General features: G+C 65.8%; 50 protein-coding genes (1 of these 50 running past the window's edge). 24 read left to right on the forward strand and 26 right to left on the reverse strand.

All coding sequences use genetic code 11. The features are described from left to right. Positions 1–219 precede the first annotated feature (219 nt). The 5 genes from P0652_RS16220 to P0652_RS16245 all read left to right on the forward strand — a co-directional run bounded on the left by P0652_RS16220 (position 220) and on the right by P0652_RS16245 (position 6,382). Positions 220–2,016: a pentapeptide repeat-containing protein gene (locus P0652_RS16220; RefSeq protein WP_284179914.1), complete on the forward strand. Its 1,797-nt coding sequence runs from the start codon at positions 220–222 to the stop codon at positions 2,014–2,016. A gap of 381 nt (positions 2,017–2,397) precedes the next feature. After that, the gene (locus tag P0652_RS16225) at positions 2,398–3,105 is read left to right on the forward strand and encodes an IS6 family transposase (RefSeq protein WP_284179915.1); all 708 of its coding nucleotides are present in this window, start codon (positions 2,398–2,400) and stop codon (positions 3,103–3,105) included. Positions 3,106–3,353: 248 nt separating this feature from the next. Continuing rightward, positions 3,354–5,165 (forward strand): mechanosensitive ion channel family protein, encoded by a 1,812-nt coding sequence (locus tag P0652_RS16235; RefSeq protein WP_284179916.1) that lies wholly within the window; start codon positions 3,354–3,356, stop codon positions 5,163–5,165. A gap of 74 nt (positions 5,166–5,239) precedes the next feature. Then, positions 5,240–5,500 (forward strand): alpha/beta hydrolase, encoded by a 261-nt coding sequence (locus tag P0652_RS16240; protein WP_284180086.1) that lies wholly within the window; start codon positions 5,240–5,242, stop codon positions 5,498–5,500. Between the two features lie 171 nt (positions 5,501–5,671). After that, entirely contained in the window at positions 5,672–6,382 is a 711-nt protein-coding gene (locus P0652_RS16245) for an aquaporin (RefSeq protein ID WP_284179917.1), read from the forward strand. Positions 6,383–6,707: 325 nt separating this feature from the next. Here the strand turns inward: P0652_RS16245 and P0652_RS16250 are convergent, their stop codons facing one another. From P0652_RS16250 to P0652_RS16285, 8 genes are read right to left on the reverse strand one after another with little or no spacing between them, the layout of a single operon-like run. Further along, positions 6,708–8,273 (reverse strand): AMP-binding protein, encoded by a 1,566-nt coding sequence (locus P0652_RS16250; RefSeq protein WP_284179918.1) that lies wholly within the window; start codon positions 8,271–8,273, stop codon positions 6,708–6,710. Then, positions 8,263–9,294 carry a zinc-dependent alcohol dehydrogenase family protein gene (locus tag P0652_RS16255; RefSeq protein ID WP_284179919.1) on the reverse strand — a complete coding sequence of 344 codons (1,032 nt, stop codon included), beginning with the start codon at positions 9,292–9,294 and terminating at the stop codon, positions 8,263–8,265. The genes P0652_RS16250 and P0652_RS16255 overlap by 11 nt, the downstream gene beginning before the upstream one ends. 20 nt (positions 9,295–9,314) lie before the next feature. After that, a complete protein-coding gene (locus P0652_RS16260) occupies positions 9,315–10,454 on the reverse strand; it encodes an acyl-CoA dehydrogenase family protein (RefSeq protein WP_284179920.1) in 1,140 nt (379 codons plus the stop codon). After that, on the reverse strand, positions 10,444–11,391 hold the full coding sequence (locus P0652_RS16265; protein WP_284179921.1) for a branched-chain amino acid ABC transporter permease: 948 nt from the start codon (positions 11,389–11,391) through the stop codon (positions 10,444–10,446). The genes P0652_RS16260 and P0652_RS16265 overlap by 11 nt, the downstream gene beginning before the upstream one ends. Beyond that, a complete protein-coding gene (locus P0652_RS16270; RefSeq protein WP_284179922.1) occupies positions 11,388–12,251 on the reverse strand; it encodes a branched-chain amino acid ABC transporter permease in 864 nt (287 codons plus the stop codon). The genes P0652_RS16265 and P0652_RS16270 overlap by 4 nt, the downstream gene beginning before the upstream one ends. Before the next feature lie 16 nt (positions 12,252–12,267). Continuing rightward, positions 12,268–13,482 (reverse strand): ABC transporter substrate-binding protein, encoded by a 1,215-nt coding sequence (locus P0652_RS16275; protein WP_284179923.1) that lies wholly within the window; start codon positions 13,480–13,482, stop codon positions 12,268–12,270. Between the two features lie 28 nt (positions 13,483–13,510). Next, on the reverse strand, positions 13,511–14,212 hold the full coding sequence (locus P0652_RS16280) for an ABC transporter ATP-binding protein (RefSeq protein WP_284179924.1): 702 nt from the start codon (positions 14,210–14,212) through the stop codon (positions 13,511–13,513). 1 nt (position 14,213) lies between these two features. Continuing rightward, positions 14,214–14,981: an ABC transporter ATP-binding protein gene (locus P0652_RS16285; RefSeq protein WP_284179925.1), complete on the reverse strand. Its 768-nt coding sequence runs from the start codon at positions 14,979–14,981 to the stop codon at positions 14,214–14,216. Between the two features lie 137 nt (positions 14,982–15,118). On the opposite strand from P0652_RS16285, the gene P0652_RS16290 reads away from it, so the two are divergent. Together P0652_RS16290 and P0652_RS16295 are read left to right on the forward strand one after the other, a co-directional pair. Then, on the forward strand, positions 15,119–16,009 hold the full coding sequence (locus P0652_RS16290) for a LysR substrate-binding domain-containing protein (protein ID WP_284179926.1): 891 nt from the start codon (positions 15,119–15,121) through the stop codon (positions 16,007–16,009). Positions 16,010–16,385: 376 nt separating this feature from the next. Beyond that, positions 16,386–18,005, forward strand: coding sequence for a methyl-accepting chemotaxis protein (locus P0652_RS16295; protein WP_284179927.1), 1,620 nt, complete (start codon positions 16,386–16,388; stop codon positions 18,003–18,005). Positions 18,006–18,026: 21 nt separating this feature from the next. Here P0652_RS16295 and P0652_RS16300 read toward each other — a convergent pair whose 3' ends face one another. Beyond that, complete coding sequence (locus P0652_RS16300) at positions 18,027–19,133, reverse strand: NADH:flavin oxidoreductase/NADH oxidase (protein WP_284179928.1); 1,107 nt, start codon at positions 19,131–19,133, stop codon at positions 18,027–18,029. 328 nt (positions 19,134–19,461) lie between these two features. Between P0652_RS16300 and P0652_RS16305 the strand changes: the two genes are divergently transcribed. The 3 genes from P0652_RS16305 (at position 19,462) to P0652_RS16315 (ending at position 23,667) form a co-directional block, all read left to right on the forward strand. Further along, positions 19,462–20,457, forward strand: coding sequence for a Bug family tripartite tricarboxylate transporter substrate binding protein (locus tag P0652_RS16305; RefSeq protein ID WP_284179929.1), 996 nt, complete (start codon positions 19,462–19,464; stop codon positions 20,455–20,457). Positions 20,458–20,527: 70 nt separating this feature from the next. Then, positions 20,528–22,288 (forward strand): sensor histidine kinase, encoded by a 1,761-nt coding sequence (locus P0652_RS16310; RefSeq protein ID WP_284179930.1) that lies wholly within the window; start codon positions 20,528–20,530, stop codon positions 22,286–22,288. Continuing rightward, complete coding sequence (locus P0652_RS16315; RefSeq protein ID WP_284179931.1) at positions 22,285–23,667, forward strand: sigma-54-dependent transcriptional regulator; 1,383 nt, start codon at positions 22,285–22,287, stop codon at positions 23,665–23,667. The genes P0652_RS16310 and P0652_RS16315 overlap by 4 nt, the downstream gene beginning before the upstream one ends. Before the next feature lie 15 nt (positions 23,668–23,682). Here the strand turns inward: P0652_RS16315 and P0652_RS16320 are convergent, their stop codons facing one another. Further along, a complete protein-coding gene (locus P0652_RS16320) occupies positions 23,683–24,405 on the reverse strand; it encodes an IclR family transcriptional regulator (RefSeq protein WP_284179932.1) in 723 nt (240 codons plus the stop codon). An 83-nt stretch (positions 24,406–24,488) separates the two neighbouring features. Here P0652_RS16320 and P0652_RS16325 point away from each other — a divergent pair, with 83 nt between their 5' ends. Further along, positions 24,489–25,427 carry a hydroxymethylglutaryl-CoA lyase gene (locus P0652_RS16325; RefSeq protein ID WP_284179933.1) on the forward strand — a complete coding sequence of 313 codons (939 nt, stop codon included), beginning with the start codon at positions 24,489–24,491 and terminating at the stop codon, positions 25,425–25,427. After that, entirely contained in the window at positions 25,424–26,617 is a 1,194-nt protein-coding gene (locus P0652_RS16330) for a CaiB/BaiF CoA transferase family protein (protein ID WP_284179934.1), read from the forward strand. Before P0652_RS16325 ends, P0652_RS16330 begins: the two co-directional genes overlap by 4 nt. Positions 26,618–26,688: 71 nt before the next feature. On the opposite strand, the gene katG is transcribed toward P0652_RS16330, so the two are convergent. Further along, positions 26,689–28,899, reverse strand: a complete 2,211-nt coding sequence (katG, locus tag P0652_RS16335) for a catalase/peroxidase HPI (protein WP_502947541.1) — start codon at positions 28,897–28,899, stop codon at positions 26,689–26,691. Positions 28,900–29,068: 169 nt separating this feature from the next. Between katG and P0652_RS16340 the strand changes: the two genes are divergently transcribed. Then, a complete protein-coding gene (locus P0652_RS16340; RefSeq protein WP_284179935.1) occupies positions 29,069–29,965 on the forward strand; it encodes a hydrogen peroxide-inducible genes activator in 897 nt (298 codons plus the stop codon). Positions 29,966–29,971: 6 nt separating this feature from the next. Here P0652_RS16340 and P0652_RS16345 read toward each other — a convergent pair whose 3' ends face one another. The 5 genes from P0652_RS16345 to P0652_RS16365 all read right to left on the reverse strand — a co-directional run bounded on the left by P0652_RS16345 (position 29,972) and on the right by P0652_RS16365 (position 36,445). Next, positions 29,972–31,459, reverse strand: coding sequence for a methyl-accepting chemotaxis protein (locus P0652_RS16345; protein WP_284179936.1), 1,488 nt, complete (start codon positions 31,457–31,459; stop codon positions 29,972–29,974). Next, complete coding sequence (locus P0652_RS16350) at positions 31,456–31,758, reverse strand: hypothetical protein (protein WP_284179937.1); 303 nt, start codon at positions 31,756–31,758, stop codon at positions 31,456–31,458. The genes P0652_RS16345 and P0652_RS16350 overlap by 4 nt, the downstream gene beginning before the upstream one ends. A gap of 96 nt (positions 31,759–31,854) precedes the next feature. Then, positions 31,855–32,289, reverse strand: coding sequence for an arsenate reductase (glutaredoxin) (arsC, locus tag P0652_RS16355; RefSeq protein ID WP_284179938.1), 435 nt, complete (start codon positions 32,287–32,289; stop codon positions 31,855–31,857). Further along, a complete protein-coding gene (locus tag P0652_RS16360) occupies positions 32,282–32,950 on the reverse strand; it encodes an aquaporin (RefSeq protein ID WP_284179939.1) in 669 nt (222 codons plus the stop codon). Before P0652_RS16360 ends, arsC begins: the two co-directional genes overlap by 8 nt. A gap of 69 nt (positions 32,951–33,019) precedes the next feature. Next, complete coding sequence (locus tag P0652_RS16365) at positions 33,020–36,445, reverse strand: indolepyruvate ferredoxin oxidoreductase family protein (protein WP_284179940.1); 3,426 nt, start codon at positions 36,443–36,445, stop codon at positions 33,020–33,022. 126 nt (positions 36,446–36,571) lie between these two features. On the opposite strand from P0652_RS16365, the gene P0652_RS16370 reads away from it, so the two are divergent. Continuing rightward, a complete protein-coding gene (locus P0652_RS16370; protein WP_284179941.1) occupies positions 36,572–37,036 on the forward strand; it encodes an Lrp/AsnC family transcriptional regulator in 465 nt (154 codons plus the stop codon). A gap of 135 nt (positions 37,037–37,171) precedes the next feature. Here the strand turns inward: P0652_RS16370 and P0652_RS16375 are convergent, their stop codons facing one another. From P0652_RS16375 to paaG, 4 genes are read right to left on the reverse strand one after another with little or no spacing between them, the layout of a single operon-like run. Then, the gene (locus P0652_RS16375; RefSeq protein ID WP_284179942.1) at positions 37,172–37,819 is read right to left on the reverse strand and encodes a TetR/AcrR family transcriptional regulator; all 648 of its coding nucleotides are present in this window, start codon (positions 37,817–37,819) and stop codon (positions 37,172–37,174) included. Between the two features lie 4 nt (positions 37,820–37,823). Continuing rightward, a complete protein-coding gene (paaK, locus tag P0652_RS16380; protein ID WP_284179943.1) occupies positions 37,824–39,128 on the reverse strand; it encodes a phenylacetate--CoA ligase PaaK in 1,305 nt (434 codons plus the stop codon). A gap of 6 nt (positions 39,129–39,134) precedes the next feature. Then, positions 39,135–39,584: a hydroxyphenylacetyl-CoA thioesterase PaaI gene (gene paaI / locus P0652_RS16385; RefSeq protein ID WP_284179944.1), complete on the reverse strand. Its 450-nt coding sequence runs from the start codon at positions 39,582–39,584 to the stop codon at positions 39,135–39,137. A 1-nt stretch (position 39,585) separates the two neighbouring features. Further along, positions 39,586–40,380, reverse strand: coding sequence for a 2-(1,2-epoxy-1,2-dihydrophenyl)acetyl-CoA isomerase PaaG (gene paaG / locus P0652_RS16390; RefSeq protein WP_284179945.1), 795 nt, complete (start codon positions 40,378–40,380; stop codon positions 39,586–39,588). A gap of 262 nt (positions 40,381–40,642) precedes the next feature. Between paaG and P0652_RS16395 the strand changes: the two genes are divergently transcribed. The 8 genes from P0652_RS16395 (at position 40,643) to pcaF (ending at position 50,597) form a co-directional block, all read left to right on the forward strand. Beyond that, positions 40,643–41,785, forward strand: a complete 1,143-nt coding sequence (locus tag P0652_RS16395; RefSeq protein ID WP_502947545.1) for an ABC transporter substrate-binding protein — start codon at positions 40,643–40,645, stop codon at positions 41,783–41,785. Between the two features lie 139 nt (positions 41,786–41,924). Beyond that, positions 41,925–42,797 carry a branched-chain amino acid ABC transporter permease gene (locus P0652_RS16400; RefSeq protein WP_284179947.1) on the forward strand — a complete coding sequence of 291 codons (873 nt, stop codon included), beginning with the start codon at positions 41,925–41,927 and terminating at the stop codon, positions 42,795–42,797. Then, positions 42,797–43,744 carry a branched-chain amino acid ABC transporter permease gene (locus P0652_RS16405; RefSeq protein WP_284179948.1) on the forward strand — a complete coding sequence of 316 codons (948 nt, stop codon included), beginning with the start codon at positions 42,797–42,799 and terminating at the stop codon, positions 43,742–43,744. The genes P0652_RS16400 and P0652_RS16405 overlap by 1 nt, the downstream gene beginning before the upstream one ends. Next, entirely contained in the window at positions 43,741–44,526 is a 786-nt protein-coding gene (locus P0652_RS16410) for an ABC transporter ATP-binding protein (protein ID WP_284179949.1), read from the forward strand. Before P0652_RS16405 ends, P0652_RS16410 begins: the two co-directional genes overlap by 4 nt. Further along, entirely contained in the window at positions 44,519–45,217 is a 699-nt protein-coding gene (locus P0652_RS16415; RefSeq protein WP_284179950.1) for an ABC transporter ATP-binding protein, read from the forward strand. The genes P0652_RS16410 and P0652_RS16415 overlap by 8 nt, the downstream gene beginning before the upstream one ends. A gap of 29 nt (positions 45,218–45,246) precedes the next feature. Then, positions 45,247–47,304 (forward strand): phenylacetic acid degradation bifunctional protein PaaZ, encoded by a 2,058-nt coding sequence (paaZ, locus tag P0652_RS16420; protein ID WP_284179951.1) that lies wholly within the window; start codon positions 45,247–45,249, stop codon positions 47,302–47,304. 5 nt (positions 47,305–47,309) lie between these two features. Next, entirely contained in the window at positions 47,310–49,385 is a 2,076-nt protein-coding gene (locus P0652_RS16425) for a 3-hydroxyacyl-CoA dehydrogenase NAD-binding domain-containing protein (protein WP_284179952.1), read from the forward strand. A 9-nt stretch (positions 49,386–49,394) separates the two neighbouring features. Next, entirely contained in the window at positions 49,395–50,597 is a 1,203-nt protein-coding gene (gene pcaF, locus P0652_RS16430; RefSeq protein WP_284179953.1) for a 3-oxoadipyl-CoA thiolase, read from the forward strand. A 10-nt stretch (positions 50,598–50,607) separates the two neighbouring features. Here pcaF and paaE read toward each other — a convergent pair whose 3' ends face one another. The 6 genes from paaE to P0652_RS16460 form a co-directional block, all read right to left on the reverse strand. Further along, positions 50,608–51,684, reverse strand: coding sequence for a 1,2-phenylacetyl-CoA epoxidase subunit PaaE (paaE, locus tag P0652_RS16435; RefSeq protein WP_284179954.1), 1,077 nt, complete (start codon positions 51,682–51,684; stop codon positions 50,608–50,610). A gap of 156 nt (positions 51,685–51,840) precedes the next feature. Further along, positions 51,841–52,359 (reverse strand): 1,2-phenylacetyl-CoA epoxidase subunit PaaD, encoded by a 519-nt coding sequence (gene paaD / locus P0652_RS16440; RefSeq protein ID WP_284179955.1) that lies wholly within the window; start codon positions 52,357–52,359, stop codon positions 51,841–51,843. Between the two features lie 4 nt (positions 52,360–52,363). Continuing rightward, on the reverse strand, positions 52,364–53,116 hold the full coding sequence (gene paaC / locus P0652_RS16445) for a 1,2-phenylacetyl-CoA epoxidase subunit PaaC (protein ID WP_284179956.1): 753 nt from the start codon (positions 53,114–53,116) through the stop codon (positions 52,364–52,366). Continuing rightward, a complete protein-coding gene (gene paaB / locus P0652_RS16450; RefSeq protein ID WP_284179957.1) occupies positions 53,116–53,403 on the reverse strand; it encodes a 1,2-phenylacetyl-CoA epoxidase subunit PaaB in 288 nt (95 codons plus the stop codon). Before paaB ends, paaC begins: the two co-directional genes overlap by 1 nt. A gap of 10 nt (positions 53,404–53,413) precedes the next feature. Next, positions 53,414–54,409 (reverse strand): 1,2-phenylacetyl-CoA epoxidase subunit PaaA, encoded by a 996-nt coding sequence (gene paaA, locus P0652_RS16455; protein WP_284179958.1) that lies wholly within the window; start codon positions 54,407–54,409, stop codon positions 53,414–53,416. A gap of 68 nt (positions 54,410–54,477) precedes the next feature. After that, entirely contained in the window at positions 54,478–55,293 is an 816-nt protein-coding gene (locus P0652_RS16460; protein ID WP_284179959.1) for a PaaX family transcriptional regulator, read from the reverse strand. 192 nt (positions 55,294–55,485) lie between these two features. On the opposite strand from P0652_RS16460, the gene P0652_RS16465 reads away from it, so the two are divergent. After that, positions 55,486–56,475 (forward strand): MoeA family protein, encoded by a 990-nt coding sequence (locus P0652_RS16465; protein ID WP_284179960.1) that lies wholly within the window; start codon positions 55,486–55,488, stop codon positions 56,473–56,475. Beyond that, on the forward strand, positions 56,472–56,807 hold the 5' portion of the coding sequence (locus P0652_RS16470; protein WP_502947546.1) for a molybdopterin biosynthesis protein. It continues 1,611 nt past the right edge of the window; only the first 336 of its 1,947 coding nucleotides appear in the window; it begins with the start codon at positions 56,472–56,474; its stop codon lies beyond the right edge, outside the window. Before P0652_RS16465 ends, P0652_RS16470 begins: the two co-directional genes overlap by 4 nt.

Here is a 56,807-nt window from a genome sequence, read left to right on the forward strand (position 1 = left end):
CAGTCCGTCCTCAGCAGGGCCGGACTCTAACTCCATGTGGAGGAAAATCTCAGTGGCAGGTCACCTTCATTTTGCGTCAGGCTGAGGAGGGCTGCTAAGCAGAGCCTGATGTCGAGTTGCAGGATTATATTGAGGGCGCGTATTCTTCGGACGGCAGAACTGCTCGTCAATTGAGCGAGAAGGGCATTGGCAGCAATGATTAAAAGTCGAAGGCGCCAAATGAACGAGAATATTTCTACCAAAACCCCGCCGTTTATAAATAAGAAGTCATTAAAAAACGAAATATCTTTCAATAAACGGGCATTCAACCGAATGCTTAAGCGCGCGAATCCATGGCTTAAAAGCTTAGCATTTTCAGCAGATAGACCTGACTTTATTGAAGATCGACGCCAGGCCTGCCTAAAAAGACTGAAGGCCGATCGTGATCATTGGAATGCGTGGGCCGATGCGATGCTCGAGTCCAAGGCCTTGCTAGAAATGGCCGGACAATGGCAAGTCGTTGACCGCACAGGTTACTGGGCCCCCCGGCTTGGCGAGCCCTCCTTAGAGGAGGGGGCTAATGCTGAAACCCGTCGATGGCTTGATCTTGCCTATTGTGACTTCCGTGGACATATCTTCGACGCTTCGCCAATTTTAGTTGGATTCCGGTTCCCCGGCGTCGCTGACTTCGGTGTGATCGAGACCGGCGCAGGTTTACAGCGTACCTGCTTTCCAGATGGGGTAAACTTTGCTGGAGCCGTCTTCGAAGGTCACGCGCTCTTTTCGCACACCGTCTTCGGCGGAGGCGGTCCAAACTTCATTGGAGTGCAATTCAGGCATGAGGCCTTTTTCCTAGGTGCCATCTTTGAAGGTCAAGCTGAGTTCAACCGCGTGAATTTCAGCGGGCTGGTCACGTTCGATTCTGCCGAATTTCGCGAGTTTTTAACGATGGCAGAAGCAAGCTTTACGGAGTCGTTGTCAGTCAACGGAACTGTTTTTCATGATGTGGTTTCCTTCGAGAGCGCACGCTTTCAAGACGAAGCATTCTTCGATGGCGCAAAATTTAGAGATTTTGTTTTATTTCAAGACGCCCATTTCGCCTCCATGGCTCTTTTTGGTACTACTGAATTCCTTATCGGGGCCAGTTTCATTGGCACTACATTTTCAGGAGATGTGTATTTTTCGTTAAAACCTGGAGAATATAAACACAAAAAGCCATGCCGATTTAATGGAGCAATGGTCTTTCGCCGTGCGATATTCGAGCGCGCAGTTATCTTCGACGACGCTACTTTCGAATATGAGAGCGATTTCGTCGCTATACAGGCCAAGAGTCTGTTTTCAATAACTGGCGTGACCTTCAAAGGGATTCCTGATTTTAGCCAAGCAGACTTCAAACAGGCCCCCCAGCTAGATCAGGCGCACTTCCTAGAGGGCAAGCGTATGCCGAATCGCGACAGCGATTTCGACCCACTGGCAAGGTCAAGGGGTAGCGAGAATGAGAAAATTGAGCTTCCCGCTCGTTACCGCGCATTGAAACGACTGGCGATCCAGAGCCACGACTTCCGCAATGAACTCGACTTCCATGCTGAAGAGCTCAAGGCGCGCCGTGGAGTTATCGACTTTCCATTCGGTCGAGGCATGGGGTCGTATTGGTTCGGAATAATCTACGAGATCACTTCGGATTTCGGCAGGTCGCTCTTGCGCCCCCTGGTCTGCTGGCTGGTCCTGCTAGTCTTAAGCGCCAGCGCCTATTTCGCGGCGCAACTCGTCCGCCCCGATCATTGCTCCTCGATTGAATCGGCAGCTTACATCGCGATCCGCAAGGGCATCGCCATCGTCAACACGGAGGCGGCTGAGAAAACAAAGCAGGCCTACGCCTGCCTCTACGGCAATGAAGCGACAAGTGTGGCGGGGTCTATCCCCATTGCCGTAGTGCCCTATGTTGTCGAAGCAGTGGCTATAACCCAAACTCTAGTCTCGGGCGCGCTCCTTTTTCTCCTCATTTTGGCGCTCAGAAATCGCTTCCGCATCCGGTGATCCACCTAATCAGGACTAAGCGAGTTGTCAGCGTCTGGCTCGTTATGGGATTTTGCTCCAGAGCTTGTCCTTCATCACCACAGTCTTCAAAGCGAGGCCCCGAAATGACTTCTTTCAGTTTCGACGCCCGGACTGCTGAATGACGGCTATGGCGGCGCGAAGCCGACCAACCGGCACTTTAAGCTTCAGCGGCGGTTTGGTTCCTGAAAGGGGAACCAAAATGGTGTCGCAGCAGGATCCATAATTTTATCTGATAATATCAATTACATACGTGTTCGTATCTTTATTCGATAAGGGGCACCACATCGCTCGTTAAGTTGCGAGGCACTGTCAGAGGAAAATCGGGTTGCCGCTGACGGGGAGGGTGGCTAGCCGGACCGGATGAGCAACGCCCGCATTTTTCGGTATTTCAAAACGAGCCCCGAGATCATCCGCCTCGCAGTGATGATGTATGTCCGCTACCCGCTCTCGCTTCGGAACGTCGAGGATCTGCTCCACGAGCGGGGCATCGACATCACGCATGAGACGGTGCGGTACTGGTGGAACCGGTTCGGGACGATTTTCGTGGCGGAGATCCGGCGCAGTCGTGTCCAGGCGATGCGGAATTTCCAGCATCGTCGGTGGCATCTCGACGAGGTCTTTGTGAAGATCAACGGCGTGAAGCACTATCTCTGGCGCGCTGTCGATCACGACGGCGAGGTGCTCGAGAGCTTCGTCACGAAGCGCCGAGATAAGAAAGCAGCGTTGAAGTTCCTCAGGAAATCGCTGCGCATGCATGGTCCGACCGAGACGATCGTCACGGATCGCCTCGCATCATACGGCGCGGCTCTCAAGGTGTTGGGCGCCATCGACAAACGCGAAACCGGCCGCTGGTTGAACAACCGGGCCGAGAATTCCCACCAGCCATTTCGACGACGAGAACGGGCGATGCTCCGCTTCCGGCGGATGCGAAGTTTGCAGAAATTCGCCGCGGTCCACGGCTCGATCCACAATCACTTCAACCAGGAACGACACCTCTCATCCAGGCCAACATTCAAGGAGCGCCGCGCCGCCGCACTGACCGAGTGGCGTCAACTTTGCGCGGCCTGATCCATGCTGGGGTAGGGCACTTTCCGAGACTATTTTGGTTTGTCTGACAGCACCATTCTGGTCGCAGATCGCGTCTCATCGATGAACTCCCGACGCTCTAGGGCCAGATCGATCTGGCCAGCGAACCAATCCCGACTTTGCTTCAGAATATCAGGACGGTGTTGTTTGACGGCGCGCCATCGACGCTTGAACCGCCTTGCCAGTCGCGGTTAGAAGGGGTGTACGCCCAAAAAGAAGAACATAACGCGATGGACGATTCAAACCCACTTGTTCCGATTGTCGAAGCCATCGAACTCCTTGCCGGCGATGTCGAGCGCCGCTGGCTGCGGCTGGCCACGGTCGGCCAGCATCTGGAGGCCTTGGTGTCCCGGATCGAGGCCACCGGGTGGCCGGCCCCCGGCCTAGGCCTCGCGATCCTCGGCATCATCGGCATCATGGTGGCTGCGCGCTTCTGGCGCCTCACGCTCGCGCGGTTGCTTCGCATTAAGCCGGACGGAGACAGCGCCCGCCTGAAGCTGATCGCCATGGGTTTCGGGCTGGCGGCTGCGGTGCTGGTGATCCAGCTGGTATCCAGCCCTGGTCCGATCCGCCGGGCCCTGCTGCTCAGTGCCGCGGGCACGGTACTCGGCATGCTGGCCTTCGACCTACTCGGCTGGATCATGGCACGGCGTGGCCCTGCGCCGGGCCTCCGGCGGTTCACACGAATCATTGCGGCGGCGATCCTCTGGGCGCTTGCCGGAGCCGGGATTCTCGCCGTGCTGCGCCAGTTCACCGCGGCGTTGCCGCTTCGTGATGCCGTAGGCACGTTTCTCGTGGCCCTGCCGGTCACGATCCTGCTGATCATCGCCTATTGGCGCGAACGCCGCGCCGTATCCTACACAATCGTTCACGACGGCAGGCTGCCTGATCTGGGCATGCGGCTGGCGATGCGCTGGCCCGCCTTTGCGATTGGTCTCGTCATTGTCGCATTTCTGCTGCTCCAGATCTTTAGCATGCGGGAAATCCCGATTGGCGCCGGCCCGACGGCCTTCACGCTGGTCCTGCTTCTTCTCTTGCCCTTCATCGATGTGCGGATTGCCCGCTGGGCGCGCTCGGGGCTCGATGGGGATCGCATCGGAGTCAGCAGCGTGGCCGCGCGACGGTCATTGCGGCTGGCTGTCGCGACGATCATCATTGCCCTTGTGCTTATCGTATGGGCTCGTCCCGTGGCCACCCTGCTCGGCGTAGAGCTCACGCTGGCATTCTGGCTTGTCCTTGAACTGGCCGGCATCCTGCTGATCGCCGCCTATTTCTGGAATCTCATTGGGGTTGCGGTTGATCGCAGCATGGGCGCCGCGAATGCAGCAACGCGGGACCACCATGATTCCGAGGAATTGTCGACACCGCGCTCGCGTCTCGGCACCATCCTGCCGCTAACAGCCGGCGTTGCGAAGTCCGGGATCCTAGCGCTCGCCGTGCTCAGCGCCCTGCTGGCGCTGGGCGTGAATGTCTGGCCCTTCATCACCGGTCTGTCCGTGTTCGGGCTTGCGATCAGCTTCGGATCGCAGACCCTGGTGAAGGACATCATTTCCGGCCTGTTTTTCCTCGCGGATGATGCCTTCCGCCTCGGGGAATATGTCGAGACCTCCAGCGCCAAGGGAACCGTCGAAAAGATCTCGATCCGATCGATCTCGCTGCGCAACCCACGCGGGCCGTTGGCCACCATCCCCTATGGCCAGATCGGCAAGCTCATCAACCACTCGCGGGACTGGGTCATCGTCAAGATGGTTTTCCGTGTCGCCTTCGACACCGATGCCGAAATGGTGCGCAAGCTGTTCAAGAAGATCGGCCAGGACCTGATGGCGGACCCCGAGCTCGCCCAGGATTTGCTTGAACCGTTCAAGGGGCAGGGGATCGGCGCCGTCGAGGATGGCACGCTGCTGATCCGGGCCAAGTTCAAGGCGCGGGCAGGCCGGCAGTTCGCGGCCCGAAAGGCGATCCTTGCCGCGGTGCACAGGGCGTTCCGCGAAAACGGCATCCAGACTTCGCCGCGGCCGTTGCTGCTGCCTGAAAACGGTTGATTACCGCTGAGATTTGACCCGGGTCACTTCTCAACGAAAAACCCGGGTCAAATCTCAGCGGTAATCAACACAATATTCCGACATTGTCATTCGGCAGCACATTCGACACCCAGACGCCAGCGAGTTGGGCCAAGATCGCCATCGAGAAGCTAACGAATGCGCAGGCTTTCATGATCCCCGAGGCTGGCCATGGGGCGGTCGTCTACCAGCCCTGTGTCGCCGAAATGGGCGTTGCCTTCATCGACAATCCGAAGCGCAGGTTTGACAATTCTTGCGCCCGGAGCATCAAGGTCGATTGGCATATCGCACCATGGGTGGCGGCACCGAAAAAATGAGGCGTATATCCGCAATCATGAACGGCGCCGGGTCTTTCGATGGATTGACCCGTTGGCAAAGCCAATGCTTTAAGGCAACGCTTTCCAATCGCTTATCTTCCCAGCTCTAGACAAGCATGGAACTCTACCGCCATGGCGCGACCACGGCCTTATTTCGAGGAGAACGATCCAATGAAGAAACCCTTCGCCGAGTTTATCGGAACATTCACGCTTGTGTTCTTCGGTTGCGGGGCGGCCGTCATTGCCGGCATGGGTTCGGGACCAACAGCGATCGATATTCTCGGGATTTCGTTTGCCTTCGGCCTGGCAATCGTCGCCATGGCCTATGGAATCGGCCCGGTCTCCGGATGCCACGTCAATCCGGCCGTCAGCGTTGGCGCCTACATCGCCGGGCGCATGGAATTGGGCGATCTGATCTCTTATGTCATCGCGCAGGTCCTTGGTGCCGTTGCCGGCGCGCTTGTGCTGTTCCTGATCCTCAGCGGGAAGGCGCAGGGCTGGAATGGCGGGCTCGGTCAGAATGGCTGGGGCGTCGGCTATCTCGGCGGATATGCCATGGCCTCGGCATTCTTGTTTGAAGCAGTGGCAACCTTCCTGTTCCTGGTCGTCATCCTTGGCGTGACCCAGAAGGGCCAACCAAACGAACTGGCTGGCCTTGCCATTGGCCTGACGCTCGTGGCGATCCACATCGTCGGGATCAACGTCACCGGTGTTTCGGTCAATCCAGCGCGCTCCCTCGGTCCGGCTTTAGTTGGCATGGGAACCAATCCTGCAGCGCTGGGCCAGGTTTGGCTCTTCCTCCTCGCCCCTCTCGTCGGCGCTGCTGTGGCTGGCCTGGCCTTCAAGTCGGGCCTTCTGGGCACCCAAGCGCCATCAAAATAAGTCTTTCGCGGAGGGAATTATCGGGCGCGGGCTTTGGTCGCAGCGAATGGCCCCGAAATTTCTGGACGCTGCGAACATCCGGTTTCGGACTACTGCATCGGCTCCGGGAAAGGCCGCCATATCGACGCTGACTTGGCCAAAGGCTCACTCGACTTCAGCCGCTGCTTGGTTTCTGAAAGGGGAACCGAAGTGCTATAGCAATTGCTCTTTAGAAATTATCTCTTAATATCAATAACATAAATGTTCGCATCTTTGTTCGATATGGGGCACCATTTCAAGCCGCCAATCGCCAGCAAAACCCGGCGCGGTGCGGCTTGGTTGAGGCTCAGGGCGATACAGCCCTCGCCTTTCCCGGCCGGTATTCATCCCGGATCTGGCGCTTCAGCAACTTTCCGGTCGGCGAACGGGGGAATTCCTTCCGGAAATCCACACTCCGCGGGCATTTGATCGCCGAAAGCCACTTCCGGCAGAAGGCGACCAGCTCGTCGGACAGGTCTTCGCTGGCCTCCCGCCCGTCGACCAGCTGCACCACCGCCTTCACCTCCTCGCCGAATTCCTCGTTGGGAATGCCGATCACGGCGGCATCAAGCACAGCCTCGTGCTGGAGGAGCAGGTTCTCCACCTCCTGCGGGTAGATATTCACGCCGCCGGAAATGATGACGAAGGACTTGCGGTCGGTCAGATAGAGATAGCCCTCTTCGTCGAGGCGGCCGATATCGCCGAGGCTGGTCCAGCCCCGGGCATTCCGGCTGGACCGGGTCTTCGCCGGGTCGTTGTGGTACTCGAACTGGTGGCCGTTCTCGAAGAAGACCTCGCCCTCCGTGCCCACGGGCATTTCGACACCGTTCTCGTCGCAGATATGGATCACGCCCAGCTTGGCCCGCCCGACCGAACCGACATGTCCGAGCCATTCTTCGGTCGTCAGGGCGGTGAAGCCGTTATTCTCCGTGCCGGCATAATATTCATGGATGATCGGGCCCCACCACCCGATCATGCGGTGTTTCACCTCGACCGGGCATGGCGCGGCGGCATGGACCGCCATGACCATCGACGCGGTCGAGTAGCGGCGGCGCGTTTCCTCGGGCAGTTTCAGCAAGCGCACGAACATGGTCGGGACCCACTGGCTATGGGTGATCCGCTCGGATTCGATCAGGGCGAGGGCCGTCTCGGCATCGAATTTCGGCATGATCACCGCCAAGCCGCCGGTGCGGATCGTCACCATCGTGTGCCGGAGGGGCGCGGCATGATAGAGCGGCGCGGGGCAGAGATAGCGCGTGCCCGGCCCGTAGCCGAACAGGCCTGACAGGAGTTCGATCAGCATGGACGGGCTGCCGACAGGCTGGTCGGGCAAGGCCCATTTCACGCCCTTGGGCCGGCCCGTCGTGCCGGACGAGTAGAGCATGTCGAGCCCCTGCGATTCATCGGCAATCGGGGTGACAGGAGCAACCGCCGCCATCGCGCCGAAGCCCGGCAGGCCCGCACCTTCCTGCCCGACCACGAGGACGGGGCATTGGAGCCGGAGATCGTCGGCGAAAGGCGCGATCCGCGCCACCAGTGCATCCGAAACCAGCACCAGCGCGGCGCCACAATCCTCGATGATATGGCGGATCTCGTCATCGGCGAGATGCGTGCTGGCCGTGGTGTAATAAAGGCCGGTCCGGTCGGCCGCGAAGCAGAGTTCGAGAAATTCGCGCCGGTTTTCCATCAGGATGACGAGATGGTCGCCACGCTTCAGCCCGAGCCGCCGGAACACATGCGCCGCCTGGTTCGCCCGGGCCTCGAGCTCGGCGAAGGTGACAGCCTCGCCGCTTGTGCTGATCCGGAAGGCCACGGCGTCGGGCCGTTCCAGCGCATGGCGGCGGGGATGGAAGGGCGGAAGATCAGGAATCATGGGCATCGAACCGGATGACGGTCTTGCCGATGCCGGACGGGCGCGCCGTCTCGTCGAGCGCGGCCTTGAGCTCGGTGAAGGCGAAGACCTTGCCGATGACGGGGCGGACCTCGTGCAGCACCATGGCTCGCAGCATGGCCTCGAACCCATCGCGATGACCGACCGTGACGCCCTGCAACCGGATCTGGCGGGTCACGATCGCGCCGAGCGGCAGGGTCGGCGCGAGACCGGACAGGACACCGATCAGCGCGATCGTGCCGCCGACACGGATGCACTTGATGGACTGGCCCAATGTCGCTTCGCCGCCAAGCTCGATGATCGTGTCGAACCCGCCCCGCCCGGCCGCGATCTCCCGCGCCGGCCGGGACCATTCCGGCGTGGTCTGGTAGTTGATCGTCGCATCGGCGCCGAGCGCCTTCGCCCGGTCCAGCTTGGCATCGCTGGAGGAGATCACGGTCACATGCGCGCCATGCAGCCTCGCGAATGCGAGCGCGAACAGGGCGACACCGCCGGTCCCCTGGATCAGCACATGATCGCCGGGTCGGGTTGCCGCCAGGCCGGAAATCGCGCTCCAGGCAGTCAGGGCGGCACAGGGCAAGGTGGCCGCTTCCTCGTCCGTCAGATAATAGGGAACGCGGACCACGCCCTCTTCGGAAAGGCAGACGAGATCAGCCATGACGCCATCCAGCGGCCCGCCAAGGGCAGTGGCGAAGCGTTCGGCCGAGGGCTCCCCGGCGATCCAGCCCTGGAAATAGGTCGGGCAGACCCGGTCTCCGACCTTCACCCGCGTGACGCCCGCGCCGGTGGCGATGACGGTGCCGACGCCATCCGAAACCGGGATCAGCGGCAACTCGCCCGTTGCCCGGCCATAGCCCCGGAGCGGGACGATCAGGTCGCGCGCATTCAGCGCGGCTGCCTGCATGCGGATCAGCACCTGCCCGGCCTGCGGAACCGGCTCCGGCCTCTCGGCGAGAACCAGATGGTCGAAGCTCCAGCCGCCCTCGATCTGGAATACGCGCATGCGCCGGTCCCTTCCCGCTTTCACAAGTTGATTGGCGTCGGATCCCAGCGCCCGAGCCGGTCCAGCAGCATGGCCGTGCTGCCATCGGTCAGCGCCGCCAGCTGGGCGGCACCGACATGCCGGGCGAAAGGATGGATCTCGCGCAGGCCCTCGGCGCCCATGGCATGCATCAGCGCGGGCAATTCCCGCTGGGCGAGGGCAACCGCGTTCACCTTCGCGGCAGCCGCGAGATGGCGGACATCGCCGCCGGCCTCGATGGCACTGACGGCGCTCTCCACCAGCGCCCAGGCGGCGGCGAGCGCGGTGGCGCATGCGGCCGGCTTCTCGCGCCAGACGGCATGCTCGTCCAGCGGCTTCCCGAAGCTCCGCCGCGTTCCACCATAGGCCTGGACAATGCGGAGCCCGGCCGAGACCATGGCGCAGCACATTGCCGCGACATAGATCCGCGCGCCGTTGATCTCCTCGAGGATGGCCTTGAAGGCGGTCCCGGCAGGCAGGAGCAGGCGTTCATCCGGCACGAGGCAATGGTCGAGCCGGAACCCGCCGGTGCCGATACTGGCCTGCGGAATGACGGATTCCACCGGATACCGCGTGACGGCCGGATCGGTCAGGTCCACGAGGAACGCGGCGATGCCGGCACCCTGCCCCGGCTGCCCGGTCTGCGCATAGACGATGGCATGGCGCGCATGCCGCGCATTGACGATCCATCGCTTCTCGCCGTCCAGCATCCAGCCGGTCGAGGTCTTTTCGGCCCGGCATTGCATGGCCGCGGCGTCCGAGCCGGCACCGGGCTCTGTCAAGGCGGTGCAGGCACTGGCCCGCCCGGCCAGCAGGTCCGGCAGCAGCGCGCGGGCCAGATCGGGCGGGGCGGAAAGGACGATGCGCTTCGCGACGTTGTGCGTATTCACAAGCGCCATCGCGAGGCCGAAATCGACCGCAGCGAGGATGGCACAGGCCTCGACCTTGGCCCGGAACGACAGGCCGAGCCCGCCGAAGGCTGGCGGCACCTCAACCGCTGTCAGGCCGATCGCCCCCGCCCTGGCAAGCAGGGTCGGATCGGGCGAGGCCCCGCGTGCCCAGCCGGGCGCGGCCGGAGCCACCACTTCCCGCGTGAAGGCCCTGACCTCGGCGAGGAAAGCCCGGGTGGCCTCATCCGCCATGGCGGACCTCCCGCCGGATGATCCGGGCGAAGGCGGCCTTGGCGATCCCGACAATGCCGATGGGCATGAAGATCGTCGCGAGAACGAGGATCAGCCCGTAGAGGATCAGCCGGAAACTGTCGGCAAAGCGCAGCAATTCCGGCAGGAAAACCACGAGGAAGGCCCCGATCGCCGGCCCGGCAATCGTGCCCGACCCGCCGAGGATCACCGCGAGGATGGCATCGAGCGATTGCGCGACACCGAAGATCTCGGGGTTGATGAAGCCCTGGAAATGCGCGTAGAGCGCGCCGCCGAGCCCGGCATACATGGCCGAGATGACGAAGGCGAAGAGCTTGTACTTCCACGCGGCGATGCCAAGCGCGGCCACGAGATCCTCGTTCTGGCGGATGGCGAGCAGGATCTCGCCCACGCGGGACCGGGCGATCAGCGCCGCCAGCAGCGTCAGCGAGGCGGCCAGCACGAGCGCGAGATAATAGAAGGCCTCACGATTGCCGCCCCAGGGCTTCGGAATGTTCGAGATCCCCGCCTCGCCCTTGGTGAGTTCGGAATAGTTCACCAGCACGATGACGATGATCAGGTTGAAGGCCAGCGTGACGATGGCGAAGTAATGGCCCTTGACCCGCAGGCTGGGATAGCCGGTTGCGAGCGCGAACAGGGCCGTGATCAGCGGCGCCATGATCATGGTGGCCCAGAGCGGCCACTGGAAGTTGAGCCCCATCAAGGTCGAGCCATAGGCGCCGATGCCCATGAAACCCGCCTGCACGATGGAGACATAGCCTGTGAACCCCTGGATGAGGTTCTGCCCCTGCGCGACGATCACCCAGATCAAGGCAAGGATGCTCAGATGGAGATAATATTTGACGGTCAGCACCTGCGGCAGGACTGCGAGCAGGGCCAGGGCGAGCAGCCATGGAAGGAGCGCGAGGATCCGGTTCATGGCGCGCGCCCCAGCAGGCCCTGCGGCCGGATCAGCAGGACGAGGATCATCACGACAAAGGCGATGACATCCTTGTAGGCCGAGGAAATGAAGCCGGCAGCGATGGATTCGGTGATCCCGAGCACGGTGCCGCCGAGGATCGCGCCGGGGAAGGACCCGAGCCCGCCGAGGATCAGCACGGCAAAACCCTTGACGACCAGCCCCTCGCCGATGCCCGGGGCGATCGCGAAGAGCGCGCCGACCATGATGCCGGCCGCCACGCCGAGCGCGGTCGACATGCCGAACACGATCAGCGGGATGGTACGCACATTGACGCCCATCAGGATGGCCGCGTCGCGGTTCTCGGCCACCGCCCGGATCGCCTGGCCGGTCTTGGTCCGCTCGACGAAGATCATCATCGCCACGACCAGCACGATGGCGGCGACGATCACGTAGAGGCGGAGTTCCGGAACGGTGATCCCGCCGAGCCGGAACACCCGGGAGAGCCCGGTGGGGATGACAACCTGCTCATGGCCGAACAGCTGGAGATTGATGCCCTCGACCATCATGGTCAGGCCGAGGGCAACGATGAAGGCGTTGATATGGTTGGCATTCCGCACGGGGCGATAGGCGAGGATCTCGACCAGCATCCCGAGAAGGATGCCGGCGACGAGCGCGACCGGAATGGCCGCCAGCACCGGCAGACCCTGCGAGGTCGCAAGAAAATAGGTGAGGTACCCGCCGAACATCGAGATCGAGCCATGGGCGAAATGGGCGATCCCGAGAATGCCGAAAACGGTGGTCAGGCCGAGGGCGATCAGCACATAGACGCCGCCGATCGCCAGACCGTTGATCGTCTGCTGGAGAATTTCGATCAGCATCGGCCTGCCCGATCCGTTACTTCAGCGTGCTGAGGAACTGCGAATAGGCCTTCGAATCCGAGGGAAGATCCTCGACGAACACCCATTTGCCCTTCTGCCACTGGAAGGCGCCGTTGGACGTGTAGGCCTGGCCGTTGACGTCGAACATCTTTCCGTCGACCGGCTGGTACTGCATCACCACCTGCGGCGGAACGGCAAGGTTGCGCAACGCCTTGGCGACAGCTTCCGTATTCTCCGCCGTGCCGGCTGCCTCGATCGCCGCCTTCAGCGCATAGAGCTGGTCATAGGCGTAGGGGGAGCTGGGCGACGGCGAGGCATTGTACTTCTTGGTGTAGTTGGCGTGGTAGGCGACGCCGTTCTTGCTGGCGGAAAGCAGCGTCAGCTCGGTCGGGCGGAGATCCCAGACGCCTTCCATCTGTTCCGAGGTCGTGACGCGGAGGAACTGCTCCTCGCTGCCGCTGGTGAAGCCGTAGCGCGGGATGTTCATGCCCAGCTCAACCGCCTGACGATAGACGAAGGCGGCGGGCTCGACATAGCCGACGACGAGGATGGCATCGGGGTTGAGCCCGCGGATCTTCGTCAGCTGCGGGGTCATGTCGCGATCCTTGAGCGAGAAGACCTCGCGGGCGATGATCTCGCCGCCGACCTTCTTGATCTCGCGTTCGACGGAATCGACATACTGGGCGTAGAAGCCGACATCGAGCGCGCCGAGCACCGCGATCCGCTTCTGGCCCTTCCGCGCGATGAAGGTGCCGGCCGCCTGGCCGGTATAATCCGCCGGCGGACGCGTACGGACGAGATTCGGGATCTTCTTGGTGGTGATCGAGCGCTCGGCCGCATTGCCGACCAGCATCACGGCCTTTTCGTTGCCGATGAAGGACGCGACCGCGCTGGTCGAGCCCGAGCAGCAGAAGCCGAGGATGTATTTCACGCCATCGCGGTCGATCAGCTTCCGAACCGCGTTGGTGGCTTCGGTCGGGTTGGCCTTGTCGTCATAGGCGATGACATCGATCTTGTAGATATCCGGGCCGGCCTTGATGCCGCCTGCCGCATTGATTTCCTCGGCGGCCATTTTCACCGCATTCGCCTGCGGCAGGCCGTAAACAGCGCCGCCCCCGGTCAGGGCGTCGGCGACGCCGACAGTAAGCTTCTTTTCCGCCGCCAGCGACGAGCCGGCGACGAGAGTCAGCGCCAGGGCGGCGCAGGCACGCGTGAACTTGTGTTTGGACATGGTTTCCTCCGTTGTCGTTTCTTGTCGGTCAGTGACCGAGATAGGCACGCATCACATCCGGGTGGTTCTTGAGGGCGCCGGCAGCGCCCTCCATGACGATCCGCCCGGCTTCGAACAGGTAGGCGCGGTCCGCGAGGTTGAGCGCCATCATCGAATTCTGCTCCACCAGCAGGATGGTCACGCCCATCGCCTTGATCCGGGCGAGGGTCTCGAACACGCTGGCGACAATCTTCGGCGCGAGGCCCAGCGAGGGCTCGTCGAACAGGCAGATCCGGGGCCGCGCCATGAGTGCCCGCGCGATCGCCAGCATCTCCTGCTCGCCGCCGGAGAGCTTCCCCGCCGCCTGGGACTGGCGTTCCCGCAGGATCGGGAACATGTCCATCATCCGGGAGAGATCGGCTTCCTGCTCGGGGTCGGTGCGCGTATAGGCCCCCATGCGGAGGTTCTGGATCACGCTCATCTGCGGGAAAACCTGCCGCCCCTCGGGGCACATGGTGATGCCGGCGCGGACAATCGCATGGCCGCTTGCCCGGGTGATGTCATTCCCCTCGAACGAGATCGATCCGCCCGAGGCCGGCACCAGCCCGCAGATCGCCTTCAGCGTGGAGGATTTCCCGGCTCCGTTCGCGCCGATCAGCGCGACGCATTCGCCAGCGGCGACATCGAGACTGACGCCATGCACCACCTCGATGCCGCCATAGCTGACCTTGAGATCGCGGACACTCAGCATGTCAGGCCGCCTCGCCGAGATAGGCGTCGATGACGGCAGGGTTCGCGCGGATCTCGGCCGGGCTGCCTTCGGCGATCTTGGCGCCGAAATTCAGCACGACGATCCGGTCGCACAGCGCCATGATCAACGCCATGTGATGCTCGATGATCACCACCGCGATGCCGCGCTGGCGGATGCCGCGGATCAGTTCGGCAAGCTCCTGCCGCTCATGCTCCACCAGCCCGGCCGCCGGCTCGTCGACCAGCAGGATGCGCGGCTGCGCGGCCAGCGCCGTGGCGATCATCAGGAAGCGCTGCTGGCCGGAAGAAAGGCTCGCGACAGGACGATCCGCAACCGGGTGGAGCGCGCAGAGCCGGAGAACCTCGTCAACCTGGCTGTCGATATCCGCCTGTTCGCGCCGCCAGCTCCCGAATGGCAGGATCGATGCAAACGGATTGACCTGCCGGATCGCATGGCACCCCATGGCCACATGCTGGCGTACGGTGAATTCGGGGAAGACACGCGCCGTCTGGAAGGTGCGGCTCAGGCCCCGGCCGACGCGCTGCGCTTCCGGCAATCCCTCGATCGGCTCTCCGGCAAGGATGATCGAACCCGATGTCGGCGGAAACACGCCCGACAGGACATTGACCGTGGTTGATTTTCCGGAACCGTTCGGCCCGATCAGCCCGAGGATCTCGCCCGCCGAAACCGTGAAGGACAAATCCCGCACGGCCCTGACGCCACCGAAACTCTTGGCAAGGCTGTCCACGCGAAGGATCGGCTCGGTCATGATGCAGTTCCACCAGCGACACTACCCTTAGGAGTGTAGGCAGGTCCGGTGCCGGCGGGGTATCGCAAAGATTTGCGCTAGATATTCAATTTTTCGATGATACTCTGGCGCCAGAACAGAAGCCTTCAAGGCCGCCCATGGTCCGCATCCGGAATATCAATTCCATCCATGTCTTTGACAGCGTTGCACGATTTGGCAGCGTGACGAAGGCGGCCCATCATTCGGGCAGCACGCAGAGCTCGGTCAGCTACCATATCAAGAAACTCGAAGCCGATCTCGGCGTGGTGCTGTTCCGGCGCACGGCCCATGGGCTCGAACTGACCGAGGAGGGCGCGAGGCTGGCAAGCCATGTCGATGCGGGCCTCCGCCAGATCGGCAAGGGGATCGACGAGGTCGCGCGGCGCCATGCCACGGTCCGGGTGGCGCTGGTGCCGATGTTCGCGAGCCGCTTCGTCTCCTCGCGCATCAGCCGGCTCCAGCAATCCTGCCCGGATGTCGAGGTCGTGCTGCTCAACCACAACAACACATTTGTCGACTTCCCGGATCCGCGCAGCTTTGCCGATTTCGGCATCCAGTGGGGCCGTGGCAACTGGCCGAAATTCCATGCCGTCCGGCTGTGGGACGAAAGGCTCGTGGCGGTCTGCAGCCCGGATTACCGGGCACGGCTCGCTATCGGGCAGCCGGCGGATGTCCAGCGTTGCACCCTGCTCCATGTCGATGACAAACGGATGTGGGCGGAATGGATGGAGCGCTGCGGCACGAGCCTGCGGGCCGAGCAATCCAGCATGATGCTGGAGGACCGGCATTTCCAGCTCAGCTCGACCATCAACGGACTCGGGATTTCCCTGTTCGCGGAATGGCTGGTCCGGGGAGAGCTTGCCTCCGGCGCCCTTGTCAACCCGTTCGGCCAATCCTGGCCGACAAGCTTCAGCTACCACCTCGTGACACCGAAGGGCGCGCCCCTGCCCCCCGGCGCCAAACGCGTGCGGGACTGGTTCCTCAAGCTGGCCGGCGAGACGGCGCGGTAGCGGGTTCGCCGGCCCGGGCCGGAATGGCGGATATGGAATCGAAAACGCCGTCGGAGACCGATCCGCGGAGCGGAGCCCCTCTCCGTGACAATCTCCACTCCTTTGGAAGGGTCAGGCCTACGTGCCGGAATATCGACTGGATCTGCCAGACTTGCGAATTTGAGGTGTTTTCTGTCCCGTCAGTCCTCACGATTATGTTTCTATTAACGAATCCGGCCGCAATGTGTTCAAGCCCGCAAGGAGATCATCGATGAAGCACGAAGATCTTTCCGAGAATTTTTCTAGCAACTGGTTCACCAATCTCAAGTTGGTGTATAAGATTATCGTTGCACTCGCGGCACTTCTGCTACCATTGACCGCGTCAACAATTTACTCGATGCAACAAGTTGGCGTCGCAGATCAGAAGATCGACCACGTTGCCGAGCAGAGACTGCCAACATTGGTGCATCTCTCGACCATGGCATTCGAGCTCGCGGATTCGGTTGGCGCAGCGCGCGGATACATGCTCTCCGGCGACCCCGCCTTCCGCGAGGCGCGGGCAGCCTCGTGGAAATCCCTCGAAGAGCATCGCAAGGCCTATCGCGAGGAAGCGAAGACCTTCACCCAGGAGATCAACCGGACGCGCTGGGCCGAACTTGATGCGCTCCTCACCGAGATCCAGAGCCTCCAGGATCGCCTTGAAGCCTCGATCCCCGCCAACACGCGTGCCAGCGAAGCGCAGGTCAAGAGCTACGGCGAGACCCATGCACCGAAGATCCGCCGTGCCATCGAGATCATCGAGGGTGACGGCAAGGGCGATGAGGGCCTGAAGAAGCGCCAGGTCGCCCTCGCGATCAGCGAAATCCGCGAGGCCAGGGCCACCATCGATCACATGATCATCGCCAACGAGGTGCTTGCCGGCGTCGCCCTGCTCGTCGCGGCCCTCGTTGTCTTCCTGATGGTCCGTACGATCTCGCGCCCGATTGTGGCGATGACAGACGCGATGCGCGCGGTCGCGGCGAAGCAATACGGCACCGCCATTCCCGCCATGGGCCGGCGTAACGAGCTCGGCGCGATGGCCGGCGCGCTCGCCACCTTCCGCGACGGGCTGGTCGCCAATGACAGGATGGAGGAGGAATCCGCGCGCCGTCGCGAGCACGATGCCCGCCGCGCGGCGGAGATCGAGGCCGCAATCGGCGAGTTCGAGCGGACGGCGGAATCGGTCATGCTGACGATTTCCTCGGCCTCCACCGAACTTGCCGCCGCAGCCGACGATCTGACAAAGTCCGCCCGGGAATCAACCATGCAAGCCGCCAGCGTTGCAGCGGCTTCGCAGCAGGCCAGCACCAATGTCAGCGGTGTCGCGGCAGCCGGCGAGGAGCTCAACGCCACAGCGGGCGAGATCGCGCGGCAGCTGGAAACGGCGACGCATTCCATCCGCTTCTCGGTCGAGCGGATGCGCGCGACCGATACCGACATCCAGGCCCTTGCCCTTGCGGCGGACAAGATCGGCACGGTGGTGGAACTGATCAACAACCTCGCCGGGCAGACCAACCTTCTGGCGCTCAATGCGACGATCGAGGCCGCCCGCGCCGGCGAGGCAGGCCGCGGCTTCGCGGTTGTCGCCTCGGAGGTGAAGAACCTCGCGGCGCAGACCGGCAAGGCAACGACCGATATCGCCACGATCGTGAACGAGATCCGGAACGTGACCAACTCGACCATCGACTCGATCCAGGCGATCGACAGTTCGCTCCAGAGCATCGACCGCGTCAGTACCGAGATTTCCGGCACGGTCTCGCAGCAGCAGAGTGCGACGCTGGAAATCGCCGCCAATGTCCGCGAGGCCGCCAAGGGCACCGAGGATGTCACGCAGTCGATCGGCCATGTCTCCAGCGCAGCCGGCAACACGGCCGCGGCGTCGAGCCAGGTACTCAGTGCAGCGACGGAACTCGCACAGCAAGCCGAATCCATGCGCGAAAACGTCTCGTGCTTCCTGGCGCGGGTGCGCGCGGCCTGACCGCACGGCCCGCCGGCGCCCTCACGGCGCCCGGAAAAGGTTCCTGTACCGCGCCGGATGGGCGCGGAGATATTGCGATGCCGCGTTGACTGTGCCGCCGAGATGCGCGGCGGCATGCCACGGCCAGCGCGGATCGAACAGGATCGTCCGCGCGAGGCCGACCATATCGGCATCGCCATTGGCGACAATTGCCTCGGCATGCTCGAAACCGGTGATCAGCCCCACCGCCACGACCGGCAGGCCCACAGCTTCGCGGATTTTCCGCGCCAGCGGCACCTGGTAGCCGGGCCCGATCGGAATCGAGGCGCGGGGGTCGATACCGCCGCTCGAGACATTGATGGCGGCGCAACCCCGCGCCTTGAGTTCCCGCGCGAACCGGACCGAGCTGTCGATATCCCAGCCGCCCTCGATCCAGTCCGTCGCCGAGATGCGCACGCTGACGGGGCGCTCCGCCGGAATAACCGCGCGCACCGCCTCGAAGATCTCGAGGGGGAAGCGCATCCGGTTCTCGAGGCTCCCGCCATAGGCATCCTCGCGCCGGTTCGAGATGGGCGAGAGGAAATTATGCAGCAGATAGCCATGCGCGGCATGGAGCTGGATGCCGTCCAGCCCGAGCCCGACAGCGCGCCGGGCCGAGGCCACGAAGGCATCGCGGATGCGCTCCATCCCGGCCCGGTCGAGGATTTCGGAGGGATGGTCGCCCTCGATCATCGGATGGGCGCTGGGCGCGACAGGCTGCCAGCCATCGGCCGCATCCGGCGGGATCTGCCGTCCGCCCCGCCAGGGCCGGTCTGACGAGGCCTTGCGCCCGGCATGCCCGAGCTGCAGCACAAGCGGGATGCCCGACCACGCGCGGACGCTGTCCAGCATGGCCTTCATCGCCGCCTCCGTGGCATCGTCATAGAGGCCGACGCAGGCCGGCGTGATGCGGCCGATCGGCTCGACCGCGGTCGCCTCGATAGTCAGTGCGCCAGCACCCGACTGTGCCAGCATCCCGTAATGCTGGATGTGCCAGGCATTCATGCAGCCATCGGCCGCCGAATACTGGCACATCGGGGAAATGACGATCCGGTTGGAGAGATCGATGCCGCCGACATGCAGCGGCGTGAACAATTGGGGTGAAGCCAAGGGAGGACTCATCCATGCGGGGAGGGAAAACCGAAGGGCGACGGGCCGACCACGCGAAGGGCCAGCCAACTGAATACATTATGCACGGCGCTGGGGACGAGGCAATCCGGCTGGCCGGGGCTGCGACCCCACCGCCCCGATCCGGCGGATTTCCGCCATCTCCTCGGCCCCTTCCGGCGGGATTCCGCCGGCCCCGGAAAGTCAGACTATCATCAAGCTATTGTTATTAATCGACTATTCTGGAAACCAGCCTCTGGCATGACGCATGCTGGTCCCGTGGGTGGAAATGCGCCGTTCCGAGAATGCGCATCCATCAAGGGAGATGACCATGTTCAAGCCGATCCGCCTTCTTGCCAAATCCGTCCTTGCGACATCGATCCTCGCGCTGTTGCCGGCCACAGCCGCACTCGCGCAGACCTATCCGTCCAAGCCGGTCTCGCTGATCGTGCCCTTCGCCGCCGGCGGCCCGACCGACACCATCGCCCGGCTTTACGGCGAACAGCTTTCCAAGACCCTCGGCCAGCCCTTCCTCGTCGAGAATGTCGTCGGCGCCGGCGGCGTGACGGGGACCAACCGCGCCGTCAAGGCTGCGCCGGATGGCTATACGTTCCTCGTCCATAACGTGGCCCCGCATGTGGCCGGCCCGGCCCTCTATGCCGGTGCAACCTACAGCCCGGTCTCGGATTTCGAGCCCGTTGCCTCGCTGGCCGAAGCGGCGATCTACATCGTCGTCCGCAAGGATTTCCCGGCGAAGACGCTCAAGGAATTCCTCGATTACGGCAAGGCCAATCCGGGCAAGATCAGCTTCGCCTCGGCCGGTTCCGGCTCGGCGACGCATCTCGCCTGCGAATTGCTGAAGCTGAAGGCCGGCATCGACATGCTGCACATCCCCTATCGCGGCACGGGCCCGGCACTCAATGACCTGATCTCCGGCAAGGTCGACATGATGTGCGACCAGGGGCTGAATGTCGGCGGGCAACTCAAGGCGGCCGCTGTCCGGGCGCTGGCCATTGCGCAGGATGCCCGCTCGAAGGCCTTCCCGGATGTCCCGACGACCAAGGAAGCCGGCCTCGAAGGGCTGATCGTCAATGCCTCGACCGCGATCTATGCGCCGAAAGGCACCCCGGCGCCGGTCATCAAGGCGGTGAGCGAGGCGCTCGACAAGGCCGGGCGTTCCGAGCTGATCACCCTGCGGCTGCAACAGCTGGTCTCCGAGCGCCCCTCCGGCGACCGGATGACCCCGGAAGGCCTGAAGCGCTTCACGGCCGAGGAATTTGCCAAGTGGACAACCACCATCAAGTCCTCTGGTATCAAGATCAACTGAGGGTAATGTCGGCCCGGATGGCCCTCAGGCCATCCGGGGATGACGGATCGTGCAGCCAGCGCAAAGACCCATGACAGCCGCGATGACATCCGCCCTGATGGCGGGTGTCATTCTGCTTCTGGCTGCCGGAGGCTCGTTCTGGGCCTGGCTCTGGACAGGACGGGCCATTGTCGATACCGCGCGTGACCGGCTGACCCTGTACGAAACCTCGCTCGACGCCGCGGTGGAGCGCTTCCGCTACCTGCCGGAATTCATGGCCCTGACGGAACCCGTGCGGGCCTTGCTCGAAGCGCCCGATCCCACTCGTGCTGTGCAGGCCGATGCCCATCTCCTGCGCATCGCCCGCTCCGCCGGCGCCGACGTGCTCTTCGTGATGAATGCGGACGGGCTGACCCTGGCCGCCAGCAATGCCGGCGAGCCCACCTCCTTCGTCGGCCAGAACTACGCCTTCCGGCCCTATTACCGCGCGGCGATCGAGGCCGGTTCCGGGCGCTACTACGCCGTGGGCGCCACGACGGGGAAGCCCGGCTATTTCCTCGCCTCGCGGATTGACGGGCCGCAGGGCCCGCTCGGCGTGGCGGTGGTCAAGGTCGATCTGGCCCCGCTGGAAGCGGAATGGCGGCGCACCGCCGAGAAGGTTGCGCTTGTCGACGAGCAAGGCGTCGTCTTCCTCGCCACCGATCCGGCTTGGCTCTACCACCCGCTGGCACCACTGGCGCCGGACGCCCTGCGCTATCTGGAGGAGACGCGGAAATACGGCTCACCGCCCCAGATTGGCCCGCCCTTGACGCAAGGCAGCAGCACCCGCTTCGGCCTGGCGCTGACCACGCTGCAGCCGGCTCCCGGTCAGGCCGAGACGCTGTTCGAACTGGCCCATCCCCTCCCCGGCCATGGCTGGCGGCTGATGCTGCTGGCCCCGGTGACGCGGGCCAGTGAAATGGCCTCGCTCGCCGCCTTCTCGGTGCTGGTTCTCGGCCTTGTCGCCTTTCTGGCCAGCACCGTCCTTGCCCAGCGCCGGGCCCATGCCCGGGCGCGGGAGCGCGCCCATGCCGAGCTGGAACGGCGGGTGGAGGAACGCACCCTCGCCCTGCGCGAGGCGCAGGACGGGCTGGTCCAGAGCGCCAAGCTGGCCGGCCTCGGCCAGGGCCTTGCGGGCATCGCCCATGAAATGGCACAGCCTCTCGCGGCAATGCGTGTCTCGCTGGCCAGCCTCGCCCATTTCATCGGCACGGGCGACAAGCCCAAGGCGCTGGGGACCGCCGAGGGCCTCGCTGCCATCGCCGACCGGGTGGAGAAACTTGCGGCGCAGCTGCGCAACTTCGCCCGGCCGGACAAGGAAGCGCCACGGCGGGTCAGCCTGCAGGATCTCGTCCATGGCGCCGTCTCGCTGATCGAGCATCGCCTCAAGGCGCAGGACATCACGCTGGCGCGGCATCTTCCGGCCGGACCGGTGGTTGTCGAGGCAAGGCCAAACCGTCTCGAACAAGTCATCGTCAACCTGCTCGCCAATGCGATTGATGCCAGCGAGGAAGCGGCGCGGCTGGAACCGCGCGCACGGCGGATCGATGTCACTTTGACCATTGAGGAGGGCGATGCCTGCCTCCGCGTCGAGGATGAGGGCCCGGGCCTCGGTGACCTCTCCCCGGACCGGGTGTTCGAGCCCTTCTTCTCCACCAAGGCCACCGGGCGCGGCCTCGGCCTTGGCTTGTCGATCTCGCGTGGCATCATGGCGGAGCATGGCGGCCGGCTGGGCCTTTCCCCACGCGTTGCGCGCGGCGTTGCGGCCGAATTGCGATTGCCCCTCGCACCCAGGGAAGGCGATGCCCGATGAGCCCCAACCCCGCCCCGCCTCAACCCGGCCGGATCCTTGTCGTCGAGGATGACCGCATGGTCCGCCGCGCTCTTGTCGAATGGCTCGGCATTGCCGGGCACCATGTCATCGAGGCGGAGGATGGTGCATCGGCCCTCGCGCAACTGCCGCAGGCATCGCCGGAACTCGTGCTGTCGGATATCCGCATGCCCGGCCTCTCCGGCCTCGACCTGCTGGCCCGGATCCGCGCCGTCGATTCCGATCTTCCGGTGGTGCTCGTCACCGGCCATGGCGACGTCCCGATGGCAGTCGCCGCGATGCAGGGCGGCGCGCATGATTTCGTGACGAAACCTTACGATCCGGACCATCTCGCCGCCATCATCGCGCGCGCGCTCACCTTCCGCCGGCTGCGGGCCGAACTCGCCGCCCTGCGCAGCGGTGCAGCGGGTGCAGGCCCGATCGAGGCGCGGCTGCTTGGCCCCTCGCGGGCGATGGAGCAGGTCCGGCGGCAGGCACTGAAACTGGCGGCCCTGCCGGTGGATGTGCTCCTTATCGGCGAGACCGGCACCGGCAAGGACGTTCTCGCCGAGGCGCTCCACGCCGCGAGCCCGAGGGCGCGCGGGCCCTTCGTGGCTTTGAACTGTGCCGCAATCCCTGCCGACCTCGCCGAAAGCGAGCTGTTCGGCCACGAGGACGGCGCCTTTACGGGGGCGAGAGCCGCACGGGCCGGCAAGTTCGAGGCGGCGCAGGGCGGCACGATCTTCCTCGACGAGATCGAGAGCATGCCGCTGGCGCTGCAGGTCAAGGTTTTGCGTGTCCTCCAGGAAAGGCAGGTCGAGCGCCTCGGCTCCAACAAGCCGCGCCCGCTCGACTTGCGCGTCATCGCCGCCACGAAGGCCGATCTGCGCAAGGCCAGCGAGGACGGGCGCTTCCGGGCGGACCTGTTCTACCGCCTGAACGGCGCGGAACTGCATCTGCCCCCGCTCCGCGCGCGGGATCAGGACGCATTGCTGCTCTTCGAGCTTTTTGCCAGCCGGGCGGCCCGCAGCCAGAACCTGCCGGTGCCGCAACTCGCCCTCGCGGATCGCGAGGCGATCCTTGCCCATGCCTGGCCTGGCAATGTGCGTGAACTGAAGGCCGTCGCCGAGCGCTTCGCCTACGGGCTTGTCGAACCTCAGGGCGGGCTGGCGCGGCTTCTTGCGGGTGCGCATGCCGCTGAGGCCGGAGGCGCGGGCCTGATATCGCGGCTGGAAGAGTACGAGCGCATGCTCATCCGCGCCGCTCTGGCTGAATCCGGCGGCACCGTCTCTGCCGCAGCCGAGCGGTTGGGCCTGCCGCGCCGCACCCTGAGCGACCGGATGGCCCGTTTGGGCCTGACCCCGGGCGAGGCCGGCGGCTGAGCGGAACGCTGCGGCTCAACCCGCCCGCAGAGCCGCGGTCAGCCGGGAAGCCGAAGCCAGCACGAGCGCGGTCAGCCGAGGCACCGCAATGGAATCGAACCGGGTAATCGGCCCGGAAAGACCAAGCGCGCCGAGCAGCACGCCATCCGCGCCGAAAACCGGCGCCGCCACGGCCGCGCTGTCCGGATCGCGCTCGCCCCGCGACACGGCATGGCCAACCGCACGGATCTCTGCGGCGCGCGGGTGGTCGCTGCCAGACCAGGTGGCCAGCACATGGCCGCTGGCGCCGATGGCGAGCGGCAGCAGGCTGCCCTCCTCGAGATGGGAGCGCAGCGCGCGCGGGCCGTTGACGCGATAGAGGCAGAGCCGGGCCTCGCCCTCGCGGACATAGAAGGCGGCGGTCTCGCCCGATTCGCGCGAGAGGGATTGCAATTCAGGCCGGATCACCGCCTCGAGCGGAAACCCGAGCCGGTAGATCCGCGCCAGCGGCAGCACGGCCGGGCCGAGCCGGAACCGGCCATCGGCCTCGCGCCGCAGAAAGCCGAACCGCTCGAGTGACCCGGACAGCCGGAGCACGGTGCTGGGATAAAGCCCTGCCGCCTCGGCCAGTTCCTTGAGGGTGAGATGCGTGCGCCCCTCGCCGAAACAGGCGAGCAGAGCGAGCGCCCGTTCCACCGCCTCGACGCGCGGCAGCTCGGATCCATCCCCCTTGCGCGGCTTGGGCGGTCGCCCGGCCATGATCCCCCTCACTCCTCTTGACGACAGACCGTCGATGGTCTTTTCTAAAAACAGAATAATAATTCTGTCTAGCGGAATTTTTGATGGCCCAACCTGACATCACCATCAGCGAGGTCGGCCCGCGGGACGGGCTGCAGAGCATCGCCCGGATCATGCCAACCGAGGCCAAGCAACGCTGGATCCGCGCCCTTGCCGCTTCCGGGCTGCGCGAGATCGAGGTCGGTTCTTTCGTGAACCCCAAGCGCCTGCCGCAAATGGCCGATACCGCCGAGGTGGTGGCCGACGCGATCACCCTGCCCGACCTGTCGGTCATCGCGCTGGTGCCGAACCTCGTCGGCGCAGAACGGGCTTTCGCAGCTGGCGCCCATCGCGTCTCGATGCCGGTCTCGGTGTCGGAGTCGCATTCACGCCAGAACATCAACCGCTCGTCGGAGGAGGCCATCGCCGAAGTCCGGGCGGTAGCCGCCTTGCGGAACAGCCTGCCGGATGCCGCCCGTCGCGGCGTCGAGGTCGGGCTGTCGACGGCCTTCGGCTGCACGATCGAGGGCATGATCGACGAGGACCGCGTCATCCGCTTCGCCGTGCTGGCGGCCGAAGCCGGCGCGGATTCGGTAGGCCTCTCGGATACGACCGGCATGGGCAATCCGGCGCAGGTCAAACGGCTCTTCACCCGGCTCCGGTCCGAACTGGGCAGCAAGGCCGGCGGCGCGCATCTCCACAACACGCGCGGCCAGGGCCTCGCCAATGTTGTCGCGGCTCTGGAAGCCGGCGTCACCACCTTCGATTCCTCGCTGGCCGGCCTGGGCGGCTGCCCCTATGCCCCGGGCGCGACGGGCAATATCGTGACGGAGGATCTCGTCTTCATGCTGGAAGCCTCGGGCCTGACCACCGGGATTGACATTGACCGCCTCGTCGCGGCGCGCGCCATCCTCGCCGAGGCCCTGCCGGACGAGCCACTCTACGGCCACGTCGCCGAAGCCGGCCTGCCCAAGGGCTTCGTCTATGCCGGAGGCCGGACATGACAGGCCCGTCGCCGCTGGCCGGCATCCGCGTTGTCGAATTCTCCCACATGGTCATGGGGCCGAGTTGCGGGCTGGTCCTTGCCGATCTCGGCGCCGATGTCATCAAGGTCGAGCCGGCCGGCGCCGGCGACAATACCCGCCGCCTTGCCGGGTCGGGCGCGGGCTTCTTCGTCAGCTTCAACCGCAACAAGCGCTCCATCGCGCTCGACCTGAAATCGCCGCGCGGCCTGGCGCTGGTCCGCCGCCTGATCGCATCGGCGGATGTGATGACCGAGAATTTCCGTCCCGGCGCGCTCGAGGCGCTCGGCCTCGGCTACGAAGCCCTGAAGGCCGAAAACCCCCGGCTGATCCATTGCTCGCTCAAGGGCTTCCTGACCGGCCCCTACGAGAACCGCGCCGCCCTCGATGAAGTGGTGCAGATGCTTGGCGGCCTCGCCTACATGACCGGTCCGCCCGGCCGCCCGCTCCGGGCCGGCGCCTCGGTGAACGACATCATGGGCGGCATGTTCGCGGCAATCGGCATCCTCGCCGCACTCCATGAGCGGCAGACCACCGGTCTCGGTCGCTCGGTGAAGGCGGGCCTGTTCGAGAACTGCATCTACCTCATGTCGACGCATATGATGCAATATGCCGTCACCGGCAAACCGGCCGCGCCGATGCCGAACCGGCTTGCCGCCTGGGCGGTCTATGATGTGTTCGATGTCGCCGATGGCAGCCAGGTCTTTGTCGGTGTCGTTTCGGATACGCAATGGTCGGCCTTCTGCGCGGCTTTCGGGCTCGAGGACCTGCTGGCCGACCCGGCCCTCGCCACCAACCGCGACCGCGTGCTGGCGCGGGAGCGTTTCATGCCCCGCCTGCGCACGCTCTTCGCCGGCCGGTCACGAGCGGAGATCCTGGCCGAATGCGAGCGGATCGGCCTCCCCTTCGCGCCGATCAACCGCCCGGAAGACATGTTCGACGATCCCCATCTCAACCATCCCGGCGCGATGGTGCCGGTGACGATCCCCGGCGGCGCCTCGGCCCGCGTACCGGCCCTGCCGCTCGAATTCGACGGCAAGCGCCCCGGCCTCCGCCACGACATCCCGAAAGCGGGCGAACAGGGAATCGCGCTCTGCCGCGAACTCGGCCTCGGCGAGGACGAGATCGAGGCCCTTCTCGTGGAAGGCGCGATGACGGTCGCCCAGGCCTGAAACCCGATGAGCCTGAAACGCGAACAGCCGGCGCGAGGCCGGCTGTCCGATCTTCAGGGCTGGCGGCAGCCTCAGGCGAGGTCGAACCGATCGAGATTCATGACCTTGGTCCAGGCGGCGACGAAATCCTTCACGAATTTCGCTTCGCCATCGCGCGCGGCATAGACCTCGGCCAGGGCCCGGAGCTGGGAATTCGAACCGAAGACCAGATCGACCCGGGTACCCGTCCAGGTCACGGCGCCGGTCTTGCGATCACGGCCCTCGAACAGATCCTCCGCTGGCGTCACCGGCTTCCAGGCCGTGCCCATATCGAGCAGGTTGACGAAAAAGTCGTTCGTCAACTGGCCCGGGCGGCGGGTGAAGACACCATGTGCCGCGCCGCCGGCATTGGCGCCGAGCACGCGCAGCCCGCCGACCAGCACCGTCATTTCCGGCGCCGTCAGGGTGAGAAGCTGCGCCCGGTCGACCAGCATTTCCTCGGCCGAGACGGAGTATTCCTTCTTCTGCCAGTTGCGGAAGCCATCGGCCTGCGGCTCCAGCACCGAGAAGGACTCGGCATCGGTCTGGTCCTGGGTCGCATCGGTACGGCCCGGGGTGAACGGCACCTCGACCGCAAAGCCGGCATCGCGCGCCGCCTTCTCGACCGCTGCCGAACCGCCGAGCACGATCAGGTCGGCCAGCGAGACGCGCTTGGCGCCCGTCTGGGCGGCATTGAACGCGGCCTGAATGCCCTCCAGAACGCTGATCGCCTCGGCCAGTTCGGCCGGCTCGTTGACAGCCCAGTCCTTCTGCGGGGCAAGGCGGAGGCGCGCACCATTGGCACCGCCGCGCATATCCGAACCGCGGAAGGTCGAGGCCGAGGCCCAGGCCGTGGCGACGAGGCGCGACAGCGAAAGGCCCGAGGCGAGGATCTTCGTCTTGAGGTCGGCAATATCCGCCGCATCGACGAGCGGATGATCCGCCTGCGGCAGCGGGTCCTGCCAGATCAGATCTTCCGCCGGCACTTCGGGGCCGAGATAGAGGCTCTTCGGCCCCATATCGCGATGGGTCAGCTTGAACCAGGCCCGCGCGAAGGCATCGGCGAAGGCGGCCGGATCCTTGTGGAAGCGGCGCGAAATCGGCTCGTAGATCGGATCCATCCGCATCGCCATGTCGGCGGTGGTCATGATGGTGATCTGTTTCTTCGAGGGATCATGCGGCATTGGCGCCATGTCCGCCTCGGACACGTTCTTGGGCACCCATTGCCAGGCACCGGCCGGGCTCTTGGTGAGTTCCCACTCGTAGCCGAACAGCATGTCGAAATAGCCGTTGTCCCAGCGGATCGGGTTCGGCGTCCACGCGCCCTCGATGCCCGAGGTGATCGTGTCATCGCCCATGCCGCTGGCATAGCGGCTCGTCCAGCCAAGGCCCTGTTCGGCAAGGCCCGCACCTTCCGGCTCGGGCCCGACAAGGGCGGCATCGCCCGCACCATGGCAGCGGCCGAACGTGTGGCCGCCGGCGGTGAGCGCGACCGTTTCCTCGTCATTCATCGCCATGCGGGCGAAGGTCTCGCGGATGTCGCGGCCCGAAGCCACCGGATCCGGCTTGCCGTTCGGCCCTTCCGGATTGACGTAGATCAGGCCCATCTGCACCGCCGCCAGCGGGTTCTCGAGGAACCGGTCGCCGGAATAACGCTTGTCGCCGAGCCAGCTGTCCTCGGTGCCCCAGTAGATGTCCTCTTCCGGCTCCCAGACATCGGCGCGGCCACCGCCGAACCCGAACGTCTTGAAGCCCATCGATTCCATGGCGACATTGCCGGCCAGGATCATCAGATCGGCCCAGGAAATCGCGTTGCCGTATTTCTGCTTGATCGGCCAGAGCAGGCGGCGCGCCTTGTCGAGATTGGCATTGTCCGGCCAGCTGTTCAGCGGAGCAAAACGCTGCGTGCCCGAGCGGGCGCCACCGCGGCCATCGCCCGTCCGGTAGGTGCCGGCGCTGTGCCAGGCCATGCGGATGAAGAGCGGGCCGTAATGGCCGTAATCGGCCGGCCACCAGCTCTGCGAATCCGTCATCAGGGCATGGAGATCATGCTTGAGGGCGGTGTAGTCGAGGCCCTTGAAGGCCTTGGCATAGTCGAAGCCCCGGTCCATCGGGTTCGACAGCGCCGTGTTCTGGTGGAGGATCTTCAGGTTGAGCTGCTTGGGCCACCAGTCGCGGTTCGACCGCCCGCCGAAGATCACATTGCCCCCGCCGCCATGCATGACGGGGCAGCCGCCTTTCGGGGTTCCGCTGGTTCCATCCATGATGCTCTCCAATCGTGCCGGTTGTTCTGAACAGGTTGCGGGACACTACCGGCCGGGGGTGACGGAATTTCGTCAGGTCGCGACGGAGGTCCGGAAGACTGGAACGCTTCTAGCAAGCCGGAACGATTAGATTAAGTTTTATTTTCTGATCGCTGTGATAAGTTTTGCTATGCTCAATCTGACCCTGCGGCAGCTGCGTTATTTCGAAGCCCTCGCCCGGCATGGCCATTTCGGCCGCGCGGCCGAGGCCTGCGCCATTTCCCAACCGGCCTTGTCGATGCAGATCCGCGAACTGGAGCAGGCGCTCGGCACCGGCCTGTTCGAACGCGGCGCGCGGCAGGTCCGGCTCACGGCCTTCGGCGAGGAAGTCGCGCAGCGGGCCCGCGATATCCTGCGCGCGGTCGACGAACTGGGCGATCTCGCCCGCGGCGCGCAGGAAGGCCTCGCCGGACGGCTGCGCATCGGCATCATCCCCACTGTCGCGCCTTATCTCCTGCCGCGGATCATCGCCGATCTGACGCGCGTTCACCCGGCGCTTGACCTGCATGTCCGCGAGACGATGACGCCCAAGCTGATCGAGGAACTGAACGAGGGCCGGCTCGACACGGCCATCGTGGCGTTGCCGGTCTCGGAAGCCTCGCTCGAGGAAGTGGCGTTGTTTTCGGAAAGCTTTGTACTGGTCCGGCCGGGCGATCAGGAAGGCCTGCCGGTGCCGGACCGGCGGCAATTGCCCGAAATGCGCCTGCTCCTGCTGGAGGAGGGCCATTGCTTCCGGGACCAGGCGCTTGCCTTCTGCCACATGCCCTCGTCCCGCCCGCGGGAATGGCTGGATGGCTCGTCGCTATCCACGCTCGTGCAGATGGTCGGGGCCGGCATCGGCATCACGCTGATCCCGGAAATGGCGCTGGCGGTGGAAACGCGCTCGGCCCCGGTTTCCGTGGTGCGGTTCGAGGGCGAGCAGCCCTCGCGCACCATCGGCATGGTCTGGCGGCGCAAGAACCCGCTCGCGCCGCGCCTTGCCGGCATCGCGGCTCTGGTCAAGGACGCGGCGGCCAGCCCTGGCTAGGAGGCCTCAACCCGCCCGCGCCACGCCGATGAAGCGCTCGACTTCCTGCTGGACGATGCCCGAACTGCCGGCCACGCGCTCGGCGCTCTCGCGCACTTTCCGCGTCACCTCGTCGACCCGGCTCATCTTTTCCTGCAGCGAACCGAGCGAAGCCGTCACGCCGGCGGCATTGGAGGCCGCATCCTGCATCGTCCCGGAAATCTGCTGCGTCGTCGCATCCTGTTCCTCGATGGCCGCGGCGATCGAGGTCATGAACTGGTCGATCTCGACCACCCGGCCGACAATCACATCGATCCCGCCGGCCGAGGCCTTGGTCGCGCTCTGGACGGCCTGGATCTGCTGGCGGATTTCCTCGGTGGCCGCTGCGGTCTGGGCGGCGAGGGTCTTCACTTCCTGCGCCACAACCGCGAAACCGCGTCCGGCCTCGCCGGCCCGTGCCGCCTCGATTGTCGCATTCAGCGCAAGCAGGTTGGTCTGCGAGGCGAGGCTTTCAATGAGCGTGATCACATCGCCGATCCGCAGGCTCGCCTCGGTGAGTTCGGCCATGCTCGCGCGTGATCCCTCGCCGGACTGGCGGACCGCGCCGAGCGCCTCGCTCGTGCTCTGGACCTGATTGGCGATCTCGCCGATCGACCGCGACAATTCACTGATCGACAGCGCAAGGTTCGAGACATTCGCCGCCGCATCGCTGGCCGAGCGCGCCGCCTCCGCCATGCCGTCCTGCGCGGCATCGGCAATGCCCGACAGCCCTTCCGCCGCCTGCCGCATGTCGTTGGATTGCATCCCCGCATCCTCGAGCGTGCGGCGGATCGCCGGCTCGAAGCCATGGATCGCCTGTTCCAGCGCCTGCCGGCGCGCGCCTTCTTCCTGTTGCTGGCGGGCAACATCCTCGCCGAGCGCCTGCGCCTTGCGTCCGGCCTCGATCACGGCTTCCATCGACGCCTTGCTGACGGCAAAGGCTCTTTCCAGCATCATGACGAGCAGGATCAAGGCTCCGGCTTCCACGATCAGGATCACCGCATGGACAATGACCCGGAGGAAATCCGCTCCGGCATTGAACACGGCGGCGGGCATCAGGAAATTCAGTCCGAGATGATGTACCGCGACGACCAGGGTGGCGGCGACGATGCTCGGCCAGCAGCACAGCCCGGCCACAAGACCGAGCGCCGCGAAGAAGGCCATATGGATATCCATCTGGTAGGCATGCCCGGACAGGACCCCCAGCAGCAGCATCACCTGCCCCATCAGCGTCGTTGCCAGCAGGTTGCGCGTCCAGAGGGATTCCGGCCGCATCCGCAGGGTCAGCGTCGCGCCGACCAGCAGCACCAGGCTGGCCAGCGCCGGCAGGGTGCCGAATTCACGGGTGAACCCGATCAGCGTGACGAGCGCCAGCAGGGCGGCCTGCGCCCCGAGAATGTAGGCGGCGGAGATCCGGCGGATACCGGCCATGTCGAGCGCCGGGGTGATCGTGCCGGCGGAAGCATTCGGGGTCACGGGGTACATCCTGTGTAAAGATCGCCATTGAGAACGAGGAAGGCGCCGGCCGCATAAAGCCGTCGCACGAGATCGGGGCCATCCGCCGCCACCAGCAGCGTGCCGTCGAACCGGCCCCTTGCCAGCAGGCGGGCATCGGCCGTCGCGAGGATCTGCATGGCTTCGGCCTCGCCGCGCCAGGGCGGCGCGATCAGCAGCAGCGGCGTCGCCGCGCGCGGTATCGTCGCCACACCGAGCGGCAGGGCGAGGGCGACCAGGGCGCTGGCGAGAATCGACCGGAACCGGACATCGAGGGCCATGCTTTCGGTCTAGACCGGAAAGGTTAATGCCCACTCACCATAAGGGTGATTCCGCATCATCAGAGCCTCGATGCGGGAGCGCGCACGGCCCGGCGGTTAACCGGTCCGACGGCCCTCAGCATCGATGAGCAACTCCCCGTCCTCCTTGCGGAACGGGCCCGGCGGCAGGCGGTCCAACAGGTCGAGCACGGTCTGGCTGGGCCGGCAGAGCTTAACCCCGCGCGGAGTACAGACGATCGGCCGGTTCACCAGCACCGGATGGACCAGCATCGCCGCGATCAGCGCCTCATCCGTCACGCCCGGGTCAAGCAGACCCAGCTCGGCCGCCGGCGATTTGGTCTCGCGCAGGGCCTTGCGCGGCGTGAGGCCGGCCGCGGCGAAGAGGCCGAGCAGCTGCGGCCGCGTCCAGCCCGTCTCGAGATAGGGAATGACCACCGGCGCATACCCGGCCGCCTCGAGAATGGCCAGCACATTGCGGGATGTGCCGCAGGACGGGTTGTGGTGGATGACCACGGGAAAGGAGTCAGCCATCGTTTGTCTCCTCGGCACCGGCCAGCCAGCTCTCGGCCTGCCAGGCGGCCAGCGCGCCGATCGCCTGCATGATCATAAAGGCCGGCACATCGGCCAGCGCGATACCCGCGAAACTCGGCGTGAAGGCGCGGGACAGCGTGACGGCAGGATTGGCGAAGGAGGTCGAGGCCGTGAACCAGTAGGCCCCCGTAATGACAAGGCCCACAATCACAGCGACATTGCCCGCCTTGTGCCGGAGCGTCATCAGGATCGCCAGGACGAGGGTGAAGCTGGCCACGACTTCCGAGAACCAGAGCGCCGCTCCGGTGCGGGTGGCCCCGCCGGTCATCAGGGGTGCCATGCCGAACATCAGATGCGCTGCGACGGTTCCCGCCAGCCCGCCCAGGACCTGGGCGGCGATGTAGGGCGCCAGCCATCGGCCGGGCAATTCCTTGCGAAGCATGAAGACGAGGCTGACAACCGGGTTGAAATGCGCGCCTGAAACCGGACCGAACATCGTGATCAGCACGACAAGCATCGCGCCGGTGGCCAGCGCATTGGCCATGAGCTGCACACCGACATCGCGGCTGAGCTGCGTCGCCATGATGCCGGATCCGATCACCGTGGCGACAAGCAGGGCGGTCCCCAGCGCCTCGGCAAAAAGCCGCGCCCGCAAAACCATCGCTGAACTCCTCCTGACCGGCCCGGTTCCCATTCCGCTAGGCCCCCGACTTGACGATCCGATGACAGGTCAGCCGCGCGGCGGCGGAGCGATGCCATGGTGGCGGCAGAAGTCTTCGAGCCGGTGGAACGCCGCCTCCTTGACCGGGCCATAGCCGCGCAGATCCATCGGCGCCTCGGCCAGCGGCACCAACGCCGCCACGCCCCGTTCCGGCAAGGCGGCGATCCATTCCGCAATCCGCGCCTCGTACCAGCCGATCAGCGCCCGCTCCATCCGCCGCTCAGGCGTGTGGCCGAACGGATCGAACAGCGTGCCACGCAGGCGCTTCATCGGCGCGAGCAGGCGGAAAGCACCCTGCATCCAGCCCCCGAAAGCGCGCTTGCGCGGCCGACCCCGCGCATCCGTGCCGCCCGGCAGCAGCGGCGGCGCGAGATGGTAGCGCAGGGTGAAATCACCCTCGAAATCCCGGGCGATCTGCTCGGCAAACCCGCTTTTCGCATGAAGCCGCGCGACCTCGTATTCATCCTTGTAGGCCATCAGCTTGAAGAGGCTGCGCGCCACGGCCTCGGTCAGACGGGTGGAACCGAAGGGCGCTTCGGCCTGCCGCATCGCCTCGACCTGGCGGGCGAAACGGGCGGCATAGGCCGCGTTCTGGTAGGCGGTGAGGAAGTCAACGCGGCGCGAGACGAGGGATTCAGGCGTTTCCGGCGCAGGCCTTTCTGCGATCTCCAGCCGCTCAGGGCCAGCCATCGCCATTCGTCCGAGCGTGAAGGCCTCGCGGTTTTGCGCCACCGCCACGCCGTTGAGCATGATCGCCCGCTCGATCGCCGGCAGGGAAAGCGGCAGCAGGCCCTGCTGCCAGGCCGCGCCGAACAGGATCATGTTGGCGAAGACCGCATCGCCCAGCCAGTGCTCGGCCAGCCGGTTGGCATCGAAGGCCTCGATCATCCCCTCGCCGGTCACGCGGGTGATCGCCGCCAGCCGCGCATCCACGGCAAGATCGGCATCCCGCCGCCGCACCACATCGCCGGTCGGCATCTCGGCAAGGTTCACCACGCCGCGCATCCCGGCTCGATAGGTGCCGGAGGCCTTGGGCGAGGAGGAGACGACGATATCGCCGCCGATCAGCGCATCCGCCGCGCCCTGGTCGATCCGCACCTGCCGGAGATCCTCCGGCCGCGCCGCCAGCCGGAGATAGGAGAGCACGGGCCCGAATTTCTGCGCGAAACCGGTGAAATCGAGCACCGAAACACCGCGCCCCTCGAGATGGGCGGCCATCGCGGCCACCGCCCCGATGGTGATGACGCCGGTGCCCCCGACCCCGGTAATCAGCACGTCCCAGCCCTGCGCAAGATCCGGCAGGACCGGCATCGGCAAGCTGCCGGCCTCGGGCAGCGCGCGCCCGGCCGGCTTGCGCCGCCGCCCGCCCTCCACCGTGACGAAGCTTGGGCAGAACCCGTCGAGGCAGGAGAAATCCTTGTTGCAATTGGAGAGGTTGATCTGCCGCTTGCGGCCGAACGGCGTCTCTTTCGGCTCGACGGAAAGGCAGTTCGACTGCACCGAGCAATCACCGCAGCCCTCGCAGACGAGATCATTGATCACCACGAACCGCGCCGGATCCGGCATCTGCCCGCGCTTGCGGCGGCGACGCTTCTCCGTGGCGCAGGTCTGGGCATAGATCAGCACGCTGACGCCGGGCACCTCGCGCAATTCGCGCTGGAGCGCATCCATCGCCTCGCGCGGATGGAGCGTCGTGCCGGCGGGAAAGGCGCCAGGCGCGAAAGCCTCGGGCGTATCGGAGACCACGGCGATGCGCTCCACCCCCTCCGCCCGGACGGAATGGGCGATGCCCTCGACCGAGATCGGCCCGTCCACCGGCTGGCCACCGGTCATCGCGACGGCATCGTTGAACAGGATCTTGTAGGTGATGGTTGCCCCGGCCGCGATGGCCTGCCGGATCGCCATCGAGCCGGAATGATACCAGGTGCCCTCGCCGAGATTCTGGAAAACATGGTTGTTGCCGGTGAAGCGCGACGAGGCCGCCCAGTTCACACCTTCCCCGCCCATCTGGATCAGCGAGGAGGTGTCACGGTCCATCCAGCTCGCCATGAAATGGCAGCCGATTCCGGCCAGCGCCTTCGAGCCCTCCGGCACGCGGGTGGAAGTGTTGTGCGGGCAGCCGGAACAGAAAAACGGCGTGCGCGTTGCCCCGGCAATCTCCAGCACCCGCGCCGCCTGCGGCTGCAGGGCTGCAGCCCGCGCCGGCAGGCCGAGTTCCGGGAAGAAGCGGTCGAGCCGGCCGGCCACGATCGGCGCCAGCTGGCGGGGCGAGAGTTCGCCGGTCCAGGGGATCAGACGATTTCCGTGTTCGTCATGCTTGCCGACCATGCGCTCCGGCTTGGCGGCGGGGGCATCGTAGAAATACTCCTTGAACTGGCTCTCGATAATGCCGCGCTTCTCCTCGACAACGAGGATCTCCTGCTTGCCCGTCACGAAGGCGAGCGCATCATGCAGCGGCAAGGGCCAGACCATACCCACCTTGTAGATGTCGATGCCCAGCCGCCGGCATTCCGCTTCGCCGAGGCCGAGCAGGCGAAGCGCTTCCATCAGATCGAGATGGGCCTTGCCGGTGGTGACAATGCCGAACCGGGCGCCGTGAATGTCATAGACCCGCCGGTCGATCGGATTGGCGCGGGCAAAGGCATAGACGGCGTGCTTCTTCGCCTCCATCCGCGCCTCGATCTGCGGGCCCGGCAGGTCCGGCCAGCGGTAATGCAGGCCGCCCGGCGGCGGCGTGAAATCCGGCGTCACGAAAACGCGCTCGGGTGGCAGCTCCACGCTGGCGCCGCTCTCCACGGTTTCCGAAATCGCCTTGAACCCCACCCACATCCCGGAGAACCGGCTCAGCGCATAGCCATAGGCGCCGAATTCCAGATACTCGGCCACCGAAGCCGGGTGCAGCGTCGGCATGAAGAAACTCATGAAGGCGACATCACTCTGGTGCGGCATCGAGGAGGAGACACAGCCATGGTCATCCCCCGCCACGACCAGCACGCCGCCATGCGGCGAGGCGCCATAGGCATTGCCATGCTTGAGCGCGTCGCCGGCCCGATCCACCCCCGGCCCCTTGCCATACCAGAGGCCGAACACGCCCTGCACCTGCTTGCCCGGCTGCGTCTCGACCTGCTGCGACCCCAGAACGGCTGTCGCGGCGAGATCCTCGTTGACCGCAGGCAGGAACGCGATCCCGTGTTCGGCCACGAGATCCTTCGCGCGCCAGAGCTCCTGGTCGACGGCGCCGAGCGGCGAGCCGCGATAGCCCGAGACAAAGCCGGCCGTGTTCAGCCCTGCAGCCCGGTCGCGACGGGCCTGGTCGAGCAGGATCCGCACCAAAGCCTGCGTGCCGGTGAGGAAGACCCGGCCCTCGCGGGCGGTGTAGCGATCTTCCAGCCGATAGGCCTCCGGCCCGAATTCCTGCGGCGCGTGATGGTGCATGAAGCCCTCCCGGTTTTTCGGAAGATCATGCCGGAACGGCGCGAAAGATCATGCCGGATTTCGCGTTCCTGCTTTCCATTTTGACAGGATCTGCCAATTCTGGAGCAAACACAGAAAGACATTGCCATGCAATTGCCACTCTCCGACAGCGACCTCCGCCTGCTCCGCCTGCTCCAGCGGGATGGTCGAATCTCCAACCAGGACCTTGCGGACGCGGCAGGCATGTCGCCCTCGGCCTGCTGGCGCCGCGTCAAGGCGCTGGAGGAAGCCGGGCTGATCGCCGGCTATGCGGCGATTCTCGCGCCCGAAGCCGCCGGTTTCACCTTCTCGGCGATTGTCCACGTCACGCTCGCGCGGCATGAGCGCGCCCATGTCGATCATTTCATCGAGGCCGTCTCGCGCCGGCCGGAAGTGCTGGAATGCTTCGCCACGACCGGCGAGGCCGATTACCACCTGCGCGTCGTCTCGCCGGACAAGGACAGCTACAACCGCTTCCTCGACGAGTTTCTCTTCCGCCTGCCCGGCATCGCGCATGTCCGGACGAATGTGGTGCTGAAGGATGTGAAGCTGACCACGGCGCTGCCGCTTTGATGCAGTTCGGCCGCTTGCGATTTGGTGGCGTCATGCCCGCCCTCGGGGCGGGCATCCACGACTTCGCCGGGAAGATAAATAGTCATGGATGGCCGGGCCAAGCACGGCCATGACGAGAGAAGCAGCGGAAACGCCCTAACCCTGCACGACGCGGATGCGCGGACCGCCGCCCGGCGCCGGCGAAAGTCCTCGCGCAACCTCGCGCGCACCGGCCTCGATCATCGTCATGACGAGATCGGCAAAGGCCTCGTGGCTGACGGGGCCGTTCTCCCGGAACCACATGAATTTCCAGTTCATCATGCCGAACAGGTTCATGGTCAGCGGCGTCAGCGCGGCGCGGTGCCCGGCAAGGGCCGGCTCCAGCGCGGCAATCGCCCCGGCGAAGCGCCGGACGAGCACCCGCTCGCGCTCGATCAACTCGGCCTTCTTGTCCTCGGGCAGACGCTTCATGTCGCTGATCTGGATCTGGTGTTCCTCGTCGGCATGGCGATAGGCCTCGAGCAGGGCGGCGATCATCGCCCGAAGGGTCTCAGCCGGTTTCAGATTCTCCGGCACCGCTTCGGTCGCCGCGACGAGATCGTCCAGATGCGCCCGGATGATATCGAACAGGAGCTGCTCCTTGTTCGTGTAGTAATGGTAGAGCAGGGCCTTCGAGACCCCGCAGGCCGCGGCGATCTCGTTCACCGACGTCCGGTCGAACCCGTTCCGCGCGAACATCGCCGCTGCGGCCTTGAGGATCGCACGGCGCTTGTCATCATGATCGGCCGCGATGGGGCGTGCCATATCCTTATCCTTTCGGCCTCTGGTCGACGATCCGGCGGGCCTTGCCGGCGGAACGCTCGATCCCGTCCGGCGGCAGCACGTCAACCCAGGCGGAAATCCCGATCTTGTCCTTGATGCGCTGGGCAAGCAATTTTCCGGCCGCCTTCGCTGCATCGCCGGCGCCCGGGCGGGCCTCGACCTTGACCTCCATCTCGTCCATGCGCCCCTCGCGGGTGAGCACGATCTGGTAATGCGCAGAAAGCGCGTCCAGCGTCAGCAGCATCTCCTCGATCTGGGTGGGGAAAACATTCACCCCGCGCACGATCATCATGTCATCCGAGCGGCCGGTCACCTTCTCCATCCGGCGCATCGAGCGCGCCGTGCCCGGCAGGAGCCGCGTCAGGTCGCGCGTGCGGTAGCGGATGATCGGCATCGCCTCCTTGGTCAGCGCGGTAAAGACCAGCTCGCCCTTCTCGCCATCGGGCAGCACGGCCCCGGTCTCGGGATCAATGATTTCCGGGTAGAAATGATCCTCCCAGATGTGGAGCCCGTCCTTGGTTTCCACGCATTCATTGGCGACGCCCGGCCCGATCACCTCGGACAGGCCGTAAATGTCCACGGCATGCATGTCGAAGCTCTGCTCGATCTCGCCGCGCATCGCGTTGGTCCATGGCTCGGCACCGAAAATGCCGATCTGCAGCGAGGAGGCGCGCGGGTCATGCCCGGCCTTCCGGAACTCGTCGAGGATCGCCAGCATGTAGCTTGGCGTGACCATGATGATGTCCGGCCGGAAATCCTGGATCAGCTGGACCTGCCTTTCTGTCATGCCGCCGGAAATCGGGATCACCGTGCAGCCCAGCTTCTCGGCGCCGTAATGCGCGCCGAGCCCGCCGGTAAAGAGGCCATAGCCATAAGCGACATGGGCGATCATGCCCGGCCTCGCCCCGGAGGCCCGGAGCGACCGCGCGACGACATCGGCCCAGGTCTGGATATCGCGCGCCGTATAGCCGACCACGGTCGGCTTGCCGGTCGTTCCCGACGAACCGTGGATGCGCACCACCTGCTCGCGCGGCACGGCGAACATGCCGAAGGGATAGTTGTCGCGCAGGTCCGCCTTGGTGGTGAACGGGAACTTTGCCAGATCCGCCAGGCTCTTCAGGTCATCCGGATGCACGCCGGCATCGTCGAACTTCTTCCGATAGGCCGGCACATTGCGATAGGCATGGTCGAGCGACCATTTCAGCCGGCCGAGCTGCAGGGCCGCGATCTCGTCCCGCGAGGCGGTCTCGATCGGATCAGTCAGCGGCTTGTATGTGGAAATCGAAAACATCGCCCCTCACCCCTCGATCGTCACGCCCGGGAAGAACTCGCCCTTCACCGTGCGCGAATGGCCCCGGAACAGCGCGATCGTCACGCCGTCCTGGTTGGTTACGGTGATGTCGTAGATGCCGCTCCGGCCCTGCCGGGACACTTCCTCGCCCCGCGCCACCAGCCGGTCGCCCCTGCGGCCGGGTGCGAGATAGGTGATCGAGCAATGCTGCGCCACCGTGCGCTGGTTATGCGTGTTGCAGGCAAAGGCGAAGGCCGAATCCGCCAGCGCGAAGATGAAGCCGCCATGGCAGGAGCCATGGCCGTTGACCATATGCGCGGCCACTTCCATCGCGATCTCGCTGCGGCCCGGCGCGACCGAGACCAGCACCATCCCCTGTCCGGCCGAAGCATTGTCCTCGCGCCACATCGCCTCGGCACAGGCCTTGGCCAACGCGTCCCGTGTCATTGTCGTCATGTCAGCGCCCCTCGAAACGGGCTTCCCGCTTCTCCATGAAGGCGCGCACGCCCTCGGCATAATCCGCGCTGCGGCCGAGTCGGCGCTGCGCATCGCGCTCGTCATCAAGCTGCGCGTCGAGCCCCTGCGTGAAAGCTTTCTGGATCAGCGCCTTGGTCTCGGCGAGGCCCAACGTGGGCGCGTTAGCAAGGCTCATGCCCAGCTTCATCGCCTCCTCCATCAGGGCAGCATCCTCCACCGCGCGATAGATCATGCCGATCCGCTCGGCTTCCTCCGCCGGCACCGGAATCGCCAGCATCGCCAGCGCCTTGGCCCGGGCCTCGCCGACAAGGCGCGGCAGCATCCAGGTGCCGCCCGAATCCGGGATCAGCCCGATCTTCGAGAAGGCCTGGATGAATTTCGCGCTTTTCGCCGCCAGCACGATGTCGCAGGCCAGAGCGAGATTGGCCCCCGCCCCGGCGGCAACGCCATTGACCGCCGCGATGACCGGCTTCGGCAAGGCGCGGATCGTCCGGATCAGCGGGTTGTAGAAGCTCTCGAGCGTCTGGCCGAGATCGGGCGCGGCGCCGCCTTCCGGTTGCACGCGGTCCGACAGGTCCTGCCCTGCGCAAAAGCCGCGCCCGGCGCCGGTGAGGATCACGGCGCGGCAGGAATCATCCGCTGCCAGCGTATCGATCGCCGTCCGGAGCGCACGGTGCTGCGCCTCGTTGAACGAATTCAGCCTGTCCGGGCGGTTGAGCGTGACCACCGCGAGGGCGCCATGCCGCTCCAGAAGAACCGGTGAGGGTTCAGCCATCCTGCACTCCTTATCGTTCGTCCCGCCGGTCTTCTTTTTGCGGGGTCGGGCGATGGCATTTCGCAAAACCCACTTGACTAACTGACCGGTCGGATAATTATCTTGGGAAGACGACGGGATTGTCAACGGGCTTGTCAGACCCGGTCAAAAACAGATCCGATCTGCCGGCAAGGCAGACGGCACGGTGGAAACGCAATGGATAGGCTGACCATCCGGTCGGGCTATCCCAACAGGGAGAGAGTGCATGTCCATACAAATGGGAATGACGCGCCGCCTCGCGCTGGCGGCAGGGATCGGCGCCATGATGGGTGCCGCGCCGGCTTTGGCGCAGGCCGAGATCAAGATCGGTGCCGTCCTGTCGGTGACAGGCCCGGCCTCCTTCCTCGGTGATCCGGAAAAGCGGACGCTGGAAATGGAAGTCGAGGCGCTCAATGCGAAAGGTGGCCTGCTGGGCCGCAAGATCCGGCTGATCGTCTATGACGATGCCGGCGATGCCAATGCCGCCCGCACTTTCGCCACGCGCCTGCTCGAAGAGGACAAGGTCTCGGCGATGGTCGGTGGCTCGACCACCGGCACCACGCTCGCCATGGTACCCGCATTCGAGGATGCGCAGGTGCCCTTCATCAGCCTTGCCGGTGCGATCCAGATCATCAAGCCCGTGCGGAAATGGGTGTTCAAGACCCCGCATACTGACACCATGGCCTGCGAGAAGATCTTCGAGGACATGAAGAAGCGCGGCGCCGTGAAGATCGGCATGATCTCGGGCACCGACGGTTTCGGCAAGTCGATGCGCGATCAATGCGTCGGCGTCGCCGGCAAATACGGGATCGAGATCCTGCACGAGGAAAGCTACGGCCCGCGCGATACCGACATGACGCCGCAGCTCACCAACATCAAGAACAAGGCCGGCGTCCAGGCGGTGATCAACCCCGGCTTCGGCCAGGGCCCGGCCATCGTGACGCGCAACTACCGCCAGCTCGGCATCACCGTGCCGCTCTACCAGAGCCATGGCGTGGCCTCGAAGCAGTTCATCGACCTCGCCGGCCCGGCAGCCGAGGGCGTCCGCCTCCCGGCCGCGGCTTTGCTGGTCGCCAGCAAGCTCCCGGACAGCGACCCGCAAAAGAAGGTCGTGACACAATACACCGCCGACTACACGAAGAAGACCGGCCAGCCCGTCTCGACCTTCGGCGGCCATGCCTACGATGGCTTCCACATCTGGAAGCAGGCAGTGGAACGCGCCAAGACCGACAACCCGGCCAAGGTGCGTGACGAGATCGAGAAGACCAAGGGCTATGTCGGCACCGGCGGTGTGGTGAACATGTCCGCGACCGATCATATGGGCCTCGATCTCTCGGCCTTCCGCATGCTGGAAATCAAGAACGGCGACTGGACCCTGGTCCAGTAACCGCCCGGTTCCCTGGCACCTTGTTCTTGCCAGGAACCGCGCAGCGCTGACGAAGCCATCCGAAATGGCTTGGATTGCTTCGTCACATTCGCGCCTCGCAGTGACGGGTGAGCGCGATGCAACCGGGAACAGAGGTGTCATGCCCGAATTGCTGCAATTCGCCTTTTCCGGCCTGACGGTCGGCGCGGTCTATGCGCTGGTCGCGCTCGGCTTCACGCTGATCTACAACGCCTCGGATGTCGTGAATTTCGCGCAGGGCGAATTCGTCATGCTCGGCGGGATGATCACGGTGTTCCTGCACCTTGCCGGCCTGCCGCTGCCGATTGCTGCCGTCGCCGCGATCCTGATCACCGTGCTGGTCGGCCTCGCGCTCTATGCCTTCGCGATCGACCTCGCCCGCGGTTCCGGCGCGGTGCAGATCATCATCATCACCATCGGCGCCTCGATCTTCCTGCGCGGCGTGGCGCAGGTCATCTTCGACAAGCGCTTCCACGCCCTGCCGGCCTGGTTCGGCAGCGAACCGATCCGCCTCGGCGGCGCGGCCATCCTGCCGCAGAGCCTTGTCGTGCTGGCCGGTGCCGCGCTGATTGTCGCGCTCATCTTCCTGATGATCGACCGGACGATCCTCGGCCGCGCCATCCTCGCCACGGCCACCAACCGGCTGGCGGCGCGCCTTGTCGGCATTCCCGTCCGCCGCATCGTCGCGCTCTCCTTCGCGCTGTCCGCCGCCATCGGCGCGATTGCCGGCCTGCTCGTCACCCCGATCACGCTGACCAGCTACGATGTCGGCACGCTGATGGCGCTGAAGGGCTTTGCCGCTGCCATGCTCGGCGGCATGGGCAGCGCGCCGGGCGCCATTGTCGGCGGCGTCCTGCTCGGCCTCGCCGAGAGCTTCGGCGCCGGGCTGATCTCGTCGAAATACAAGGATGCCATCGCCTTCCTGATCATCCTCTTCACCCTGTTCGTGCGGCCGCAGGGCCTGTTCGGCAAACGATCCACGGAGCGGGTCTGATGGAACGGCTGCTCCGCAACCGCTGGGCCCTCGTCCTGGCCCTGGCCCTCGTGTTGGCCGCCCTGCCGCTGGTCTTCCCGTCGAACTATTATTTCCGGGTTGCGGCGCTCGTGAACATCTTCGCCCTCGCCGCGATCGGCCTCAACCTGCTGATGGGCTATGCCGGGCAGGTCAGCCTCGGCCATGCCGGCTTCATGGGCATCGGCGCCTATGCCGTGGCGATCGGCGCCAGCCGCTTCGGCCTGAACGGCGCGGTCGCCATGCTGGCCGGCGCGGCAATAGCCGGGCTGCTGGCCTTCCTCGTGGGACGGCCGATCCTCCGCCTGAAAGGCCACTACCTCGCCGTGGCCACGCTCGGCCTCGGCCTGCTCATCTCGATGACGCTGACCAACGAGGCCGGCTGGACCGGCGGGCCGGACGGCATGGCCGTTCCCCGGCTCGAACTCTTCGGCCTGCGGCTGCGCGGACCGGATACCTGGTACATGATCAGCGCCGGCGCGCTGGTTCTCGGCGTGATCCTCGCCCTCAACCTGATCGAGAGCCCGACCGGCCGTGCCATGCGCGCCATCCATGACAGCGAGATCGCCGCCCGCGTCGTCGGCGTCGATGTTGCCGCCTACAAGCTGAAGATCTTCGTCATCTCGGCCATTTATGCCTCGATCGCCGGCTCGCTCATGGCCTTCCTCAACGGCCATATCACGCCGGATGGCACGGCCGGGTTCCTCCGCTCGGTGGAACTCGTGACGATGGTCGTGCTCGGCGGGCTCGGCTCGGTCCTCGGCGCGATTGTCGGCGCGGCGATGCTCGTCATCCTGCCGCAGGCGCTGACCATCTTCCACGAATACGAGCATCTCCTGCTCGGGCTGATCATCATGGCCAGCATGATCCTGCTGCCGCGCGGGGTGATCCCCTCGCTGCTTGCGCGCCTGCGCGGAGGCGGAGCATGAGCGCCCTTCTGGAAACCGAGAACCTGTCCATCGCCTTCGGCGGCATCACGGCCGTCGACCAGGTCTCGCTTGCAGTCTCGCCCGGCCAGATCCATTCGGTCATCGGGCCGAATGGTGCCGGCAAGACCACGTTGTTCAACCTGATTTCCGGCCTCTACCAGCCCTCGGGCGGCCGCGTGAACCTGGCGGGCGAGGAGGTCACCGGCCTGCCGCCGGAACAGCTGGCCCGGCGCGGCCTCTCGCGCTCGTTCCAGAACCTGCAGATCTTCTTCCGCATGAGCGCGGTCGAGAATGTCATGGTCGGCTGCCATCGGCATGAGCGCACCGGCATCCTCAGCCATCTCCTGGCCCTGCCGAATGTGCGGGCCGAAAACCGCAATTCGCGCGAGATTGCCATGGCGCAACTGGCGCGGGTCGGCCTTGCCGATCTCGCGGAAAAGGAAGCAGGCTCACTCTCCTACGGCGCGCTGAAGCGGCTCGAGATCGCGCGGGCCCTCGCCACCGAGCCGCGTATCCTCCTGCTCGACGAGCCTGCCGCCGGCTGCAACGCGGTGGAAACCGAGGAGATCGACCGCGTCATCCATGACGTGGCGAAAGCCGGCATCGCGATCCTGCTGGTCGAGCATGACATGCGGCTGGTGATGCGCATCTCCGACGAGATCACCGTGCTGGAGCGCGGCCGCAAGCTGGTCTCCGGCAAGCCGGATGCCGTGCGCGAGGATCCGCGCGTCATCGCCGCCTATCTCGGAACCTTCGGCAGCGAGGAGGCGAACCGTGCTTGAGATTTCCGGCCTGACCTCGGCCTATGGCCGCATCGAGGTGCTGCACGGCATCGGCCTTGCCGTGCCGGCCTCGCAGCTCGTCTGCCTGATCGGCGGCAACGGCGCCGGCAAGACCACCCTGCTCCGCGCGATTTCCGGCGTGCAGCCGCTGAAATCCGGCACGATCCGCTTCGACGGGCAGGACATTACCCGCCTTTCGGCCGAGGAACGCGTGAAACGCGGCATCGCGCAGGTGCCGGAGGGCCGGCAGATTTTCGGCAGCCTCACGGTGGAGGACAACCTCAATCTCGGCGGCTGGCTCCATGGCGGCGGCACCGCTTCCGAGCGTGATGCGATCTATGCGATGTTCCCGATCCTCGGCGAGAAGCGCAACCTCGCCGCCGGCGGCCTCTCGGGCGGCCAGCAGCAGATGCTCGCCATCGGCCGCGCGCTGATGAGCCGCCCGCGCCTGCTGCTGCTGGACGAGCCTTCGATGGGCCTCGCACCGGTGCTGGTCGAGCAGGTTTTCGGCGTGATCGAGAGCCTCCGGGACAAGGGCATCACCATGCTGCTGGTGGAGCAGAATGCGGCCGCCGCGCTCGCCAAGGCTGATTTCGGCTACGTCATCGAGACCGGCCGCATCACCCATTCCGGGCCCTCGGCCCAGCTGATCGGCGACCCCAAGCTACGGGAAGCCTATCTCGGCATCTGACGGCAAGAGACAGGAAACAGGAGATCGCCATGGGCATTCAGCGGCTGCATTCCTACGCGGCAGGTCATTGGCATGCCGGCACCGGCAGCCCGGCCCTGCTGGTCTCGGCGATTGACGGCGCGCCCGTGGCCGAGGCGACGAGCGGCGGGCTCGACATGGCGGCCATGCTCCGCCACGCCCATCGCCGGGGTGGCCCGGCCCTGCGCGCGCTGACCTTCCACGAACGCGCCAGCCTGCTCAAGGCGCTCGCCCAGGCGCTGACCGCCCGCAAGGAGGAGCTTTACGCCCTCTCCGCGCTGACCGGCGCCACCCGCGCCGACAGCTGGATCGACATCGATGGCGGCATCGGCACGCTCTTCGTCTATGCCTCGAAGGGCAAACGCGAATTGCCGAACGAGACCTTCCTTGTCGATGGCGCGGTCGAGGGCCTGTCGCGCAACGGCACCTTCCTCGGTCAGCATATCCGGGTTCCGCGCGAGGGCGCTTCCGTCCAGATCAACGCCTTCAACTTTCCGGTCTGGGGGATGCTGGAAAAGCTTGCCCCGGCGATTCTCGGCGGCATGCCGGTCATCGCCAAGCCGGCCACCGCCACGGCCTATCTCGCAGAAAAAGCCGCGCGGATCATCGTCGAGAGCGGCATCCTGCCCGAAGGCGCCTTCCAGTTTGTCGCCGGCTCGACCGGCGACCTGCTCGACCACCTGACCAGCCAGGACATGGTCGGCTTCACCGGCTCGCTCGCCACCTCGACGCGGCTGCAGGCCAACGCGAACATCCTGAAGAACGCGGTCCATTTCACCGCCGAGCGCGACAGCCTGAACTGCTCGATCCTCGGCCCGGATATCGAGCCCGGCTCGCCGGATTTCGACATTTTCATCAAGGAAGTCGCCCGCGAGATGACGGTGAAGGCCGGGCAGAAATGCACGGCCATCCGGCGGATCATCCTGCCCGCCTCGCGGATGGAAGCCGTGCAGGCGGCGCTGTCGAAGCGCCTTGCCGGCGTGGCCGTGGGCGATCCGCGGCTGGAAACCACCCGCATGGGCCCCCTCGCCTCGCTCGACCAGCGCGCCGATGTCCGGGCGCAGATCGAGCGGCTCCGGGCGGAATGCGACATCGTCTGGGGGGATCCGGATGCCGCCAGCCTGAGCGGCGTCGATGCGGTGAAGGGCGCCTTCGTCACACCGATGCTGCTCGCTGCGCGTGATGCCCAGGCCGCCGAGCGCCCGCATGATACCGAAGCCTTCGGCCCGGCTGCGACCCTGCTCGCCTATGGCGATCTCGACAACGCCGTTGCCCTTGCCCGCAGGGGCGATGGCTCGCTGGCGGGCTCGCTGGTCACGCGCGATCCGGAGATTGCCCGCCGGGTGATCTTCGGCGCCGGCGCCTTCCATGGCCGGCTGCTGGTGCTCAATGCCGATTGTGCCGCCGAATCCACCGGCCATGGCTCGCCCATGCCGCATCTCGTTCATGGCGGGCCCGGCCGGGCCGGCGGCGGCGAGGAACTCGGCGGCATCCGCGCGGTGATGCATCACATGCAGCGCGTGGCCTTGCAGGGCTCGCCGGCCATGCTCACGGCCCTGACCAAGAGCTATGTGAAGGGCACGCCCGAACCGGTGAGCCCGGCCCATCCCTTCCGCCTCGCTTTCGAGGACCTGGTGCCCGGCCAGAGCTTCCACTCGCCCGAACGCGTGATCACGCTCGCGGATATCGAGCATTTCGCCCATTTCACCGGCGATACCTTCTACGCCCATATGGACGAGGAGGCGGTGAAGGGCCACCCGTTCTTCCCCGGCCGCGTCGCCCATGGCTACCTGCTGCTCTCCTTCGCCGCCGGTCTTTTCGTCGAACCGAAGCGCGGCCCGGTCCTTGCCAATTACGGGCTCGACAACCTGCGCTTCCTCAAGCCGGTCACCCCCGGCGAGTCGATCCGTGTTCGCCTGACGGTCAAATCGAAATCCCCCCGGAATGCCGCTTACGGCGAGGTGCGTTGGGATGTAGAAATCACCACGGGCACCGGTGAGACCGCCGCGACCTATGACCTGCTGACCATGAATGCCTATGCGGAACCGGCCGCGACGGCAGCGGAGTGACACGCGTGATCCATCTCCACCCGAGGGGACAGGTAACCCTGCTCGAGATCGACAACCCGCCCGTGAATGCCACCTCGCAGGCGGTGCGGCAGGGCCTGCTCGACGCCATCGAACGCCTCGATGCCGACCCGGCTGTCGGGGCGATCGTGATTGCCGGCGCCGGCCGGACCTTCACCGCCGGCGGCGACATCACCGAATTCGGCAAGCCGCCGCTCCTGCCCCATCTGCCCGATGTCATCACCCGGATCGAGGCCTGCGCGAAGCCGGTCGTCGTCGCCTGGCATGGCACGGCCCTGGGTGGCGGCTGCGAGATCGGCCTGGCCGCGACAAAACGGATCATCGCGCCCGATGGTTCCGTTGGCCTCCCCGAAGTGAAACTCGGCCTGATGCCCGGCGCTGGCGGCACCCAGCGCCTGCCGCGCCTGATCGGCCCGGTTGCCGCGCTCGATCTCATCGCCTCGGGCCGCATGGTCAGCGCGAAGGAAGCGCTGGCCCTCGGGCTGGTAGATGCGATGGCCGCCGGCCATCTACGCGACGAGGCGATCGCCCTTGCCGAGAGCCTGATCGGCCAGCCGCTGGAACGCCTTTCGGCGCGCCCTGTTCCTCCCGCCGATCCGGTGGCCTGGGATGCGATGGTGGCGAAGGTGAAAAAGGACGCGAAGGGCCGGATTGCCCCGCTCGCGGCGATCCAGCTTGTCGAGACCGCCCGGGCCGAGCCCTTCGCCAGTGGCCAGCCGAAGGAGCGCGCCACCTTCTTCGACCTGATGGCCTCGCCGCAATCGAAGGCCCTGCGCCACATGTTCATGGCCGAACGCGAGGTCGCCCGCGTGCCGGAACTCGCGGGCATCGCCCCGCGCGAGATCGGCCATATCGGGGTGATCGGTGCCGGCACGATGGGCTCCGGCATCGCGGTGGCCTTCCTCGATGCCGGCTTTTCCGTCACGCTGATGGAGGCCAGCGAGGCCGCGCTCCAGGCCGGGCTCGACCGCGTCAACGGCCTGTATCTCCGATCGGTCAAATCCGGTCGCATTGATGAGACAATCCGGCTCGAGCGCCTCTCGCGCCTGACGCCGACCACCGAGATCAAGGCGCTTGCCGAAACCGGGCTCGTCATCGAGGCGGTTTTCGAGGACATGGCGGTGAAACTCGATCTCCTCGGCCGCCTCGGCGCGGCCCTGCCGGCGGAGACGATCATCGCGACCAATACCTCCTATCTCGATCTCGAGGTCATGGCTGATGCCCTGCCCCATCCGGAGCGCTTCATCGGGCTGCATTTTTTCTCGCCCGCCCATGTGATGAAGCTGCTCGAGATCGTCCGCGCCCGGCGGACCTCGAAGGAAGTGCTGGCGACCGGCCTCGCCATCGGCCGTCGCCTCAGGAAGATCGCCGTGATCGCCGGCGTCTGCGACGGCTTCATCGGCAACCGCCTGCTCGCCCGCTATCGCGCCCAATGCGAGTTCATGCTCGAGGAAGGCGCGCTGCCGCAGGAGATCGATGCCGCGCTGGAGGCTTTCGGCTTCGCCATGGGCCCCTTCGCCGTGCAGGATCTTGCCGGGCTGGACATTGCCTGGGCGCGCCGGAAACGCCTCGCCGCCACGCGGGACCCCGCCGCGCGCGACGTGCCGCTGGTCGACCGGCTCTGCGAGGCCGGGCGCTTCGGCCAGAAAGCCGGCAAGGGCTGGTATCTCTATGTCGATGGCAAAAGGCAGGTCGATCCGGAGATCGACGCGCTGGTCCGGTCCCATGCCGCCGGCACCGGCCGGGCGCAACGCAGCTTCACCACCGCCGAAATCCAGAGCCGTGTGCTGACCACCATGGTCAATGAAGGCGCGCATATCCTCGCCGAGGGCATCGCCGCCCGGCCGCTCGATATCGATCTCGTGCTCGTCAACGGCTATGGCTTCCCGAACTGGCGCGGCGGTCCGATGCACTACGCTGACGAGACCGGCCTGCCGCGCCTGCTCGCCGAGGCCGAGGCCATTGCCGCACGGGACGGGCAGGCCTATGCCGTCGCCCCGCTCCTGCGCGAACTGGCCGCCAGCGGCCGGACCTTCGCTTCGCTCAATACCCCCGATCGCTGAGGATTTCCCATGACCAACGCCTATCTCGTGGATGGCACGCGCACACCGATCGGCCGCTATGGCGGCGTCCTCGCCTCTGTCCGCCCGGATGACATGGCCGCCCATGCGATCCGCACCTTGATGGCGCGCTTCCCTGCTGAACTGGCCGGCGCGGTCGACGAGATCATCCTCGGCTCCGCCAATCAGGCCGGCGAGGATAACCGCAACGTGGCCCGCATGGCCGGGCTGCTGGCGGGCCTGCCGGTGGAGATCCCCGGCACCACGGTCAATCGCCTTTGCGGCTCCGGCCTCGACGCCATCGGCATGGCGGCACGGGCCATCAAGGCCGGCGAAGCTGAACTGATGATCGCCGGCGGCGTCGAGAGCATGACGCGTGCCCCCCTCGTCATGGGCAAGGCGCAGGAAGCGTTCCAGCGTTCGGCCGAGGTGTTTGACACCACGATCGGCTGGCGCTTCGTCAACCCGCTGATGAAGGCGCAATACGGCATCGATTCCATGCCGGAAACGGCGGAGAATGTCGCGGAAGACTATCAGGTCAGCCGCGCGGATCAGGATGCCTTCGCCCTCCGCTCGCAGGCCCGCGCCGCCGCCGCACAGCGGAACGGCCGCCTCGCCCGCGAGATCACGCCCGTCACCATCCCGCAGAAAAAGGGCGATCCGGTTGTCGTCGACAAGGATGAGCATCCGCGCGAGACAACGCTCGAGAAGTTGGCCAGCCTCGGCACGCCCTTCCGCAAGGGCGGCTCGGTGACAGCCGGCAACGCCTCCGGCGTCAATGACGGCGCGGCCGCCGTGCTCGTCGCCTCGGAAGCCGCGGTGACGCGCTTCGGTCTGACGCCGCTGGCCCGGATCACCGGCCTCGCGACAGCCGGCGTGCCGCCGCGCATCATGGGAATCGGCCCCGCCCCGGCCACGCAGAAGCTCTGCGCCCGGCTCGGCCTGAAGCCGGCGGATTTCGACGTGATCGAGCTCAACGAGGCCTTCGCCGCCCAGGCCCTGGCCAGCCTGCGCCTGCTCGGCCTGCCGGATGATGCGGAGCATGTGAACCCGAATGGCGGCGCCATCGCGCTCGGCCATCCGCTCGGCATGTCCGGCGCGCGGCTGGCCCTCACTGCCGCGATCGAAATGAAGGATCGCAGCGGCAAGCGGGCGCTCGCCGCCATGTGCATCGGCGTCGGCCAGGGCATCGCATTGGGGCTGGAGGCGGTCTGACCCCCTCCCCTCACATCTGGTCGAAATCCACCGCCAGCCTGTCGCCGGTGGGGCGGCACTGGCAGGCCAGGACATACCCGGCCTCGACCTCCCAGGGCTCCAGGCTGAAATTCACGTCCATGCTGGCCTCGCCATCCGTCACCTTGGCGCGGCAGGTGCAGCACATGCCGCCCCGGCAGGAATAGGGCACGTCGAGGCCCGCGCGCTCCGCCGCCTCAAGCACGGTCTCGCCGGGTTGGAGCTCAATCGCATGGCTCTGGCCGTCATGCGTCAGGTGCAGCGGGATGCCCTTGGCCATCGAACCCGAAGGCTTCGGCCTCGCCCCCGCCGCGCGCGGCGCGTTGGCGGTGAACAACTCGACATGGATCCGCTCCGGGCTGGCGCCCATTTCGGTCAGCACCGCCTTCGCATCGGCAATCATCGCTTCCGGGCCGCAGAGATAGATGTCGTCGATCGCCTCGATCCCGCCGAGGGTTTTCACCAGCAAGGCGATCTTCTCCGAAGTCATGCGGCCGTTGAGCAGGTCGATATCCTGCGCCTCGCGGCTGAGAATGTGGTGCACGGCCAGCCGGCCGAGATGCCGGTCCTTCAGGTCCTCGAGCTGTTCGCGGAACAGGATGCCGGCGGAATTCCGGTTGCCGTAAAACAGGGTCAGCCGGCAATCCGGGTCCCGGGCCAGCCGCGTGCGGATGATCGAGAGCACGGGCGTAATGCCCGAACCGGCCGCGAAGAATACGAGATGGCCTCCCTTGCCCTCGCGGCTGGCCGCGCCGAACCGGCCCATCGGCGTCATCACCTCAAGGGTGGTGCCCGCTTGCAGCGCCCGGTTGGCGAAGGTGGAGAAGGCCCCGCCCTCGACTTCCTTGATCGCGACGCGCAGCTCGCCCTCATCCTCGCCGGTGCAGATCGAATAGGAACGCCGCAACTCCTCGCCCTCGATCACCGCGCGCAGGGTGAGATATTGCCCCTGCTCGAAACGATAGGCTTCCGACAGCTCCGCCGGGACCGCGAAGGCGATCGACACAGCATCCGGGGTTTCTCGGCGGATCTCGCGGATCGGCAGGGCATGGAAGCGGGGCGATGACATGGTGGCGTTTCCGTTTGGGTTTACAACGTCATGGCCGGGCCTGTCCCGGCCATCCACGACTTTGCAGGCAATTCACGATACAGTCGTGGATGCCCGCCCCAAGGGCGGGCATGACGACAAAAAACCAGTCGTTGGCAGGACACCCCATCCACCCCCTCAGATGCATTTGAAATAATCGAACGGCTCGCGGCAGCTCAGGCAGCGCCAATGCGCCTTGCAGGCGGTGGAGCCGAATTCGGAGACACGCTCGGTCTCGGCCAAGCCGCAATGCGGGCAGGCCACCGCCTCCACCCCGAACAGGGCCGCGCGGCCCTTCGCCTTGCCGACCGGCGGCGCGATACCATAGGCGCGGAGCTTTTCCTTGCCGGCCTCGCTCATCCAGTCGGTCGTCCAGGCCGGGCTGAGCGACAGCCGGACCTTGCGCCGTGTGATCCCCGCCTTTTCAAGCGCGAGATCGACCTGCAGCGCGATCATGTCCATGGCCGGACAGCCGGAATAGGTCGGCGTGATCGTGACCTCGATCCCCGCCTCGCCCCGCGTGACGGCGCGCAACACGCCGAGATCCTCGATGGTCAGGACCGGCACTTCCGGATCGCAGACCGAAGCGGCCGCTGCATGGGCTGCCGCCAGTTCGGCATCGCCGGCTTCCGGCGGAAAGCTCAGCAGCGCACCCATCGCGTCACCACGTCGCGCCGGGATAGGTGCGCTGCAGGAATTGCAGGTCACTCAGCAGATGGCCGAGATGCTCGGAATGCTCGCCGCGGCGGCCACCGGTCTGCATCCAGCCATCCCTCGGGCGTGTGAGCAGCGCCTCGCCGAAGACATGGTCGATCGTGCCATTCCAGACCGGCCGGATCACCGCCGGATCGACGGCGATCCCGGCATCGATCAGGGCCTGCTCGACGCCGTCCACCTCGAACATCTCGCCGGTGAAGGGCCAGAGATCGTCCAGCGCCTCCTTGAGCCGGGCCGCGCTTTCCTCGGTGCCATCACCGAGGCGGATCACCCATTCGCCGGTATGGCGCACGTGATAGGCCATCTCCTTGACGGCCTTCGCCGCAATGGCCGCCAGCGTCTCGTCCTTCGAGGCCGCGAGGCGCTCGAAATACGGATGCATGAAGGCGGCATAGAGGAACTGACGCAGGATCGTGAAGGCGAAATCGCCGCGCGGCCGCTCGACCAGCAGGATGTTCCGCCAGTCCGGGCAATCGCGGAGATAGGAGAGGTCATCCTCGCTGCGGCCCTTGCCCTCGATCGCGCCGGCATGGGTGTAGAGATTGCGCGCCTGCCCGATCAGGTCGAGCGCCATATTGGCAAGCGCGAGGTCTTCCTCGAGCATCGGCCCGTGGCCGCACCATTCCGACAGCCGATGCCCGAGCACGAGGGCATTGTCCGCAAGCCGGAGCGTATAGGTGAAGAGCGGCGTTTCCATCACATATGCCCCACTTCCTCCGGCACCTCGTAGAAGGTGGGATGGCGGTAGATCTTCGAGGCTGTCGGCTCGAACAGGGCGTCCTTGTCCTGCGGGTCGGAGGCGGTGATGGCGCTCGAGGGCACCACCCAGATCGACAGCCCCTCGCCCCGGCGGGTATAGACATCGCGCGCGGCCTGCAGCGCCATCTCGGCATCGGGCGCATGCAGCGAGCCGCAATGGCGATGGCTGAGCCCGGTGCGGGAGCGGATGAACACTTCCCAGAGCGGCATGGTCTTTTCGGTCATGGTGATCCCCTTATTCCGCCGCGATCTTCGCCGCAGCCTTGCGGGCCGCGCGCTTTTCGGCATGGGCCAAAGCGGCCTCGCGCACCCAGACGCCTTCGTCATGCGCCTTCTGGCGTGCCTTCAGCCGCTCGCGGTTGCAGGGGCCCTCGCCGCGCACCACGCGGTTGAATTCGCTCCAGTCGATCGGGCCATGCTCCCAATGCCCGGTCGCCGCGTTGAAGCGGAGATCGGGATCGGGGAAGGTCAGGCCGAGAAAATGGCCCTGCGGCACGGTGGCATCGATGAATTTCTGGCGCAGGTCATCGTTCGAGAACCGCTTGATCTTCCAGGCCATGTTCTGGTCGGAATGCTGGCTGTCCTTGTCGGACGGGCCGAACATCATCAAAGCCGGCCACCACCAGCGATTGAGCGAATCCTGCGCCATCTTCTTCTGCGCCGGGCTGCCCTTGGCCAGCGTCATCACGATCTCGTAGCCCTGGCGCTGGTGGAAGCTCTCTTCCTTGCAGATGCGGATCATCGCCCGCGCATAGGGCCCGTAGGAGCAGCGGCAGAGCGGGATCTGGTTCATGATCGCCGCGCCATCGACCAGCCAGCCGATCATGCCCATATCGGCCCAGCTCGGCGTCGGGTAGTTGAAGATCGAGGAATACTTCGCCTTGCCGGTCAGCAATTGCTCGACCAGTTCCTCGCGGCTCACGCCAAGCGTCTCGGCGGCGGAATAGAGATAGAGCCCGTGGCCGCCCTCGTCCTGTACCTTGGCCAGCAGCGCGGCCTTGCGCTTCAGCGAGGGCGCGCGGGTGATCCAGTTGCCCTCGGGCAGCATGCCGACAATTTCCGAATGGGCATGCTGGGAGATCTGCCGCACCAGCGTCCGGCGATAGCCTTCCGGCATCCAGTCATTCGGCTCGATCTTTTCCTCGGCATCGACACGGGCCTGGAACCGGGCGCGCAACTCGGGATCGTCAGCATGGGCCTTCTCGGCCACGTTCAGCGCCTGAGCATACATTCTCGGCATCCTCCCTGATGTCGTTTCGGGGAGTATGTTACAAAAAATTCTTCTGTCAACGGTTTTGGTTACAAATCCACACGCTGGCCTTCAAGAACTCGCAGCCTCGCCTCCAGTGCGGCAAGGGTCGCGTCGAACAGGCGCCTTGCCTCCGGCCCCGGCCAATCGGGCGGCAGCAGCCCCTCCGGCAGGAACGGATCGCGCAGCACCAGCCGCCGGAATTCGTGCACCAGCAGCAGGCGTGCGAGAAAGGCGTCACGCCAGCCGAGATCCGGCGCCAAAGGCAGCAGCGCAGCGGCATGGCCGGCCACCATCCGGTAACCCGCCTGCAGGCTGGCCAGCGGCCAGAGCCGCTGGACCCGGGCAGCAAGCGCCTCATCCCCTTCGGCATGGAAGCCGGTCAGCCCCTCGCCCTGCCAGTCCTCGCGCCCGGCATGGACCGGCCGGGCCAGCAGGTTGGCCGCCAAGGCGCCATACCCGCTCTCGGCCAGTTCCGCGCGGATTCCGGCACGGTCGCTTCCCTCCTCGATCAGCACGAGATGGAGCCGGCCATCCGGCTGCGGGCGGTCATCGCCGAAGATCAGCGCGGCCGCACGGCCGAAATCATCTTCCGCGCCGGACGAGAGGCGGTAGAGCGCCGCCTTGCCGTCCCGTTCGCGGGTCAGCGTGCCGTTGGAGACGAGCCTCGACAGGGCCGTCCGCACGAGGCCAGGCTCGATGCCGAGCGCACCGAGCCAGTCCTGCAGGTCGGAAAGGCGCAGGGCCTCGCCCCTGGGCAGGGCCACGACGCCGAAGATCGTGACCAGCAGCGACCAGGTGCGCGGCGGCTTGCGCGCATGATGCGCGGCGATCAGCGCCTGCAGGGGAGCCGGGGCCTCGGCCATGGGGAACCTCTTCCGCTCGTCCTTGCTTCCATGCGGGAAAGCGCCGGACGAGACAAGCCACCGGGCTGCGGCGATCGAAAAACGGATGCAGGGCGCCGGTTTGGCTGTATACATCCTCGCCATCCGGGCGCCGCCACCGCGAACGCCCCGCTAAGGAAGGCCCCGACAAGAAAGGCCCGGTAAGGAACCCGCATGCGGCTCAGCCCCCTCGACAGCCTGATCGCGCCGTGGCAGGCCGCCGCGCCGGCCTTGCCCGTGGCGGCTCTGGCCCCGGAAGCCGCGATCGGCTGCCTGGCCGCGTCGGTGATTGTCGCGCCCGGGCCGGTTCCTCCGGGCTCTATCGCCCTTCGGGCGGGCCTGGCAGTCCGCGCGGAGGATCTCATCGGCGCCGGGCCGCAATCGCCGGTCATGCAGACGGGGCGTCCGCCGGCCCTCCGGCCGGGCGATCTGCTGCCCGCCGGCACCGATGCCCTGCTCGACCCCGAGGCGGTGCAGGATCAGGGTGCCTTCCTCGAGATCACGGAAAGCGCCGTGCCGGGCCTGCATATCCGGAGGTCAGGCGAGGACCTTGCCGCCGGGCAGGTCATCGTACCGGCAGGCGGGCGCATCTCCGCCCGACAAGCCTTTGCCGCCCGGCTGGCCGGGCTCGACACCCTGCCGGTTTTCGATCTCTCGGCCAGCCTAGAGGGGTTCGACGCCCCCCTTGCGGCGCTGCTCACCCGCCTGCTGGAAGGCTGCGGCTTCCGCATTGCCGACGATGACAGCGTCCTGTTCAGGCTCGAACCCGCCCGCACGACTACGCCGCGCCTCGCACTGCAGCCCGGCGAAACCGGCTGGATCGAACCCACGGGCCACGGATTCCGCATCGAGGTGCCGCCGCGCTTCGATGGCGCGCTGGCGATGACCCTCGCCGTCCTGCTGCCCCTCGTCCGCCATTGGACCGGCGCGCGGCCGGTCGCGCAGACGGGCATCCTCAGCCGTAAGCTCAGTGCCGGCCTCGGCATCGCGGCGATTGCCCTGTTCAAAACCGGGCCGGAACGACTCGAACCGCTCGCCCTCGGTGAGATTACGCTCGCTTCCTGGCTGGCGGCAGACAGCTATGCCGTTCTGCCGCCGGGGATCGAGGGCTTTGCGGCCGGCGAGACCTTCACCACATATCGCCTCGCCCCGCTTCTGGCCTGACGAAAGGACCCCGCGTGACCGAACCCCATGCCGGCCTCGTCCAAGACCAGTTCCTGCGCATCCTGACGCGCGAGGAGGCCGTGCGCCAGTTCACCGAAGCCGTGCGCCCGGCTCCGCTCGGGCGGGAAACCTGCCCGCTGGCCGGTGCGGCAGGGCGTGTCCTCGCCGAGGATATCCGCGCCGCCGTCGATGCGCCGCCCTTCGACCGCTCGGTGGTCGATGGCTTTGCTCTCCGTGCGGCCGATCTCGCCGCCGCCAGCCAGGCGGCGCCGGTCACGCTGCGGCTCAATGCCGAGACGATCACCTGCGGCCATGCCCCCGTGCTGACGGTG

It is taken from the genome of Rhabdaerophilum sp. SD176, from assembly GCF_030143245.1.
GTDB lineage: Bacteria > Pseudomonadota > Alphaproteobacteria > Rhizobiales > Beijerinckiaceae > Rhabdaerophilum.

What these genes read in the sequence shown, in the direction of transcription:
- P0652_RS16220 (WP_284179914.1), top strand. Translation starts at nt 220, where the DNA reads ATGAACGAGAATATTTCTACCAAAACCCCGCCGTTTATAAATAAGAAG.
- P0652_RS16225 (WP_284179915.1), top strand. Translation starts at nt 2,398, where the DNA reads ATGAGCAACGCCCGCATTTTTCGGTATTTCAAAACGAGCCCCGAGATC.
- P0652_RS16235 (WP_284179916.1), top strand. Translation starts at nt 3,354, where the DNA reads ATGGACGATTCAAACCCACTTGTTCCGATTGTCGAAGCCATCGAACTC.
- P0652_RS16245 (WP_284179917.1), top strand. Translation starts at nt 5,672, where the DNA reads ATGAAGAAACCCTTCGCCGAGTTTATCGGAACATTCACGCTTGTGTTC.
- P0652_RS16250 (WP_284179918.1), bottom strand. Translation starts at nt 8,273, where the DNA reads ATGATTCCTGATCTTCCGCCCTTCCATCCCCGCCGCCATGCGCTGGAA.
- P0652_RS16255 (WP_284179919.1), bottom strand. Translation starts at nt 9,294, where the DNA reads ATGCGCGTATTCCAGATCGAGGGCGGCTGGAGCTTCGACCATCTGGTT.
- P0652_RS16260 (WP_284179920.1), bottom strand. Translation starts at nt 10,454, where the DNA reads ATGGCGGATGAGGCCACCCGGGCTTTCCTCGCCGAGGTCAGGGCCTTC.
- P0652_RS16265 (WP_284179921.1), bottom strand. Translation starts at nt 11,391, where the DNA reads ATGAACCGGATCCTCGCGCTCCTTCCATGGCTGCTCGCCCTGGCCCTG.
- P0652_RS16270 (WP_284179922.1), bottom strand. Translation starts at nt 12,251, where the DNA reads ATGCTGATCGAAATTCTCCAGCAGACGATCAACGGTCTGGCGATCGGC.
- P0652_RS16275 (WP_284179923.1), bottom strand. Translation starts at nt 13,482, where the DNA reads ATGTCCAAACACAAGTTCACGCGTGCCTGCGCCGCCCTGGCGCTGACT.
- P0652_RS16280 (WP_284179924.1), bottom strand. Translation starts at nt 14,212, where the DNA reads ATGCTGAGTGTCCGCGATCTCAAGGTCAGCTATGGCGGCATCGAGGTG.
- P0652_RS16285 (WP_284179925.1), bottom strand. Translation starts at nt 14,981, where the DNA reads ATGACCGAGCCGATCCTTCGCGTGGACAGCCTTGCCAAGAGTTTCGGT.
- P0652_RS16290 (WP_284179926.1), top strand. Translation starts at nt 15,119, where the DNA reads ATGGTCCGCATCCGGAATATCAATTCCATCCATGTCTTTGACAGCGTT.
- P0652_RS16295 (WP_284179927.1), top strand. Translation starts at nt 16,386, where the DNA reads ATGCAACAAGTTGGCGTCGCAGATCAGAAGATCGACCACGTTGCCGAG.
- P0652_RS16305 (WP_284179929.1), top strand. Translation starts at nt 19,462, where the DNA reads ATGTTCAAGCCGATCCGCCTTCTTGCCAAATCCGTCCTTGCGACATCG.
- P0652_RS16310 (WP_284179930.1), top strand. Translation starts at nt 20,528, where the DNA reads ATGACAGCCGCGATGACATCCGCCCTGATGGCGGGTGTCATTCTGCTT.
- P0652_RS16315 (WP_284179931.1), top strand. Translation starts at nt 22,285, where the DNA reads ATGAGCCCCAACCCCGCCCCGCCTCAACCCGGCCGGATCCTTGTCGTC.
- P0652_RS16320 (WP_284179932.1), bottom strand. Translation starts at nt 24,405, where the DNA reads ATGGCCGGGCGACCGCCCAAGCCGCGCAAGGGGGATGGATCCGAGCTG.
- P0652_RS16325 (WP_284179933.1), top strand. Translation starts at nt 24,489, where the DNA reads ATGGCCCAACCTGACATCACCATCAGCGAGGTCGGCCCGCGGGACGGG.
- P0652_RS16330 (WP_284179934.1), top strand. Translation starts at nt 25,424, where the DNA reads ATGACAGGCCCGTCGCCGCTGGCCGGCATCCGCGTTGTCGAATTCTCC.
- katG (WP_502947541.1), bottom strand. Translation starts at nt 28,899, where the DNA reads ATGGATGGAACCAGCGGAACCCCGAAAGGCGGCTGCCCCGTCATGCAT.
- P0652_RS16340 (WP_284179935.1), top strand. Translation starts at nt 29,069, where the DNA reads ATGCTCAATCTGACCCTGCGGCAGCTGCGTTATTTCGAAGCCCTCGCC.
- P0652_RS16350 (WP_284179937.1), bottom strand. Translation starts at nt 31,758, where the DNA reads ATGGCCCTCGATGTCCGGTTCCGGTCGATTCTCGCCAGCGCCCTGGTC.
- arsC (WP_284179938.1), bottom strand. Translation starts at nt 32,289, where the DNA reads ATGGCTGACTCCTTTCCCGTGGTCATCCACCACAACCCGTCCTGCGGC.
- P0652_RS16360 (WP_284179939.1), bottom strand. Translation starts at nt 32,950, where the DNA reads ATGGTTTTGCGGGCGCGGCTTTTTGCCGAGGCGCTGGGGACCGCCCTG.
- P0652_RS16365 (WP_284179940.1), bottom strand. Translation starts at nt 36,445, where the DNA reads ATGCACCATCACGCGCCGCAGGAATTCGGGCCGGAGGCCTATCGGCTG.
- P0652_RS16370 (WP_284179941.1), top strand. Translation starts at nt 36,572, where the DNA reads ATGCAATTGCCACTCTCCGACAGCGACCTCCGCCTGCTCCGCCTGCTC.
- P0652_RS16375 (WP_284179942.1), bottom strand. Translation starts at nt 37,819, where the DNA reads ATGGCACGCCCCATCGCGGCCGATCATGATGACAAGCGCCGTGCGATC.
- paaK (WP_284179943.1), bottom strand. Translation starts at nt 39,128, where the DNA reads ATGTTTTCGATTTCCACATACAAGCCGCTGACTGATCCGATCGAGACC.
- paaI (WP_284179944.1), bottom strand. Translation starts at nt 39,584, where the DNA reads ATGACGACAATGACACGGGACGCGTTGGCCAAGGCCTGTGCCGAGGCG.
- paaG (WP_284179945.1), bottom strand. Translation starts at nt 40,380, where the DNA reads ATGGCTGAACCCTCACCGGTTCTTCTGGAGCGGCATGGCGCCCTCGCG.
- P0652_RS16395 (WP_502947545.1), top strand. Translation starts at nt 40,643, where the DNA reads ATGACGCGCCGCCTCGCGCTGGCGGCAGGGATCGGCGCCATGATGGGT.
- P0652_RS16400 (WP_284179947.1), top strand. Translation starts at nt 41,925, where the DNA reads ATGCCCGAATTGCTGCAATTCGCCTTTTCCGGCCTGACGGTCGGCGCG.
- P0652_RS16405 (WP_284179948.1), top strand. Translation starts at nt 42,797, where the DNA reads ATGGAACGGCTGCTCCGCAACCGCTGGGCCCTCGTCCTGGCCCTGGCC.
- P0652_RS16410 (WP_284179949.1), top strand. Translation starts at nt 43,741, where the DNA reads ATGAGCGCCCTTCTGGAAACCGAGAACCTGTCCATCGCCTTCGGCGGC.
- paaZ (WP_284179951.1), top strand. Translation starts at nt 45,247, where the DNA reads ATGGGCATTCAGCGGCTGCATTCCTACGCGGCAGGTCATTGGCATGCC.
- pcaF (WP_284179953.1), top strand. Translation starts at nt 49,395, where the DNA reads ATGACCAACGCCTATCTCGTGGATGGCACGCGCACACCGATCGGCCGC.
- paaE (WP_284179954.1), bottom strand. Translation starts at nt 51,684, where the DNA reads ATGTCATCGCCCCGCTTCCATGCCCTGCCGATCCGCGAGATCCGCCGA.
- paaD (WP_284179955.1), bottom strand. Translation starts at nt 52,359, where the DNA reads ATGGGTGCGCTGCTGAGCTTTCCGCCGGAAGCCGGCGATGCCGAACTG.
- paaC (WP_284179956.1), bottom strand. Translation starts at nt 53,116, where the DNA reads ATGGAAACGCCGCTCTTCACCTATACGCTCCGGCTTGCGGACAATGCC.
- paaB (WP_284179957.1), bottom strand. Translation starts at nt 53,403, where the DNA reads ATGACCGAAAAGACCATGCCGCTCTGGGAAGTGTTCATCCGCTCCCGC.
- paaA (WP_284179958.1), bottom strand. Translation starts at nt 54,409, where the DNA reads ATGTATGCTCAGGCGCTGAACGTGGCCGAGAAGGCCCATGCTGACGAT.
- P0652_RS16460 (WP_284179959.1), bottom strand. Translation starts at nt 55,293, where the DNA reads ATGGCCGAGGCCCCGGCTCCCCTGCAGGCGCTGATCGCCGCGCATCAT.
- P0652_RS16465 (WP_284179960.1), top strand. Translation starts at nt 55,486, where the DNA reads ATGCGGCTCAGCCCCCTCGACAGCCTGATCGCGCCGTGGCAGGCCGCC.